At 53.9% G+C, this 56,561-nt stretch carries 59 protein-coding genes, 1 tRNA gene and 2 pseudogenes (1 of these 62 running past the window's edge); 34 read left to right on the forward strand and 28 right to left on the reverse strand.

All coding sequences use genetic code 11. The annotated features are described in order from the left end of the window. The 6 genes and pseudogenes from MUU46_RS23085 to ygfZ all read right to left on the reverse strand — a co-directional run. A pseudogene (locus MUU46_RS23085) lies at positions 1 to 116 on the reverse strand (hypothetical protein); the annotation flags it as partial. Then, positions 117 to 581, reverse strand: coding sequence for a fatty acid desaturase (locus tag MUU46_RS02710; protein WP_258964695.1), 465 nt, complete (start codon positions 579 to 581; stop codon positions 117 to 119). Between the two features lie 18 nt (positions 582 to 599). Beyond that, on the reverse strand, positions 600 to 914 hold the full coding sequence (locus tag MUU46_RS02715) for an AzlD domain-containing protein (RefSeq protein WP_258964696.1): 315 nt from the start codon (positions 912 to 914) through the stop codon (positions 600 to 602). Beyond that, the gene (locus tag MUU46_RS02720; RefSeq protein WP_374684982.1) at positions 915 to 1,646 is read right to left on the reverse strand and encodes an AzlC family ABC transporter permease; all 732 of its coding nucleotides are present in this window, start codon (positions 1,644 to 1,646) and stop codon (positions 915 to 917) included. A gap of 210 nt (positions 1,647 to 1,856) precedes the next feature. Then, on the reverse strand, positions 1,857 to 2,681 hold the full coding sequence (locus tag MUU46_RS02725; protein WP_258964697.1) for an AraC family transcriptional regulator: 825 nt from the start codon (positions 2,679 to 2,681) through the stop codon (positions 1,857 to 1,859). Between the two features lie 70 nt (positions 2,682 to 2,751). Continuing rightward, a complete protein-coding gene (gene ygfZ, locus MUU46_RS02730) occupies positions 2,752 to 3,735 on the reverse strand; it encodes a tRNA-modifying protein YgfZ (protein ID WP_258964698.1) in 984 nt (327 codons plus the stop codon). A gap of 246 nt (positions 3,736 to 3,981) precedes the next feature. Here ygfZ and sdhE point away from each other — a divergent pair, with 246 nt between their 5' ends. Both sdhE and MUU46_RS02740 read left to right on the forward strand, forming a co-directional pair. After that, entirely contained in the window at positions 3,982 to 4,248 is a 267-nt protein-coding gene (sdhE, locus tag MUU46_RS02735; RefSeq protein WP_110511985.1) for an FAD assembly factor SdhE, read from the forward strand. Next, positions 4,229 to 4,639 carry a protein YgfX gene (locus MUU46_RS02740; protein ID WP_159758479.1) on the forward strand — a complete coding sequence of 137 codons (411 nt, stop codon included), beginning with the start codon at positions 4,229 to 4,231 and terminating at the stop codon, positions 4,637 to 4,639. Before sdhE ends, MUU46_RS02740 begins: the two co-directional genes overlap by 20 nt. Positions 4,640 to 4,646: 7 nt before the next feature. Here the strand turns inward: MUU46_RS02740 and fldB are convergent, their stop codons facing one another. Beyond that, complete coding sequence (gene fldB / locus MUU46_RS02745; protein WP_159758477.1) at positions 4,647 to 5,168, reverse strand: flavodoxin FldB; 522 nt, start codon at positions 5,166 to 5,168, stop codon at positions 4,647 to 4,649. A gap of 98 nt (positions 5,169 to 5,266) precedes the next feature. Between fldB and xerD the strand changes: the two genes are divergently transcribed. From xerD to lysS, 5 genes are all read left to right on the forward strand, one after another. Beyond that, positions 5,267 to 6,163, forward strand: a complete 897-nt coding sequence (gene xerD, locus MUU46_RS02750; protein ID WP_258964699.1) for a site-specific tyrosine recombinase XerD — start codon at positions 5,267 to 5,269, stop codon at positions 6,161 to 6,163. Positions 6,164 to 6,191: 28 nt separating this feature from the next. Continuing rightward, entirely contained in the window at positions 6,192 to 6,905 is a 714-nt protein-coding gene (gene dsbC, locus MUU46_RS02755; protein ID WP_258964700.1) for a bifunctional protein-disulfide isomerase/oxidoreductase DsbC, read from the forward strand. 5 nt (positions 6,906 to 6,910) lie between these two features. After that, positions 6,911 to 8,644 carry a single-stranded-DNA-specific exonuclease RecJ gene (gene recJ, locus MUU46_RS02760; protein ID WP_258964701.1) on the forward strand — a complete coding sequence of 578 codons (1,734 nt, stop codon included), beginning with the start codon at positions 6,911 to 6,913 and terminating at the stop codon, positions 8,642 to 8,644. A 90-nt stretch (positions 8,645 to 8,734) separates the two neighbouring features. Then, a protein-coding gene (gene prfB / locus MUU46_RS02765; protein WP_159758469.1) for a peptide chain release factor 2 occupies positions 8,735 to 9,833 on the forward strand; the annotation gives its coding sequence in 2 pieces (ribosomal slippage) (positions 8,735 to 8,809 and positions 8,811 to 9,833; 1,098 coding nt in all). A gap of 9 nt (positions 9,834 to 9,842) precedes the next feature. Further along, on the forward strand, positions 9,843 to 11,360 hold the full coding sequence (lysS, locus tag MUU46_RS02770; RefSeq protein ID WP_159758467.1) for a lysine--tRNA ligase: 1,518 nt from the start codon (positions 9,843 to 9,845) through the stop codon (positions 11,358 to 11,360). A gap of 86 nt (positions 11,361 to 11,446) precedes the next feature. On the opposite strand, the gene idi is transcribed toward lysS, so the two are convergent. Next, positions 11,447 to 11,998: an isopentenyl-diphosphate Delta-isomerase gene (gene idi, locus MUU46_RS02775; RefSeq protein WP_258964702.1), complete on the reverse strand. Its 552-nt coding sequence runs from the start codon at positions 11,996 to 11,998 to the stop codon at positions 11,447 to 11,449. 216 nt (positions 11,999 to 12,214) lie between these two features. Between idi and actS the strand changes: the two genes are divergently transcribed. The 3 genes from actS to MUU46_RS22940 all read left to right on the forward strand — a co-directional run bounded on the left by actS (position 12,215) and on the right by MUU46_RS22940 (position 13,471). After that, positions 12,215 to 12,952 carry an amidase activator ActS gene (gene actS, locus MUU46_RS02780; protein WP_159758463.1) on the forward strand — a complete coding sequence of 246 codons (738 nt, stop codon included), beginning with the start codon at positions 12,215 to 12,217 and terminating at the stop codon, positions 12,950 to 12,952. A gap of 93 nt (positions 12,953 to 13,045) precedes the next feature. Further along, a tRNA-Gly gene (locus MUU46_RS02785) sits at positions 13,046 to 13,119 on the forward strand. Positions 13,120 to 13,186: 67 nt separating this feature from the next. Further along, positions 13,187 to 13,471 carry an HNH endonuclease gene (locus MUU46_RS22940; RefSeq protein ID WP_374684983.1) on the forward strand — a complete coding sequence of 95 codons (285 nt, stop codon included), beginning with the start codon at positions 13,187 to 13,189 and terminating at the stop codon, positions 13,469 to 13,471. Between the two features lie 57 nt (positions 13,472 to 13,528). Here MUU46_RS22940 and MUU46_RS02790 read toward each other — a convergent pair whose 3' ends face one another. The 6 genes from MUU46_RS02790 to MUU46_RS02815 all read right to left on the reverse strand — a co-directional run bounded on the left by MUU46_RS02790 (position 13,529) and on the right by MUU46_RS02815 (position 19,196). Further along, positions 13,529 to 13,960, reverse strand: coding sequence for a Shiga toxin A subunit (locus tag MUU46_RS02790; protein ID WP_258964703.1), 432 nt, complete (start codon positions 13,958 to 13,960; stop codon positions 13,529 to 13,531). Further along, complete coding sequence (locus MUU46_RS02795) at positions 13,957 to 14,325, reverse strand: tlde1 domain-containing protein (RefSeq protein ID WP_159758441.1); 369 nt, start codon at positions 14,323 to 14,325, stop codon at positions 13,957 to 13,959. Before MUU46_RS02795 ends, MUU46_RS02790 begins: the two co-directional genes overlap by 4 nt. Before the next feature lie 11 nt (positions 14,326 to 14,336). Beyond that, positions 14,337 to 14,828: a type VI secretion system tube protein TssD gene (tssD, locus tag MUU46_RS02800; RefSeq protein ID WP_258964704.1), complete on the reverse strand. Its 492-nt coding sequence runs from the start codon at positions 14,826 to 14,828 to the stop codon at positions 14,337 to 14,339. A gap of 348 nt (positions 14,829 to 15,176) precedes the next feature. Continuing rightward, entirely contained in the window at positions 15,177 to 16,247 is a 1,071-nt protein-coding gene (locus MUU46_RS02805) for an ABC transporter ATP-binding protein (protein WP_159758437.1), read from the reverse strand. After that, entirely contained in the window at positions 16,240 to 18,009 is a 1,770-nt protein-coding gene (locus MUU46_RS02810; protein ID WP_159758435.1) for an ABC transporter permease, read from the reverse strand. The genes MUU46_RS02805 and MUU46_RS02810 overlap by 8 nt, the downstream gene beginning before the upstream one ends. A 98-nt stretch (positions 18,010 to 18,107) precedes the next feature. Then, on the reverse strand, positions 18,108 to 19,196 hold the full coding sequence (locus MUU46_RS02815) for an ABC transporter substrate-binding protein (RefSeq protein WP_258964705.1): 1,089 nt from the start codon (positions 19,194 to 19,196) through the stop codon (positions 18,108 to 18,110). A 345-nt stretch (positions 19,197 to 19,541) separates the two neighbouring features. On the opposite strand from MUU46_RS02815, the gene MUU46_RS02820 reads away from it, so the two are divergent. Further along, positions 19,542 to 20,171, forward strand: a complete 630-nt coding sequence (locus MUU46_RS02820; RefSeq protein WP_258964706.1) for a transporter — start codon at positions 19,542 to 19,544, stop codon at positions 20,169 to 20,171. Positions 20,172 to 20,290: 119 nt separating this feature from the next. Next, positions 20,291 to 20,380, forward strand: a pseudogene (locus MUU46_RS02825) (LysE family translocator); the annotation flags it as partial. Here MUU46_RS02825 and MUU46_RS02830 read toward each other — a convergent pair. The 4 genes from MUU46_RS02830 to MUU46_RS02845 are packed head-to-tail and all read right to left on the reverse strand — an operon-like array spanning position 20,367 to position 23,429. Next, positions 20,367 to 20,996: a DUF1109 domain-containing protein gene (locus tag MUU46_RS02830; RefSeq protein WP_258964707.1), complete on the reverse strand. Its 630-nt coding sequence runs from the start codon at positions 20,994 to 20,996 to the stop codon at positions 20,367 to 20,369. The pseudogene MUU46_RS02825 and the gene MUU46_RS02830 sit on opposite strands and share 14 nt — an antisense overlap. Beyond that, positions 20,983 to 21,552, reverse strand: coding sequence for an RNA polymerase sigma factor (locus MUU46_RS02835; protein WP_258964708.1), 570 nt, complete (start codon positions 21,550 to 21,552; stop codon positions 20,983 to 20,985). Before MUU46_RS02835 ends, MUU46_RS02830 begins: the two co-directional genes overlap by 14 nt. A gap of 54 nt (positions 21,553 to 21,606) precedes the next feature. Then, entirely contained in the window at positions 21,607 to 22,830 is a 1,224-nt protein-coding gene (locus tag MUU46_RS02840; protein ID WP_258964709.1) for a protein-disulfide reductase DsbD family protein, read from the reverse strand. Between the two features lie 35 nt (positions 22,831 to 22,865). Next, positions 22,866 to 23,429 (reverse strand): peroxiredoxin, encoded by a 564-nt coding sequence (locus MUU46_RS02845; RefSeq protein ID WP_258964710.1) that lies wholly within the window; start codon positions 23,427 to 23,429, stop codon positions 22,866 to 22,868. Between the two features lie 157 nt (positions 23,430 to 23,586). Between MUU46_RS02845 and MUU46_RS02850 the strand changes: the two genes are divergently transcribed. After that, entirely contained in the window at positions 23,587 to 23,724 is a 138-nt protein-coding gene (locus MUU46_RS02850) for a hypothetical protein (RefSeq protein ID WP_258964711.1), read from the forward strand. Between the two features lie 28 nt (positions 23,725 to 23,752). Here MUU46_RS02850 and MUU46_RS02855 read toward each other — a convergent pair whose 3' ends face one another. Further along, positions 23,753 to 24,631, reverse strand: a complete 879-nt coding sequence (locus MUU46_RS02855; protein ID WP_258964712.1) for an aldo/keto reductase family oxidoreductase — start codon at positions 24,629 to 24,631, stop codon at positions 23,753 to 23,755. Positions 24,632 to 24,739: 108 nt separating this feature from the next. Continuing rightward, positions 24,740 to 25,969 (reverse strand): amino acid permease, encoded by a 1,230-nt coding sequence (locus tag MUU46_RS02860; protein WP_258964713.1) that lies wholly within the window; start codon positions 25,967 to 25,969, stop codon positions 24,740 to 24,742. Positions 25,970 to 26,187: 218 nt separating this feature from the next. On the opposite strand from MUU46_RS02860, the gene MUU46_RS02865 reads away from it, so the two are divergent. From MUU46_RS02865 to wzz(fepE), 4 genes are all read left to right on the forward strand, one after another. Then, positions 26,188 to 27,369 (forward strand): acetyl-CoA C-acetyltransferase, encoded by a 1,182-nt coding sequence (locus tag MUU46_RS02865; RefSeq protein ID WP_258964714.1) that lies wholly within the window; start codon positions 26,188 to 26,190, stop codon positions 27,367 to 27,369. Between the two features lie 325 nt (positions 27,370 to 27,694). Continuing rightward, the gene (gene kduI / locus MUU46_RS02870; RefSeq protein WP_258964715.1) at positions 27,695 to 28,531 is read left to right on the forward strand and encodes a 5-dehydro-4-deoxy-D-glucuronate isomerase; all 837 of its coding nucleotides are present in this window, start codon (positions 27,695 to 27,697) and stop codon (positions 28,529 to 28,531) included. Between the two features lie 61 nt (positions 28,532 to 28,592). Beyond that, the gene (gene kduD, locus MUU46_RS02875; RefSeq protein WP_159773814.1) at positions 28,593 to 29,354 is read left to right on the forward strand and encodes a 2-dehydro-3-deoxy-D-gluconate 5-dehydrogenase KduD; all 762 of its coding nucleotides are present in this window, start codon (positions 28,593 to 28,595) and stop codon (positions 29,352 to 29,354) included. Positions 29,355 to 29,664: 310 nt separating this feature from the next. After that, on the forward strand, positions 29,665 to 30,801 hold the full coding sequence (gene wzz(fepE) / locus MUU46_RS02880; RefSeq protein WP_258964716.1) for an LPS O-antigen length regulator Wzz(fepE): 1,137 nt from the start codon (positions 29,665 to 29,667) through the stop codon (positions 30,799 to 30,801). Positions 30,802 to 31,026: 225 nt separating this feature from the next. Here wzz(fepE) and MUU46_RS02885 read toward each other — a convergent pair whose 3' ends face one another. Continuing rightward, the gene (locus MUU46_RS02885) at positions 31,027 to 31,350 is read right to left on the reverse strand and encodes a cupin domain-containing protein (protein WP_258964717.1); all 324 of its coding nucleotides are present in this window, start codon (positions 31,348 to 31,350) and stop codon (positions 31,027 to 31,029) included. 134 nt (positions 31,351 to 31,484) lie between these two features. Between MUU46_RS02885 and MUU46_RS02890 the strand changes: the two genes are divergently transcribed. Beyond that, entirely contained in the window at positions 31,485 to 32,177 is a 693-nt protein-coding gene (locus MUU46_RS02890) for an aspartate/glutamate racemase (protein ID WP_258964718.1), read from the forward strand. Here the strand turns inward: MUU46_RS02890 and MUU46_RS02895 are convergent. Then, positions 32,164 to 33,111, reverse strand: a complete 948-nt coding sequence (locus tag MUU46_RS02895) for a LysR family transcriptional regulator (RefSeq protein WP_258964719.1) — start codon at positions 33,109 to 33,111, stop codon at positions 32,164 to 32,166. The two genes, MUU46_RS02890 and MUU46_RS02895, sit on opposite strands and share 14 nt — an antisense overlap. A 245-nt stretch (positions 33,112 to 33,356) precedes the next feature. Here MUU46_RS02895 and lysA point away from each other — a divergent pair, with 245 nt between their 5' ends. After that, on the forward strand, positions 33,357 to 34,619 hold the full coding sequence (gene lysA, locus MUU46_RS02900; protein ID WP_159758401.1) for a diaminopimelate decarboxylase: 1,263 nt from the start codon (positions 33,357 to 33,359) through the stop codon (positions 34,617 to 34,619). Here the strand turns inward: lysA and MUU46_RS02905 are convergent. Continuing rightward, positions 34,589 to 35,623, reverse strand: coding sequence for a LacI family DNA-binding transcriptional regulator (locus tag MUU46_RS02905; RefSeq protein WP_159758399.1), 1,035 nt, complete (start codon positions 35,621 to 35,623; stop codon positions 34,589 to 34,591). The genes lysA and MUU46_RS02905 overlap by 31 nt on opposite strands. Before the next feature lie 299 nt (positions 35,624 to 35,922). On the opposite strand from MUU46_RS02905, the gene MUU46_RS02910 reads away from it, so the two are divergent. From MUU46_RS02910 to MUU46_RS02925, 4 genes are all read left to right on the forward strand, one after another. After that, positions 35,923 to 37,254: a PTS sugar transporter subunit IIC gene (locus MUU46_RS02910; RefSeq protein WP_258964720.1), complete on the forward strand. Its 1,332-nt coding sequence runs from the start codon at positions 35,923 to 35,925 to the stop codon at positions 37,252 to 37,254. A gap of 7 nt (positions 37,255 to 37,261) precedes the next feature. After that, entirely contained in the window at positions 37,262 to 38,689 is a 1,428-nt protein-coding gene (locus MUU46_RS02915) for a glycoside hydrolase family 1 protein (RefSeq protein ID WP_258964721.1), read from the forward strand. Positions 38,690 to 38,791: 102 nt separating this feature from the next. Then, a complete protein-coding gene (locus tag MUU46_RS02920; protein WP_258964722.1) occupies positions 38,792 to 39,565 on the forward strand; it encodes a GntR family transcriptional regulator in 774 nt (257 codons plus the stop codon). Further along, positions 39,562 to 40,014, forward strand: coding sequence for a GNAT family N-acetyltransferase (locus MUU46_RS02925; protein WP_159758394.1), 453 nt, complete (start codon positions 39,562 to 39,564; stop codon positions 40,012 to 40,014). Before MUU46_RS02920 ends, MUU46_RS02925 begins: the two co-directional genes overlap by 4 nt. Here the strand turns inward: MUU46_RS02925 and galR are convergent. After that, complete coding sequence (gene galR, locus MUU46_RS02930) at positions 40,002 to 41,018, reverse strand: HTH-type transcriptional regulator GalR (protein WP_258964723.1); 1,017 nt, start codon at positions 41,016 to 41,018, stop codon at positions 40,002 to 40,004. The genes MUU46_RS02925 and galR overlap by 13 nt on opposite strands. A gap of 623 nt (positions 41,019 to 41,641) precedes the next feature. Between galR and aas the strand changes: the two genes are divergently transcribed. Beyond that, positions 41,642 to 43,801 (forward strand): bifunctional acyl-ACP--phospholipid O-acyltransferase/long-chain-fatty-acid--ACP ligase, encoded by a 2,160-nt coding sequence (gene aas / locus MUU46_RS02935; RefSeq protein WP_258964724.1) that lies wholly within the window; start codon positions 41,642 to 41,644, stop codon positions 43,799 to 43,801. Next, positions 43,794 to 45,002, forward strand: coding sequence for a lysophospholipid transporter LplT (gene lplT / locus MUU46_RS02940; RefSeq protein WP_258964725.1), 1,209 nt, complete (start codon positions 43,794 to 43,796; stop codon positions 45,000 to 45,002). Before aas ends, lplT begins: the two co-directional genes overlap by 8 nt. A gap of 74 nt (positions 45,003 to 45,076) precedes the next feature. Here lplT and MUU46_RS02945 read toward each other — a convergent pair whose 3' ends face one another. The 4 genes from MUU46_RS02945 to mutH all read right to left on the reverse strand — a co-directional run bounded on the left by MUU46_RS02945 (position 45,077) and on the right by mutH (position 48,208). Then, on the reverse strand, positions 45,077 to 46,117 hold the full coding sequence (locus MUU46_RS02945) for an NADP(H)-dependent aldo-keto reductase (protein WP_258964726.1): 1,041 nt from the start codon (positions 46,115 to 46,117) through the stop codon (positions 45,077 to 45,079). A gap of 279 nt (positions 46,118 to 46,396) precedes the next feature. Beyond that, positions 46,397 to 46,615: a YgdI/YgdR family lipoprotein gene (locus tag MUU46_RS02950; RefSeq protein WP_159758621.1), complete on the reverse strand. Its 219-nt coding sequence runs from the start codon at positions 46,613 to 46,615 to the stop codon at positions 46,397 to 46,399. Between the two features lie 127 nt (positions 46,616 to 46,742). Beyond that, positions 46,743 to 47,453 carry a TerC family protein gene (locus tag MUU46_RS02955; protein WP_159758384.1) on the reverse strand — a complete coding sequence of 237 codons (711 nt, stop codon included), beginning with the start codon at positions 47,451 to 47,453 and terminating at the stop codon, positions 46,743 to 46,745. Between the two features lie 68 nt (positions 47,454 to 47,521). Next, on the reverse strand, positions 47,522 to 48,208 hold the full coding sequence (gene mutH, locus MUU46_RS02960) for a DNA mismatch repair endonuclease MutH (RefSeq protein ID WP_258964727.1): 687 nt from the start codon (positions 48,206 to 48,208) through the stop codon (positions 47,522 to 47,524). A gap of 684 nt (positions 48,209 to 48,892) precedes the next feature. Here mutH and rppH point away from each other — a divergent pair. The 9 genes from rppH to recC form a co-directional block, all read left to right on the forward strand. Then, entirely contained in the window at positions 48,893 to 49,426 is a 534-nt protein-coding gene (rppH, locus tag MUU46_RS02965) for an RNA pyrophosphohydrolase (protein WP_159758619.1), read from the forward strand. A gap of 12 nt (positions 49,427 to 49,438) precedes the next feature. After that, positions 49,439 to 51,685 carry a phosphoenolpyruvate--protein phosphotransferase gene (ptsP, locus tag MUU46_RS02970; protein ID WP_159758380.1) on the forward strand — a complete coding sequence of 749 codons (2,247 nt, stop codon included), beginning with the start codon at positions 49,439 to 49,441 and terminating at the stop codon, positions 51,683 to 51,685. Positions 51,686 to 51,865: 180 nt separating this feature from the next. Beyond that, on the forward strand, positions 51,866 to 52,741 hold the full coding sequence (lgt, locus tag MUU46_RS02975; RefSeq protein ID WP_159758378.1) for a prolipoprotein diacylglyceryl transferase: 876 nt from the start codon (positions 51,866 to 51,868) through the stop codon (positions 52,739 to 52,741). 6 nt (positions 52,742 to 52,747) lie between these two features. Next, the gene (gene thyA / locus MUU46_RS02980) at positions 52,748 to 53,542 is read left to right on the forward strand and encodes a thymidylate synthase (protein WP_159758376.1); all 795 of its coding nucleotides are present in this window, start codon (positions 52,748 to 52,750) and stop codon (positions 53,540 to 53,542) included. A 163-nt stretch (positions 53,543 to 53,705) separates the two neighbouring features. Further along, positions 53,706 to 54,176 (forward strand): prepilin peptidase-dependent protein, encoded by a 471-nt coding sequence (locus MUU46_RS02985; RefSeq protein ID WP_258964728.1) that lies wholly within the window; start codon positions 53,706 to 53,708, stop codon positions 54,174 to 54,176. Next, positions 54,167 to 54,724 carry a prepilin peptidase-dependent protein gene (locus MUU46_RS02990; RefSeq protein WP_159758372.1) on the forward strand — a complete coding sequence of 186 codons (558 nt, stop codon included), beginning with the start codon at positions 54,167 to 54,169 and terminating at the stop codon, positions 54,722 to 54,724. Before MUU46_RS02985 ends, MUU46_RS02990 begins: the two co-directional genes overlap by 10 nt. A gap of 26 nt (positions 54,725 to 54,750) precedes the next feature. Beyond that, complete coding sequence (locus MUU46_RS02995; protein WP_258964729.1) at positions 54,751 to 55,128, forward strand: DUF2509 family protein; 378 nt, start codon at positions 54,751 to 54,753, stop codon at positions 55,126 to 55,128. Further along, positions 55,113 to 55,433 (forward strand): prepilin-type N-terminal cleavage/methylation domain-containing protein, encoded by a 321-nt coding sequence (locus MUU46_RS03000; RefSeq protein ID WP_159758369.1) that lies wholly within the window; start codon positions 55,113 to 55,115, stop codon positions 55,431 to 55,433. The genes MUU46_RS02995 and MUU46_RS03000 overlap by 16 nt, the downstream gene beginning before the upstream one ends. A gap of 29 nt (positions 55,434 to 55,462) precedes the next feature. Beyond that, positions 55,463 to 56,561, forward strand: the 5' end (the start) of a protein-coding gene (recC, locus tag MUU46_RS03005) for an exodeoxyribonuclease V subunit gamma (protein WP_258964730.1). The gene runs 2,270 nt beyond the window's last position; the window shows 1,099 of its 3,369 coding nt (coding positions 1-1,099); the start codon lies at positions 55,463 to 55,465; its stop codon lies beyond the right edge, outside the window.

Below are 56,561 nucleotides of genomic sequence, written 5' to 3' on the forward strand. Positions count from 1 at the left end.
GGCTTTGTTGTAATTGCGCCAGTTAGTGACTTTAAACTTCTGTTTTGCCATGGGACGACCCGTGTTGCCGGATGATGCGTGATCTGATCCTTTAACTCAGCAAAAGTTCGATTTATTCAACAAAGCCCATCAAAGGTTGAGAATTCGCGGCCGTGATGCTCATAAACATGAAACTGACGATAAGACTCATATGGCTGCACAATAAAAAGTGTGGAAAGTGTCTCGCACAGAACCTTATTCACCTTCTGCGATTTATAAAGATGCCCGTGCACGCCATGATGAATAATGGTTGCTACGATATAACGCGCCCCGGATGTCGAAAAAAGTGCGCCCAGCAGCCAGCACAAAACCTGTAAGGCAACATTCTCAATCCTCATCACCGATAAGGTGGTTAGCGTGACACCAATCACCACCCAACTCAGCGCCCACATCACCCTCTCTGTCGAACTGCTCTGCCACAATGCTTTTCGCTCAGGCAATTCTTTTCCCGTTAGCCACGTCCACACTCCCTGCAAAGGCAATACTTCGTACGATCGCCTTATATCCGTTGACGGGTGATATCCTTTTACTGGACGGCGCATAATTGCTCCTGTTATGGCTCACTGTACAAAATGGTTTATGAGATAAAACACCGCCAGACTTAATAAAACGGCGGTAACAATATTTCGAACGAATAACGAAATAATCACGCTGAAAATAGCCCCCAGAAAATAGGGGTTGAGCGGGAATGCCCTCACTACACCGTGATCCATCAAAATGATTGGGCCACAAATAGCTGTCAGTAAACACGGCGCAGAATATTTTAAGGCTTTATTAATAATTTCCGGTATTTTCAATGGCACATTTGGTTCAAGAAATACGTAGCGATTGAAAAAGACAATGGACGCCAGGGTCAGAATCATGATCCAGCTCATTTATTGCTCCTTGGCGATAGCGGATATAATGACCGCAAAGAACATGCCGCACAGGCCAGCCACCACGATGGCCCCTTCAAACTGGTAGTAACTCAGCAGCATCGACAGCACTAATGAGATAGCCACGCCCCCCAGCGTACTGATTTTCTTGACCATCGGGACCACGATGGTAATAAAGGTAGCCACAATGGAATAATCCAAATGATATTTGTCGAGGTCTGGCACCGACGATGCCATGACAATGCCCATAAAGCTGAATATATTCCACGAAAAATAAAATGTTAGCCCGGCGCCTATCATATATCCCGGTGTTAATTCCGTGCGTTTGTCTTTCGTTTCGCTCAGAGCAAATAATTCGTCGGTTAATAAAAAACCGATCGGCAGACGTGATTTTGCTTTCAGGCAGGAAACAAATTCCCGCAGGGTCAGACCATAAATAAAGTGCTGAGAGGTAATGAAAAATACCGACACGATAATGGTTAACACGCTGGCACCGGTCATGGTCAGTCCAAGCGTGACCAGTTGCGCGGCTCCGGCGAAGATAATCGCCGACATACCAATGCTTTGCCAGAACGACAGTCCTGCCTGAATTGCCATCGAACCCGCGAGGATCCCCCAAGGGATAACTGACACACACAGCGGTAGCATTTCTATCGCGCCACGCATGAACGATGAACGGGGTGAACTGCGCAGCTCATTATACGCGCTGGATTCAGCGATGGCTTTTCTCATGGGACACGTCAACTGGCTTTACGGAACATACCGTTAACGCTATACGAGCAGCGGAACAGTGTATTGAACGTTATTGCTTATAGCCGTCATACTTCAAGCCGCATCTTTGTTGGCTGCGTTCGCTCACCCGAATCACTTACTAATGTAAGCTCATCGCGATGAACGACCTGGCCGCCTCAATGCAACTCGAATTATTTTGGCTATACAAGGTCAAGCCTTGATGAATTCGCCCGGTGTCAGGCCGATGGAGTTTTTAAAATGGCGGTGGAAATGGCTCTGATCGGTGAAGCCGCAGATGATAGACGTATCGAGAATGGTTAATCCCTGACGCAGTAGGGTGCGAGCTTTACGCAGACGGGCTTGTACCAGGTAGGCGTGCGGGGTCATGCCGGTGATCACTTTAAATTGTCTGAGGAAATGCCAGTGGCTAAGCCCCGCGAGTTCTGCCAGACGGGTCAGCGTATGGTCCTCTTCCGGGCAGCTATCCATGAAATCTTTCGCGCGTAGAATGCGTTGAGTCGCCGCCGGAAGTTCAAGCGGTGCTTTACGCGTTCGGCTATAGCGCACGCTGAGAAGCGTCAGGGAAGAGAGCAGCAGAGTCTCTTTCAGCAGATTATTGCCTTCTTTATTGAGCATGCTAAAGGTCAGCAGGAGCTGCTCTGAAAGGCCTGGATCGTGAATAACCGCGTCAGGGAACCAAGGGATGAAATCCTTGCCGTCCGGCACCTGGCGGAGAATGTTATTCAGCATATCCGGGTGCGGATAAATAGCGCGATACGCCCAGCCGTGCTCGAGCTCAGAGCTGCCGGTATGCACATCGTCGGCGTTAACGATAATGATGTCTCCGCGCGGCGCCACGTGCTCGGCTCCGGAACGGTAAAAGCGCTGCGCGCCCTGATCGATAACGCCGATGCAAAAAGTGTCATGCACATGCCGTGCAAAGCGCTGCTTGTAATAGCGAGCTTGCAGCATATCGATGCCACCCAGCGCGTCGATGCGGTGGAAGTGAGTTTGCTCTTTGTTATTCAATGGCATCGCACTCCTCCGCATCTGTTTTGTATAAAATTGCTGTCGTCAGGCCAAATTAAACCCGACGACAGATACGTCAGGCTTCTTCGAGTGAGTACGGTAACGGTTCAATGTGGAGCAAACCCGCATCATTACGCACGCGGAACACGCTGTCAGGCTCCATGTCGTTATTCATCACTACCTGAACACGCACGCTCCCATCATCGAGCTGAACGGCCGCCAGCACGGTGCCTGTCCGACGCCAGTTTTCACCCATCTGCAACTCAAGGTCTTCACCGGCTTCCGGCACACGGCTGGCGCTTCCTGCCAGAGACCACAGTGCACGCTTGTTAGCGCCGCGGAATTTCGCCCGGGCCACCATTTCCTGACCGGTATAGCAGCCTTTCTTAAAGCTGATGCCGCCAAGCGCCTGAATATTTGTGGCCTGCGGAATAAACTGCGCGCTGTTTACCGTGTCGATAACCGGCAGGCCGGCTTCAATATTCAGCGCCAGCCATTGCTGGCTGTTGTTCAGCGCGGCTTCGCCACGCAGTGCGTCGGTCACGCGGTGTGCCGTTTCTTCACTGACAACCAGCAGGAAACGTTCGGCAGGGTATTCCAGCCACAGCAGGGTGCTGTCACCGTCGCGAACGGTGTGGTTTTCGTTATCTGGAAGGGTAGCAAAGATATTCGCCAGCGCCGCGCGCGCCTGGAAACCAGCCACACCGAGCAGCACACGGCTGTCGTCAGCGGCAATGCTCACTTTCGAGAACACGGCGTATTTCTTTAGTTCGGTGAGCTGTGCATCGCGCAGGTTGCGGCGTTCAATCCAGGCGAAGCCTTCCGGTTCGCGGAACAGACGCAGATTACTCCACATCTTGCCTTTCGGATCACAATGCGCCACCAGCAAATGCTGATGTTCGGTCAATTGTGCGACATCTGCCGTCACCTGACCCTGCAAATAACTTTCGCCGTCTTTACCGCTAAGGGTCGCCAGTGCCCAGTCATCGAGGGTCATCAGCGTTAACGGTAAACGTGCAGAAGAAGAGGGCTGGCGTGGAGGAAAAGGAGTAAAAGCCATAGTCATGTCCTGAATAGCTTAACGCAGTGTTAATGACTAATGGTAAAAGAGCTATTGCGCATTGCAAGCGCTTTCCGAAGTCCATTTGTGCCATTATTCTGTTTTACGAAGCAGCGTGGAAAATAATGAAATACCTTGCATTCTGTAAGGTATTTCACTGAAACAACGCCGCAATTACCAATATTGCTGTAATGTAAGTGAATAAAACGCGTTAAACTACTTGTATCGATATTCAGGAAGGACAACATGGACATCAACAATAAGGCCCGAATCCACTGGGCGTGCCGTCGGGGAATGCGCGAGCTCGATATTTCCATCATGCCGTTTTTTGAGTATGAGTACGACACACTGAGCGACGGCGATAAAGCGCTGTTTATTCGTCTTCTGGAATGCGACGACCCGGATTTGTTCAACTGGCTAATGAATCATGGCAAGCCAGCGGATGCGGAAATGCAACGGATGGTGCAACTTATTCAAACACGGAATCGGGAACGTGGTCCTGTGGCAATCTGATTTACGCGTCTCATGGCGCGCGCAATGGGTCTCTTTATTACTCCACGGCCTGGTGGCGGCTTTTATTTTGCTGATGCCCTGGCCACTGAGCTATACGCCGTTATGGCTGCTGTTACTGTCGCTGGTGGTATTCGACTGCGTGCGCAGCCAGCGGCGGATTAACGGCACTCAGGGAGAGATAAAACTGCTGATAGATTCTCGTCTACGCTGGCAAAACCAGGAGTGGGACCTGTTGGGTACACCCTGGGTGCTGAATAGCGGCATGATGCTGCGTCTGCGGCGGGTCGATGGACGCAAGAAAGTACACCTGTGGCTGGCGGCAGATAGCATGGATACGGGAGAGTGGCGGGATTTGCGCCGGACTATTTTGCAACAGCCAGCGCAACAGTAGCGACAAATCAGGAGAACTGTTCGGCCATCTCGCCGAGGATCTGTTCGCACCAGGTCTGCAGGCGCTCGTCGCTCAGGTCGTACTGGTTTGTTTCATCCAGCGCAAGGCCGACGAACAGTTGGCCGTCCGCAATGACCGGTTTCGGGCTGGTGAACTCATATCCTTCTGTCGGCCAGTAGCCGATGAACTTCACCGCTTTGCTGATAAGCTTGTCGTGCAACATGCCTAACGCATCGAGGAACCATTCGCCGTAACCTAGCTGGTCGCCCATGCCATACATCGCGACAATTTTACCGTCCAGATTCAGGTTATCCAACTGTTCCCAGACGGCTTCCCAGTCTTCCTGAATCTCACCAAAATCCCAGGTCGGAATGCCGAGGATCAGAACGTCGTACTGCTCCATCAGTGAAGGAGAATCATCCTTCAGATTGTGCAACGTCACCAGCTCTGCGCCGATAATGTCGCGGATCTTCTCCGCTGCCATTTCGGTATAACAGGTACTGGAACCGTAAAAGAGGCCAATTTTCATCGCGAAAACTCTCAGTGCTTGCTATGACTTTGCGCTAGTGTATCAGAAAGGCGTCGCCTTAAGGCATAATGAGCCGGACTGCACCCACAGGAGGCTACGTGGAAAAGGATCTCGCGCAAATCGAACAGTTTCTCGATGCGCTTTGGCTTGAGAAAAACCTCGCTGAGAATACCCTTAGCGCCTATCGTCGTGATTTAACGATGGTTGTAGAATGGATGCACAAACACAGCCTGACGAGTGAAACGGTGCAACGTTCGGACTTGCAGGCTTTGCTGGCTGAGCGGGTCGAAGGCGGTTACAAAGCCACAAGCTCGGCCCGTCTGTTAAGCGCAATGCGTCGCTTCTTTCAGCATCTGTATCGGGAAAAGCTGCGTCCGGACGATCCCAGCGCGCAGCTGGCATCCCCGAAGCTCCCGCAGCGTTTGCCCAAAGATCTGAGCGAACCCCAGGTCGATCGCCTGCTGCAGGCGCCGCTGGTGGATGTCCCGCTGGAATTGCGCGATAAAGCAATGCTGGAAGTGCTTTATGCCACCGGACTTCGCGTTACCGAGCTGGTCGGGCTGACGATGAGTGATATCAGCCTGCGTCAGGGTGTGGTGCGGGTTATCGGTAAAGGCAATAAAGAACGACTGGTTCCGCTTGGCGAAGAGGCGGTTTACTGGCTGGAATATTACCTTGAGCACGGTCGCCCGTGGCTACTCAACGGTGTGTCTATCGACGTGCTGTTTCCCAGCCAACGCGCCCAGCAGATGACGCGCCAGACATTCTGGCACCGGATCAAACATTATGCGGTGCTGGCGGGTATCGACAGCGCAAAACTGTCACCTCACGTGTTGCGCCATGCGTTTGCTACGCATCTGCTCAATCACGGCGCGGATTTGCGCGTGGTACAGATGCTGCTCGGTCACAGCGATCTCTCGACGACACAGATTTACACGCACGTCGCCACGGAGCGGCTGCGGCAACTTCATCAACAGCATCACCCACGTGCGTGAGCTGCAAACGAAAGAGACAGGTATGGTTATGAAAAAAGGTTTAGCGATGTTCTCCCTGCTGGCGGTGGCACTGTGCGGTACTGCTCACGCTGACGATGCGGCCGTTCAGCAGTCACTGGCAAAGCTTGGCGTACAGAGTACGGATATTCAGTCTTCCCCGGTTGCTGGCATGAAAACCGTGCTGACAAACAGCGGTGTGCTGTACGTGACTGAAGACGGTAAGCATATTATCCAGGGCCCGATGTACGACGTCAGCGGTGCGCAACCGGTGAACGTCACCAACCAGCTGCTGATGGGCAAACTCAATGCGTTGGATAAAGAGATGATTGTCTACAAAGCGGCGCAGGAAAAACACGTGATTACCGTGTTCACCGACATCACCTGCGGCTATTGCCACAAGCTGCATGAAGAGATGAAAGACTACAACGCGCTGGGGATCACCGTGCGGTATCTGGCCTTCCCGCGTCAGGGCGTGCAGAGTCCGGCGGAGCAGGACATGAAATCCATCTGGTGTGCGAAAGATCGCAATAAAGCGTTTGATGATGCGATGAGCGGTAAAGGTGTCCAGGCGGCGAGCTGCGATATTAATATCGCGAACCACTACGCGCTCGGCGTGCAATTTGGCGTGAATGGCACCCCAGCAATCGTACTAAACGACGGCTACGTGGTGCCGGGCTATCAAGGGCCGAAAGAAATGAAAGCCTTCCTCGACGAGCATAAAAAACAGACCAGCGGTAAATAATCGGCGTGAAACAGCAGATACAACTTCGTCGCCGGGAAGTGGACAGCTCGGCGCAGTTGCCGGCCGATCTTCCGCCTTTGCTTCAGCGGCTGTATGCCAGCCGTGGGGTTTTGAGTGCGACCGATCTCGAGCGTAGCGTCAAAGGCATGCTGCCGTGGCAGCAGCTCTCTGGCGTTGATAAAGCCGTTGAGATGCTCTACGACGCGTTTCGCGAAGGGTTGCGGATTGTCGTGGTCGGTGATTTTGACGCCGATGGCGCAACCAGCACTGCGCTTAGCGTATTGGGCCTGCGCCAACTGGGCTGCAGTAATGTCAGCTATCTGGTGCCGAACCGTTTTGAAGACGGCTATGGCTTAAGCCCGGAAGTGGTGGATCAGGCTCATGCCCGCGGCGCGCAGATGATAATGACCGTCGATAACGGTATTTCTTCGCACTCCGGCGTTGACCGAGCGCATGCGCTCGGTATTCCCGTGCTGGTTACCGATCATCACCTGCCTGGCGATACGCTGCCTGCGGCAGAGGCCATCATTAACCCGAATCTGCGTGATTGTGATTTCCCGTCGAAATCGCTGGCCGGTGTTGGTGTCGCGTTTTATTTGATGCTGGCGCTGCGCACGCATTTACGCGATCGCGGCTGGTTTGAGGCGCAGGGCATTGCCGCGCCTAACCTTGCAGAACTGCTGGATTTGGTTGCGCTTGGCACCGTCGCGGATGTGGTGCCGCTCGATGCTAACAACCGAATTTTGACGTGGCAGGGGCTGAGTCGTATCCGTGCAGGAAAGTGCCGTCCGGGCATTAAAGCCCTGCTGGAAGTCTCTAATCGCGACGCGCAAAAACTGGCGGCCAGCGATCTCGGTTTTGCGCTCGGCCCGCGCCTGAATGCGGCGGGGCGGCTGGACGATATGTCCGTCGGCGTTGCGCTGTTGCTCAGTGACAATATCGGCGAGGCGCGTCAGCTGGCTAATGAACTGGATGCGCTGAACCAGACGCGAAAAGAAATCGAGCAGGGGATGCAGGCGGAAGCGCTGACGCTGTGCGAGAAACTTGAGCGCAGCAGCGAAGCGCTGCCCGGTGGTCTCGCCATGTACCATCCGGAATGGCATCAGGGCGTGGTTGGCATTCTGGCTTCACGTATCAAAGAGCGTTTCCACCGCCCGGTGATTGCCTTTGCGCCTGCGGGTGACGGCACGCTGAAAGGCTCCGGACGCTCGATTCAGGGTCTGCATATGCGCGATGCCCTGGAGCGCCTGGATTCGCTGTATCCTGGCATGATGATCAAGTTCGGCGGCCACGCGATGGCGGCAGGTTTGTCGCTGGAAGAGGCGCGATTTGACGAGTTTCAGCAGCGTTTTGGCGCACTGGTAACCGAATGGTTAGACCCGGCGCTGTTACAGGGCGAAGTGGTGTCCGATGGTCCATTGGCGGCGGCGGATATGACCATGGAAATCGCACAGATGCTGCGTGATGCGGGCCCGTGGGGGCAGATGTTCCCGGAACCGTTGTTCGATGGACGTTTTCGTCTGCTTCAACAGCGGCTGGTGGGCGAGCGTCACCTGAAGGTGATGGTCGAACCGGTCGGCGGTGGCCCACTGCTCGACGGCATTGCGTTTAACGTGGATACCGCCTGCTGGCCGGACAACGGCGTGCGCGAAGTGGAACTGGCCTACAAGCTGGATATCAACGAGTTTCGCGGTAACCGCAGCCTGCAACTGATCATCGACAATATCTGGCCAATTTAGCGTCAGTATTTCCTATAAAAAAGAGCGGGGATCCGTTAAAATCCCGCTCTTATCACCGCATTTTTACAAGCCCAGAAAAGATAATCGACCATGTTTGAAATTAATCCGGTAAAAAATCGCATTCAAGACCTCACAGAGCGTTCAGACGTTCTTCGGGGGTATCTTTGACTATGATGCCAAGAAAGAGCGTCTGGAAGAAGTAAACGCCGAGCTGGAACAGCCGGATGTGTGGAACGAACCCGATCGCGCACAGGCGCTGGGTAAAGAGCGTTCTTCACTGGAAGCCATTGTTGAAACCCTGGACCAGATGTCTCAGGGTCTGGAAGACGTTTCCGGCCTGCTGGAATTGGCTGTTGAAGCCGATGACGAAGAAACCTTCAATGAAGCCGTCGCCGAGCTCGACGTGCTGGAGGACAAGCTGGCGCAGCTGGAATTCCGCCGTATGTTCTCTGGTGAATACGACAAAGCAGATTGCTATATCGATATTCAGGCGGGTTCTGGCGGCACCGAAGCGCAGGACTGGGCCAGCATGCTGATGCGTATGTATCTGCGTTGGGCAGAAGCGCGCGGCTTCAAAACAGAAATCATCGAAGAATCTGAAGGCGAAGTGGCGGGTATCAAATCTGTCACCATCCGTATTCAGGGCGAATATGCCTTTGGCTGGTTACGTACCGAAACTGGCGTACATCGCCTGGTGCGTAAGAGCCCGTTTGACTCCGGTGGCCGTCGTCATACCTCGTTCAGTTCCGCGTTCGTCTACCCAGAAGTGGATGACGATATCGATATCGAAATCAATCCAGCCGATCTGCGTATCGACGTATACCGTGCCTCCGGTGCTGGTGGTCAGCACGTTAACCGTACAGAATCTGCGGTGCGTATTACCCACCTTCCAACCAATACCGTCACGCAGTGCCAGAACGACCGTTCGCAGCATAAGAACAAAGATCAGGCCATGAAGCAGATGAAAGCTAAGCTGTACGAGCTGGAAATGCAGAAGAAAAATGCTGAGAAGCAGGCGGCGGAAGATAACAAATCGGACATCGGCTGGGGCAGCCAGATTCGTTCATACGTACTGGACGATTCCCGTATCAAGGACCTGCGTACCGGGGTTGAAACCCGCAATACCCAGGCGGTACTGGACGGCAGCCTCGACCAATTTATCGAAGCAAGTTTGAAAGCAGGGTTATGAGGAACCAATATGTCTGAACAACAAGCACAGGGCGCTGACGAAGTCGTCGATCTTAATAACGAACTGAAATCTCGTCGTGAGAAGCTGGTTGCGCTGCGTGAGCAGGGCATCGCTTTCCCGAACGATTTCCGTCGCGATCATACCTCCGACCAGCTGCACGCCGAATTCGGCAGCAAAGAAAATGAAGAGCTGGAAGCGCTGAACGTTGAAGTCACCGTTGCTGGCCGTATGATGACCCGTCGTATCATGGGTAAAGCGTCCTTCGTGACGCTGCAGGACGTTGGCGGCCGTATCCAGCTGTACGTTGCCCGTGACTCTCTGCCGGAAGGCGTATACAACGACCAGTTCAAGAAATGGGACCTGGGCGATATCCTCGGTGCGAAAGGTAAGCTGTTCAAAACCAAGACCGGTGAGCTGTCCATTCATTGCACCGAACTGCGTATGCTGACCAAAGCCCTGCGCCCGCTGCCGGATAAATTCCACGGCCTGCAGGATCAGGAAGCACGCTACCGTCAGCGTTATCTGGACCTCATCGCTAACGATACGTCCCGCAACACCTTTAAAGTCCGTTCCCAGATTATGGCGGGTATCCGTCAGTTCATGGTTGGCCGTGGCTTTATGGAAGTTGAAACCCCAATGATGCAGGTGATCCCGGGTGGCGCATCCGCGCGTCCGTTCATCACCCATCACAATGCTCTCGACCTCGACATGTATCTGCGTATTGCGCCGGAACTGTACCTGAAGCGCCTGGTGGTTGGTGGCTTCGAACGCGTGTTCGAAATCAACCGTAACTTCCGAAATGAAGGCGTCTCCGTTCGTCATAACCCAGAGTTCACCATGATGGAACTCTATATGGCGTATGCAGATTACAAAGACCTGATCGAGCTGACCGAATCTCTGTTCCGTACTCTGGCGCAGGATATTCTCGGCAAAACTGAAGTGCCTTATGGCGATCAGACCTTCGACTTTGGTAAGCCGTTCGTGAAGCTGACCATGCGTGAAGCCATCAAAAAATACCGTCCAGAAACCAACATGGCTGATCTGGATAACTTCGACGCGGTGAAAGCTATTGCGGCTGAAATCGGTATTAAAGTTGAGAAGAGCTGGGGTCTGGGCCGTACCGTGACTGAGATCTTCGAAGAAGTGGCGGAAGCGCACCTGATTCAGCCGACCTTCATTACTGAATACCCGGCAGAAGTGTCTCCGCTGGCGCGTCGTAACGATGACAACCCGGAAATTACCGATCGCTTTGAATTCTTCATCGGTGGCCGTGAAATCGGCAACGGCTTTAGCGAGCTGAACGATGCAGAAGACCAGGCGCAGCGTTTCCAGGACCAGGTCGATGCGAAAGCCGCCGGTGACGACGAAGCGATGTTCTTCGATGAAGACTACGTTACCGCTCTGGAACACGGTCTGCCGCCAACGGCGGGTCTGGGTATTGGTATCGACCGTATGGTTATGCTGTTCACCAACAGCCATACCATCCGTGACGTGATCCTGTTCCCGGCAATGCGTCCGACGAAATAAGTCGAACATAACCGGAGACGTTATGCTCTCCGGTGTAAAAGAGCCCGATTTGCTTGAGCAATCGGGCTTTTTTTATGCCTTGCGTGTTACACGGCGTGGGCAAACTGGAACAGTGCATCCCGGGCCGGGGGGTGGGTAAATTGCAGTTCCATCCACGGGCTAAACAGGAACGGAGCGGCCTCGATAGCCTGGCGTAAATCTTTCAGATTCAGCCAGCGATACTCCATCACTTCATCTCTGTTGAGCATTATCTCGTTAGTCACCTGAGCGGCAAACACCGGGCAGACTTCATTCTCAACGATGCCGGAACTGTCAATTTCCCGGTAGCGGAACGCCGGGTAGACGGGTGTGATGTTCTTTACTTCGGCGCCCACTTCATATTGGCAACGTCGAATAAGCGCTTCTTCTGAAGTTTCATTGAGTTGGGGATGTCCGCAGACTGAACTCGTCCAGACGCCTGGCCAGGCTTTTTTACCGAGCGCACGCCGGGTTAACAGCAGTTCACCTTTAGCGTTGAACAACCAGCAGGAAAAGGCCAGATGCAGCGGCGTGGCGGTATTATGGGCGGCATACTTCTCCTGGGTGCCGATAGCGGCTCCTTGCTCATCGAGTAAAATGACGTGCTCTTGCCTGCTCATCGCTTCTCCGGACACAATATCTCAGCCATATAACCGGGCTTTATTATACGACAATCTTTATCAGGCTGAATGCCCAAGGCGTGAGAGGGGATGGGTTTTGGATGTGATGCGCCATTTTTGCCAAAGAGTCGTTCATCAAAAAGCATGCTAAACATTGGCATACGGGCTATGACTGGTATCATATGCCATCCGTTTTTCCGACACCGAGGACTCACTTTGAGAGCAGGACGCCTGATGAAACACCCATTACGCCTTTTTCTGTGCCTGTTTATCGGGCTGATTCTGGCTGGCTGTTCCGGCAGTAAATCAGGCTCTGATGGCAGCTACAGCGGCTCCGTGTACACCGTAAAACGCGGCGATACGCTTTCAAAAATCTCTCGCATGACTGGCACCAGCGTCAGCAGCCTCGCCCGCATGAACGGCATTTCGCCGCCGTATACCATCGAAGTGGGACAGCGCCTGAAAGTGAGCGGCAGCTCGGGATCGAAAAAATCATCCAGCGGTCGGACGGCAAAAGTCACACCATCTTCCGCTGTGCCGCAGTCTTCGTGGCCGCCGGTAGGACAACGCTGCTGGCGCTGGCCGACCAGCGGCAAAGTGGTGTTGCGGTATTCCACCGCCGATGGCGGCAACAAAGGGATTGATATCGCGGGTTCGCGCGGCCAGCCGATCTACGCTTCCGGCGCGGGTAAAGTGGTGTACGTCGGGAATCAGCTGCGCGGATACGGCAATCTGATCATGATTAAGCACAATGATGATTACATCACCGCGTATGCGCATAACGATAAAATGATGGTTAATAACGGGCAGTCAGTGAAGATCGGCCAGCAGATTGCCACCATGGGCAAAAGCGATGCCGATTCCGTGAAGCTGCATTTCCAGATTCGCTACCGCGCCACCGCTATCGATCCGCTGCGTTATTTGCCGCCGCAGGGCAGCAAGCCGAAATGCTAAGCGGTTATATTATCGCCACTTAATCGCAGAAAGGCTTGTCAGTGAAGGCGTTAGGTCTATAATGCCTTCACCCCTTTTACGGGCGCTTCTTTTGCGGGTGTAGTTCAATGGTAGAACGGTAGCTTCCCAAGCTGCATACGAGGGTTCGATTCCCTTCACCCGCTCCAATTTCACTTCTTATATTAACGCCTCCAAAAGTCTACAAATCCAGTATCTGTGAGCCCTGTCGCATAATTGCGCTTATTTTGTTATCTGGCGAGGTCTACCGGAATTCAACACGATGTTGATTTCTATAAACCTGGTGAATATAAAAATTTTATTTATCAATCACTTAAAAAATATTCTGCGAAATGTGTTTACGGTGGGCGTTCTCGACGAGATGGCGTGAAGCTACATGTTGATCATATTAAACCCCGTCGCAAATACCCGCAGCTGGCACTTGAGTTTTCTAATTTTCAGGTATTGTGTGAAAACTGCAATCCTGGAAAATCGAATACTGATGAGCCGGTTTGGCAGTAGGGGATAGTGAAACACGTCCCAGTGACTGGAGGCGTGTTTTTGGGAGGGGATTTATTATCAAAACTCGCGCGAGACAGTCAAATAACCATTGTGGCGGACTGAGCATTCATCATCGTTCAGCAGTGCAGAGGCGATGAAAATATCCTGCATCCCTTCTGTGCTGGTGTACGTGTAACGCGCTGTCAGATTCATAACATGACCATTATGATAAATTCCGTAATAGTCGCTCTGCGATAATCCGTTACCGGTTGCGCTATCAGTCTTCGCCAACTGCCGTGCAAACACGTCAGAAACAGGCGTAATGCTCAATACTTCCACCGTGGTTTTCCCACGCGCAATGGTAGAGGGGGCAATAATTAAATCCTTTGTGAAGGCAGAGAAAAGCCCCTGTTCAATGAAGCGCCCAGGCGTTGCGCACTCGCTACCGGGTTCGGCGGCGAATACCAATACAGATGTAAATGCCAGGGATAGCAGAACCGCGCGAATCACCTCACCACCTCCAATTCAGACCCTGTGTCGTTTTTCACTAACAGACGCGTAGAAGGACTCATGATAATGCAACCTTCTGATGCGAATCCTGCAACGCCTACACGCTTATCGCCATGCATACGGAACGTTTTCATATCACGTTCATACGCATTGCCGCTGATGTGTTTTAACGTAATGGTAAGCGGGCCTTTGCTGGTGCCGGAGTGCCCGATTTTCCATATGCCGCGCGGGATTGGTCCCATTCCGCGAACGTTTTCACGGTCCGGGTTATTTTTATTCGTCAGCGAACCGGAATAGCCTGTTTCAATTAACTTGCCATCGCGATAAAGCTCACCGGTACTTTGCTTATATAACCATTTAGCCATGTGTGATCTCCTTATGCGGTTATACGCTCTTTCCAGCTGTCAGCGTGCTGTATGTTACCGTCTACATAATTCCAGGTGATTTTTTCATAACGCAGGCCAACGTGTTCTATGTGTCCGTATTTTTCAAAATCAGGATCTTTTGTATCAAACATCACCGGTACGACGTGGCAAATCTTCACGTTCTCTAGCTGTACGTTGAAATACTCTTGTTCGTGGCCGTTATCATTAATTCTGTAAAACCTGAACTCAGCATTCTTTAAGGTTCGGCCCGTGGTTAATGCGCGATATAAGAGCGGGGATGATGCATCAATCTCTTTTTCGAAGGTGTACGCCTCATGCTGGCGGGTTCCGGTAGTCCCACCGGTCCAATCGTCATTGGGGATAAATACATCATGCTGCAACCCTACCAGTTCTATACTTCCCTCTCTACCTGTAACGTCTACTCCGCCTTTTAGTAATTTTCCGCCTTCCTCGTAAAGCCATAGATAAACCGGGATAGCCATTATAAAACTCCATTTTTTTGAATTATCTAAATAAACATACCCCGTTCATTAATAATTATTTGTAATCATTGATGTTCATTGATTAACAGAAATACACGCAATATATTCATTAATAACAATTATTGAGGCAGTGATTGTAATCTCCGCTACATAATGGCCACACCACGCAATTTAAGCCCCGTTCGGATTAACCGCGACCAGCTCGACAAAATCCACCAGATTCAGGAAGAAGAATGCCAGTAAGCGGGAGACAGGTGGCGCTTCCCTGACTTGACCGGCAGCAAATGTGAGTTAAGTCGTGGGGGATAAGCGAAGCGAATCCCCACTGACTGGCGTGCCTTTTTAGCGTCAGGCCTTCGGGAAGATCCAAACGTGTTTTTCCGGCAGCACCAGATGACAATTCTTCGGGTCGAGCACCTCGTTACCGTAAGCCCGAATAACAAAATCATCGCCCGCCGTGCGGAACAGATATTCCCAACGATCGCCCAGATACATGCTGGTCAACAGCGGTAACTCAAGCTGATTGTCACCCGGGCCATCAACGATTGCCACGCGTTCCACACGGATAACGGCGGTACCTTCTTGCCCAATTTGTACCCCTTCACCAGCCAGGCCCCACAGCGCCCATCCGCGGCCTTCGATCCGCGCTTTGCCGTCGCGCATTTCCGTGACTTTGCCATTCAGGCGGTTATTGCTGCCCATGAACTCAGCGGTAAACAGCGTTTTCGGCGAGCCGTACATCTCCTGCGGCGTGCCCTGTTGTTCAATCTTTCCGTTATTGAGCAGCAGGATCCTATCGGAAATCGCCATCGCCTCATTCTGATCGTGCGTCACCATCAGCGCGGATAACCCGAGTTTGATGATCAGCTCGCGCAGGAACACGCGGGCCTCTTCGCGCAGTTTGGCATCCAGGTTTGAAAGCGGTTCATCCAGCAGGATCACCGGCGGGTTGTAGACCAGCGCCCGACCAATTGCCACGCGCTGCTGTTGTCCTCCGGAAAGCTGATGCGGATGGCGTTTACCCAGATGCCCCAGCCCGAGCTGGTCCAGCACGTCCTGCACCCGCTGGGTCATTTCTTTAGCGGGCACTTTGCGCAGCTTCAACGGATAGGCCACATTTTCAAACACGGTTTTGTGCGGCCAAAGGGCGTATGACTGAAACACCAGCCCAAGATTGCGCTCTTCCGCCGGAACTTCGCTGCGCGGTGTGCCGTCGTACACTTTGTTGCTACCGATGGTGATAGAGCCTTGAGTGGGTTTTTCCAGCCCGGCAACCGCGCGCAGTAATGTGGTTTTACCGCTGCCGGAGGGACCGAGCAGGGAAACCACTTCACCGCGTTTCAGGTTCATGGCCACGCCTTTTAATACCGGATTGTCGCCGTAGGTTAAATGCAGGTTCTCGACCGATAATTCAATCATGTAATTTGACTCCAAAACGAAGGGCAATGCCCAGGCCTACGACTACCAGTAGAATGTTGATAAACGACAGCGCCGCCACGATATCAATCGCGCCCGCCGCCCACAGGGAAACCAGCATCGAGCCGATGGTTTCGGTGCCCGGCGACAGCAGATACACCCCGGTTGAATATTCACGCTCAAAAATCAGGAACATCAGCAGCCACGAGCCAATCAGGCCATAACGGGCGAGCGGAATAGTGACGTGGCGGGTAATTTGTCCGCGCGTGGCCCCGGCGCTGCGGGCGGCTTCTTCCAGTTCTGGGCCTACCTGCAACAGCGTAGAGGAAATCAACCGCAGCCCATACGCCATCCACACCACGGTGTACGCCAGCCAGACGCTGAAAATGGTGCTGCGCAGCGATCGCAGCCAGACAATCAGGTTATCGCGCAGCCACTGCGACCACGGCATCCCTGAAAGCCAGCCGGATTTGAGCGCGTTATCGAGCCACATCGGCAGAAACAGGAACATCCACAGGAACGCCAGCCCGGCGAGCAGGCCGGGAACCGCCCGCGGAACCAGCACGCTGTAATCGAGGAAGCGGGTGGTGTTGTCCGGTTTTCGGTGCATAGCGATGCCGACAAACAGATAACAGCCCACCGCCAGCGCGCCGCCAAAGACGCCAATCGCCATCGAGTTGACGATGGCCCGCAGCAGATTCGGCTGCGCCCAGATGGTGCGGAAAGTGTCGAGCGAAAGCTCATTCCAGATGGACACGCCAACGCCCCAATTGGAGATAAAGGCACGCAGGATAACGCCCAACAGCGGCACGCCAATGGTCACCGTCAGCCAGAAAGCCACGACGGCACCGGCAACCCAGCGCCATTTGCCCAATGGCAACGCGCGCGCTTGCGAGGCTTTCCCTTTCACGGTCACAAAACGGTTGGCGGTGCGCATCAATCGGCGCTGCAACATCACCAGCGGAATAGTGATGCAAATAAGCACCACGGCGACCGCCGCCATCAGATGATAGGACGGCGTACCGAGTTTGTTGGTGAGCTGGTACAGATAGGTCGCCAGCACCATATTGCCTTCCGGATCGCCCAGTACCAGCATCAGCCCGAACACTTCCAGCCCGAGGAAAAACAGCAGCACGATGGCATACAGAATCGACGGTCTCACCATCGGCAAGCTCACGGAGGTCATCACCTGCAACGGCGATGCCCCGGCGATACGCGCGGCTTCTTCCACATCGGAACCGACGCTGCGCAGTGCCGAGGAGATGTACAAATAGGCGTGCGGCACGTGCGTCAGACCGGCGATCACCACGATGCTCGACATGTCGTAGATGTTCCACGGCACGAAGCCAATCAGCGATTGCGCCCACAGCGAGAAGAAGCCCACCGGACCTGCGGCCACCACGTAGCCAAAGCCCAGCACCATTGGCGAAACAAAGATAGGTACGAGGATCAGCGGCTCGATCAGGCGTCTGCCAGGTAAATCGGTGCGCACCATCAGGAACGCCAGCACCCCGCCGAGCGGTATCGCGATAATCACCAGGCCGAACGCCAGAATAAAGCCACTCTTGAGGGCCTTGTAGAAATCAGGATCGGTGAAAATAAAGCCAAAGGATTCAAGGCTCCACTCCTTCGACGGCGAGAAGAATGGAGCGGAAAGGAAACTTTGTATCACGATGAACGACAGCGGGGTGTAGATAACCAGCGCGGTTATCAACACCACAATGCCACGCGGCAGGCTTTGCCACTTTCTGCGTAATGCATTCATACGACGTCCCTTAGATGTCGGATGGTGCTCACGCTTATCCGACCTACGAATTGCTGTTGTAGGGGAATAGGCGAAACGCCATTCCCCATTTTATGCCACTATTTTGCGGCAGCGGTGCGCCACTGTTTGATGTAATCCAGACGTTTTTTAGGCTGCAGGTATTCCAGCAAAGATTCATCAACCGGGATTGGTTTCAGCGCGTTGCCCAACATTTTGGTCATGCCGTCGATGTCGTTTTTCCCTTCGATATCGTTGCGGATAGACGGAATGTCGGCCTGATTCGCCAGAATGCTCTGCCCTTTTTCAGACAGCACATAGTCCAGCCACAGCCTGGCGGCATTGCTGTTTTGCGCCTGCTGGCTGATGAAGGAGACGCGCGACAGCACCAGGGTGTAATCTTTCGGATAGGAAATCCCCAGTGAGGGATCCGTTTTGGCACGTGCTTCTGCGTAGGAACCCAGGATATTGAAACCGACCAGGTTTTCGCCCGAGGAGACTCTTTCCATCATCGTGCCGGTCGAGGACTGTACGGCGAGGCCGCCTTTGGCTACGTTAGCCAGGGTTTTGAAATAATTAGGATCGGCTTTGGAATCCTGTACCGAGAGCATAAAGCCGAGGCCAGATTTCTCGATATCGTAGGTAGTGACTTTGCCTTTGAATTTGTCGGTCTGGCTGGCGATGAGCTTTGCCAGCGCCGCGTGAGAATCCGGGACTTCGTTGGCCGGGATCAGCCGTTTGTTATAGATAAAGACCACTGGCTCGTAGGTCGTGCCGTAGGCTTTATTTTTCCACACCGCCCATTTCGGCAGCTGGCTCTGTTCAGGTGAGGTGTACTCCTGGGCGTAATCGGTGGCGAGCTTGAGCGCCGTATCCATCGATGAGCTCCAGACCACGTCGCCACTGCCGCCGCCTGCGGCCTGTTCGCTGATAAAACGGTTGTACAGTTCGGTACTGTTCATATCGTTATATTCAACTTTAATGCCCGGATAGGTCGCTTCAAAACCTTTAATCAGTGGCCCGGCGGCTTTGGTGTCAGTGGTGGAGTAGATAACCACTTTGCCTTCTTTAGTCGCGGCATCGACAACGTGCTGATAGTCAGCCGGATAGCCCTGCGGCAGGGCTGAGAACGCGGAGGATGAAATGAAAACTGCGGCAGAGATCAGAGAAATACGGAATGTGTTCGACATTGTAGTTAACCTTTTAGTTACATTTGAGGAACTAAAAGTCAACATAGCCTATTGCGTTCAGTAGGCAATAGGGGGAGGGACTCTCTCTGCCTGAAGTGTGATTTCTGGCATTTTTAAAGCAATAAACACCATTAAAACCACGAAAAGAGCGTGAGCCTTAGCTTGTTTCCGCGTGGCTACTGGGCCAAAACGCAGGCGTAGCCGTGCACTGACCCTGCCTCGCAAATAGACTGCGAGACCACTTATAAACTCGAATATTAGAAAAGGGTAGGAATAACACGGTAAGCCAATCTGCTTGTCTCTGAAAGTTGTAACATCGCGTTAGATACACTTAATGGGATTGTTATGCCTTTAGTACGCACCATGATTTACATTCTTCTTGCTGCCGTTTTGGCAAGTGCTGTGTTGTTCGGTTTGTGGCTCGATGTGCATGTTCTGCAAGATAAACTCGGCGAGATATCCGTAACCGAAACACTTCAAGCAGGAATGCTTGCGATGATAATAGTCATTCACTTCAAGTTGGTTAATGACTCCGCATTCATGCGTAACTGTAATCTCCTGATCGGTGGTTTTTTCCTTGCGATGCTGATTCGTGAACTCGATGGTTTATTCGATCTCATCTCTCACGGTAGCTGGGTATGGTTTGCTTTATTCTCCTCCATCATTGTGATTGCTTACACAGCAAGACAACATCGCAGGACATTGGCTGAACTTTCACGCTATCCGCTTACGCCTTACTACGGAATGATGATTTCCGGGTTGTTATGTATTTTAGTCTTTTCAAGATTGTTCGGTATGCACTCGCTATGGGAATCAGTGCTCGGAGATGAGTATCTTCGGGTCGTGAAAAACATGGTTGAAGAAGGCGCTGAGTCGTTCGGTTATACGTTGTGCCTGACCTCAAGCATCGCTTATTACTTCTACCAGCTGAGATCAGAGCGTAGTTTGAACGAGCAACCACCAACGGTCTCATAGAAAACAGGGGATATTGCGCCCCCTGTTGTCATTTCTTTAAGCGATACGCCCGCGAACCACTAACAGTTTTTAACCCGCACATGATGCGCGTAGCGAATCTGCGAACGCAGAATGAGAAAGAAAAACAGGCGGTGGTGAAATGGATGGATCGCGCAACCGGCGCCGCGTTCCTGCTGTTCGCGGCGCGTTTAGCCCTCAGTAAGCGCTAACCCAACGCCAGCCGAGCGCCACCGTTGCCCCAACGATAGTGACGATTGCCGCGAGATGCATCAGGAAATCTTCCGGGTGCAGATGCACCGGATGGCAGAACGTCAGCAGCGTGAGCGCCATTGCCGCCACGCCGGTGCCGGAAAGCGCCAGGCTGCGCAGCGGGGTTAGCGTGCGGGTCCTGCGCAAATAGCCAATCACCAGCGCCACCATCGGCACGCTGACCGTAACCATAAACGTGTAGCAGTGGGTGTCATGCAGGCTGCTGGCCGACAACGGCGGGTGGCCGATATTTACCAGCACCGACCCCAGCCAAACCGTAGCCAGCGCCAGTAGCCAGCGCATATTCAGCGGCCGGCGGCCGGCAATGCTGAGCGTGAATGCGGCATTGATCGCCAGCAACCCCATGGTAAACGCCAGTCCCAGCTGCGCCATCGCCCACGCAGCGCCCGGCTGCGACCAGTCGGTGGCGGTGCGCTGAAGCAGCAGGCTCGCGAGGGCGCCCGCAGGCAGGGCCAGCAGTACCCAACTCGCCACGCGCCAGTGTACCGGCAGAGCGCGTTTCACGGGGGCCGCGCTACGGCTGAGCTTTTCGATTAATGCCTCATGACTGTCCATGATGGGCTCCATAACGACGAAGATTGTTCAACGCCCGGTGTAGCAGCGATTTGACCGCGCCGACCGTCAGATTATTGGCCTGAGCAGCTTCGGCGAGGCTCATTTCCTGCAAATGCACATCTTCCACCAGCTGCCGTTGGCGAGCGGGTAGCTGGTTTAAAAAGCCGTCCAGTTCCTCGCCGACGTCCAGCATTTCAGCTTTCAGGGCCAGCGCGTTGTCGGGCACGTTCAGCGTCGTCTCATCCTCAACCACTTCCCTCCGGTCGCGACGTCCGCGACGGCGCAGGGCATCAATGGCGCGGGCCTGAGAAATCGCCATCAGCCACGGCAGAAAAGGGCTGGCGGGATCGTAGGTATGACGGATCCGGTGCAGGGTGAGCAGCACGTCCTGTATCACGTCTTCGGTCAGCACCTCGTCGTCCACCTGTTTGCGGACTATCGCGCGGATAACCGGCACCAGCGTCTGCAACAGCTGCGTATACGCCTGCCGGTCACCTGCCTGGGCGCGCGCCATAAACGCGGGCCACGCGTCGCGCGGGACTTCCACCTTACCCATATTCCGCCTTGCTGCTTGGCGCCGGAACGGCCTGGCGCGCCGCTGCTGCGGAGATCACGCCTTTTTCCCGGCCGCCTGATTAAGGGCGTTGACCACAATGCTCGGGGTCAACACCTGAGGCAACACTTTCGGTGCGCCGCCGTCGGCAGGGTACACCACGTACATCGGCAATCCACCCTGACCGAACTGGCTGAGTGCGTCATCGACATCAGCATTAAATTTAGTCGAATCTGCCACCATATACAGCGTGCCGGTGCGCGCCAGCGCCTCTTTCACCGCCTGAGTCAACAGCGAGGTTTTGTCGTTCACCTGACAGGTGATGCACCACGACGCGGTAAAGTTAACAAAAATGGCTTTACCGTGCCCGCGCTGATCGGCCACGGTTTGCGGCGTCCATTTGATTGGCGCGGTACTGACGGTGGTTTCGGCCGTTTCAATCGGCTTCATCACACTCGGGAGGGGTAGCAGAATCGCAACCAGCAGCGCGGCGGTGACGGCGTACATCACCCGATAACCGCGTCCGGCGAGATGCCGACGCTGGGCAATCCCGTACAGCCAGGCGGCGAAACTCAGCGCCACCGAACCCGCCAGCAGAGTACCGAGCGCCGTGGTACCAGCCTGTTGCGCCAACACCCACACCAGCCATGCAAACGCCCCCAGCATCGGGAACGCTAACGCATGTTTGAGGGTGTTCATCCACGCCCCAGGGCGCGGCAGGCGTTTGGCCAGCGCCGGGAACAGTGAAATCAGCGTAAACGGCGCGGCAAACCCCAGTGCCAGCGCAAAGAATATCGCGAGGGAAATGACCGGAGGCTGAACCAGCGCGTAGCCAATAGCGCTCGCCATGAAGGGGGCCGAGCACGGCGTGGCGACAATGATCGCCAGTGCGCCGGTCAGTGCCGAGCGAACAAACGCGCCGCGTCCGAGGGATATTTCCCCCGCGCGCTGGAGCGATAAGCCCACTTCAAACACGCCGAGCAGATTGAGCGCCGCGCCGAGAATAACCAGCGCCAGCAGGGAAATTACCAGCGGCGACTGAAGCTGAAAGCCCCAGCCAACCGCCGCGCCACCGGCCCGCGCCGCCAGTAATATTCCGGCCAGCGCCATCATGGTGACAATGACCCCGAGCAGGAAACCGAGGCCCTCGCGGCGGGCGCTGGAAAGATCGCCGTCATGGCGGATCAGGCCAAACGCCTTTAGCGAAATCACCGGAAATACGCACGGCATAAAGTTGAGAATAATGCCGCCTAAAAAGGCGGCGAACAGGGCGGTTAGCATAGCGCGTCTCTATTCGTTTTCAGGAGAGCCAGCGCTCAGGAGTGCGACTGGGCGTACTGTTTTACCGCATCCATGGTTTTCTGGATGTGGGCATCCGGGTTGCGGTCGGTGTAGCTCATTAGGATTTTTCCGTCCGGTGCAATGACAAACGAGGTGCGGTCAGACAGCGTTTTACCACCCATCTGCATTTGCGTCTGGTACTCAGCGGCGACTTTCGCGCCCGGATCGGCGGCGACCGCAAATTTGTTACGGCATTCCAGCTGGGAGAATTTGCCCACCTGATCGACGTTCCCGGCGGTAACGCCAATTACCGTCGCGCCCAGCTTTTTAAAATCATCGGTAGCTTCAGCGAAATCATGGGCTTCCAGCGTACAGCCTTTGGTGAATGCCGCCGGGAAGAAGTAGAGCACCACCGGGCCTTTTTGCAGCGCCTGCTGCAGTGAGAAGGTCAGCGGTTTACCCGCCAGCGCACCTTGCAGCTGGAAAGTGGGCGCCTGGGCACCTGCCGGTAGAGCGGCGTCAGCGTTGAACGCCATCAGCGAAAGGCCAAAGGCCGCGGCGGCGGTCAGCAGAGATAAGCGATGTTTCACAGCAATCATGGTCAGCTCCAGTCACGTAGGGAAAAGGTCTTCTCCTACAGTTCGCCGGAGGTGATGAAAAAGTTACGCTGGCGTAAAAAAATTATTTCAGTTCGGCTTTAACGCACTCGTTTCCCCGGCGGCAAGATGTTGCCAGAGCGGCAACCAGCTTTTGGCGGTGTTGACGTCGACCCGTGTGATTGGGCTGCGCAAAGGGGATGAAAAGACGCGGCAGATAATTGACAGTGCCGTCAGCCAGTTAAAGCAGGACGGCACTATCAGCACGCTGGAAAAACAGTTTCTCAGCGCGTTATAACGGCAGAGATTGCACGGGCGCTTAAGTCTTAGTGCTGCGCCGCCTGTGGCAGGTTATTCAGCACGTCCAGCGCCTCTGGCGGCAGCGTGAGCGCGGCGGCGGCAAGGTTCTCATTCAGGTGACCGAGTGAGGACGTGCCTGGGATCAACAGGATATTCGGCGAACGTTGTAGCAGCCAGGCCAGCGCGACCTGCATTGGCGTGGCATCAAGGCTGGCCGCAATGTCGTTGATTTCCTGAGATTGCAGTGGCGAGAAACCACCGAGCGGGAAGAACGGTACGTAGGCAATGTTCTTCGCCGCAAGGGTGTCGATCAGCGCGTCATCGTGACGATTTGCCACGTTATAGAAGTTCTGCACGCAGGCAATGTCGGTCATTTTCATGCCGTCTTCGACCTGTTTTGCGGTGACGTTGCTCAGACCGATGTGACGAATCAGACCACGGTCTTTCAGTTTGATCAGCGTTTCCAGCGGTTCTGCCAGCGAACCTTCTGCCGGGCCATGCACGCTAATCATGCTGCGAAGATTGACCACGTCCAGCACATCCAGACCGAGATTTCGCAAGTTGTCTTCGACGGCCTGAGTCAGCTCCGGCGCAGACAGCGCAGGCAGCCAGTTCCCTTGTTCATCACGACGGGCGCTGACTTTGGTCACGATGGTCAATTCTTGCGGATACGGATGCAGCGCTTTTTTGATCAGCTGATTGGTAACGTGCGGGCCGTAGAAATCGGAGGTATCAATATGGTTCACGCCTGCGTCGAGCGCGGCCTGTAGGACTTTTACCGCCATCTCAGGATCTTTCGGCGGGCCAAACACGCCCGGACCGGCGAGCTGCATCGCACCGTAACCCAAACGCCAAATTTCGCGATTGCCAAGAGTAAAGCTGCCGGACTGTTTAACGCTGGACATAATGGTTTCCTCATGATGGCTTTAGCGGGTAAGTGTAAACCGATTGCCTGAGGAATGCGGGTAAGAAAGTTTAACGGAATGTGCGGCAGTCGCCTGCCGCATCAGAGATTAGCTGAAGAACATCACCGAGACGCAGAGTAAACCGACAACCAGGGTGATAAAGCTGCCGACCGAGCGATACGGCTTGAGGGCCGGGATACGATAGGTGGAGAGCGTTGGCATGATGAATAGGATCATCGCAATCAGTGGGCCGCTGATGGCATAAATCATCGAAATGGCGTTCGGGTTGATGCAGCACACCACGAAGGTCAGAGTAGATACCAGCAGAATCGACGTTGCGCGGTTGAAGGCGCGGCTTTTACGAATGCCCGCCTGATTCAGCGTCGCCTGCACGATTTCACTCGCCCCTTCAATGACGCCAAAATAGGTGCCGAGGAACGATTTCGACATCGCAACGATAGCCACAATAATGCCGGATACCGCCAGCCAATGCGGTGCCGCAGGCATCATCGCCAGCGCGGAAAGGATTGTCACACCTTCGTTTTTGGCGTTGGTGATGTAACCTTCCGGAATCGCCAGCAGGCAGCTGATAACGAAAAACAGCACGCTCAGGCAGATGATGAGATAGGCAACCCGCATAATTTTTTTGCATTTATCCATAGCCTCATCGCCGAACTTTTCGCGTCTGTCGATGGCGAAAGTCGAGATAATTGGCGTATGGCTAAAAGCGAAAACCATCACGGGGATTGAGATCCACACCTGGTGAAGCGTGTGCGGGGTGAACGTTAGCTGGCCGCTGAACATCGCCGGTTGCCAGGATCCGGTCAGATACAGCGACAGGAACAGGAAGTAGCCAATCAGCGGGAACACCAGGAAGCCCATCACTTTTAGCGTCGCGTGGCGGCCCATCAGAAAAATCAGGTTCAGCACCAGCACCACCGCAAGACTCACCAGCATCCGCACCCCAAGCGTCACCGTTATATGCTGAGCCAGCTGTTCGGTGAGGGAGTTGGTAATGGCGACTGCGTAAATCAGCACCACCACGAAGAAGGCGATGAAATACAGAGCGGTGATCAGATTGCCGATTTTCTTGCCGTAATAGTGGTTCACCGCACCGGTGATCCCGACGTTGGCAGGCAAGTTAGCGGAGAGAATAAAGCGACACAGCGCGCGGTGCGGCCAGTAGGTTAATGGCCAGGCGACCAAGGCCGTAATCATGAGCACCATCGCCCCAGCGGAGCCTAACTGAATCGGTAGAAACAAGGTGCCCGCACCCACAGCAGTACCATATAACGCGAAACTCCACAGCGTTTCGTCTTTTGACCATAGTTTTGACATTTTTTGAATATTTAAACCGGATAACTAAAAAACAGCGGCGAGTTTACCTTATTTCAACCAGGGCGGGGGAGGGAGAATGAGGGGTAGTCATTCGAGGTAAAATGAATGTTATATGACGGTCATTTTCTTTGTGATAAAACTCACTTTTTTTAAACAATTACGATAATTGTTGATAACAACGCTCTACTATAGCGCTGATTATTTGCGCTGAGGTCGGGATGAAAGACGTCGTTATCGTAGGTGCAGTTCGAACGCCGATTGGTTGTTTCCAGGGCGCATTGTCGTGCTTTACGGCAGTAGAGCTGGGAAGTGTGGTGGTGAAAGCGCTGGTGGAACGTACCGGACTGGATCCCATGGAAGTGGATGAGGTCATCCTCGGACAGGTGCTGACGGCAGGCGCTGGGCAAAACCCTGCGCGCCAGTCCGCGATTAAAGGCGGCCTGCCTAATACCGTTTCTGCGATAACCATCAACGACGTTTGCGGCTCGGGTCTGAAGGCGCTGCATCTTGCAACCCAGGCCATTCAGTGCGGCGAAGCCGATGTGGTCATTGCGGGTGGTCAGGAGAACATGAGCCGTGCGCCGCATGTGTTAACCGACAGCCGCACCGGTGCGCGTCTGGGCAACAGCCAGCTTATCGACAGCCTGGTGCATGATGGGTTGTGGGATGCATTCAACGACTATCACATGGGCGTGACGGCGGAAAACCTGGCGCGTGAATACGGCATTTCGCGCGAGTTGCAGGACGCCTGGGCGCTCAGCTCACAACAGAAGGCACGCCGGGCGATTGATTCTGGCCGCTTCCGCGATGAAATCGTGCCAGTGGTGAATCTGCAGAAAAACGGTCTGGCTCAGGTGGTGGATACCGATGAACAGCCGCGCACCGACGCCAGCGCCGAAGGGCTGGCGCGCTTGATGCCGGCGTTCGACACGCTCGGCTCGGTCACTGCGGGTAACGCATCGTCCATTAACGACGGCGCAGCGGCGGTGATGATGATGAGTGAATCCAAAGCGATGGCGCTTAATCTGCCGATTCTGGCACGGATCCGCGCGTTCGCTAGCGTCGGCGTCGATCCTGCGTTAATGGGTATTGCCCCGGTGTATGCCACCCGGCGTTGTCTCGAGCGTGTGGGCTGGCAGCTGAACGACGTTGATCTGATCGAAGCCAATGAAGCATTTGCCGCGCAGGCGATTTCCGTCGGAAAAGTGCTGGAGTGGGATGAAAAACGCGTCAACGTCAACGGTGGGGCGATCGCGTTGGGCCATCCGATTGGCGCATCTGGCTGCCGTATTCTGGTATCGCTGGTGCATGAGATGATCAAGCGCGATGCCCGTAAAGGGCTGGCCACACTGTGCATTGGTGGTGGGCAAGGCGTGGCGCTGGCCGTCGAGCGCGAATAAACTTACTTTTCCCGGTGGCGCTCTGCTCACCGGGCCAACGACCTTCCGCTCCTGCGATACATCTTTATTTTTACACTCCCTTTCTTTATACATTCGGCCTTTTTTAAAGGTTTTGTAATCTATTGTTTTTAAAATAATTTAATTAAAGTGTGTTATGGGCGATTGGTCAGTAACGTGATCGCATTTGCATTTCTGGTATTTTAATGCAGAAAAAATGAAACGCTGTTTTATTTGTAATTGAAAAGACTCTGGCAGAGGATTAAGATGGCCTCAACGGAAAAGCAAAACCGCTTTTCAAAATGAATCACTCTTGCTGGAGGTTACCGTGGACATCAGACAAAGCATCCACAGCGCGCACGCCAAAACCCTCGATACTCAGGGCCTGCGCAACGAATTTTTAGTTGAACAGGTATTTGTCGCGGATGAATACACCATGGTTTACAGCCACATCGATCGCATCATCGTGGGAGGGATTATGCCGGTCGCGAAGACCGTCTCCGTTGGCGGTGAAGTGGGCAAGCAGCTGGGTGTTAGCTATTTCCTCGAACGCCGTGAACTGGGTGTGATTAACATTGGCGGGCCAGGCACCATTACGGTCGATGGCAAGTGCTACGAAATAGGCCATCGCGATGCGCTGTACGTCGGCAAGGGCGCGAAAGAAGTCGTGTTCGCCAGTGTCGATTTGGCAAAACCGGCGAAGTTTTATTACAACTGCGCGCCAGCACACAGCACCTTCCCGACCAAAAAAGTGACCCCTGCCTATGTGGCACCGGTGACGCTCGGCGATAACCTCACCAGCAACCGTCGCACGATCAATAAATACTTTGTTCCGGACGTGCTGGAAACCTGTCAGCTCAGCATGGGCCTGACCGAACTGGATCAGGGCAATCTGTGGAATACCATGCCGTGCCACACCCATGAACGTCGGATGGAAGTCTATTTCTATTTCAACATGGCCGATGACGCCTGCGTGTTCCACATGATGGGACAGCCGCAGGAGACGCGGCATATCGTGATGCACAACGAGCAGGCGGTGATCTCACCGAGCTGGTCTATTCACTCTGGCGTGGGTACTCAGGCTTATACATTCATCTGGGGTATGGTCGGCGAAAACCAGGTCTTCGATGATATGGACCACGTTGCGGTGAAGGATCTGCGCTAGGTCGCGGACAGCCAATAATCTTGCCTGTCTGAAACAGGCGCGAAATGAATAAGGACTTACTATGATTCTCGACACATTCTCACTGGCAGGTAAAGTCGCGGTAGTCACCGGCTGTGATACCGGTTTAGGGCAGGGCATGGCGATTGGTCTGGCGGAAGCGGGCTGCGATATCGTCGGCATTAACATCGTTGAGCCGACTGAAACGATGGAGCAAGTCACCGCCCGCGGTCGTCGCTTCCTGAGCCTGACCGCCGATCTGCGTAATATCGACGGCATTCCTCAGTTGCTGGAGCGCGCGGTGACCGAGTTCGGTCATATCGATATTCTGGTCAATAATGCCGGTTTGATTCGTCGTCAGGACGCGATTGAGTTCAGCGAGAAAGACTGGGATGACGTCATGAACCTGAACATCAAAGCCGTGTTCTTCATGGCGCAGGCGGCGGCGAAGCACTTCATTAGCCAGGGTAACGGCGGAAAAATCATTAACATCGCCTCCATGCTCTCTTTCCAGGGCGGGATCCGTGTGCCGTCTTACACCGCATCGAAAAGCGGCGTGATGGGTGTCACCCGTCTGCTGGCTAACGAATGGGCAAAACACGGTATCAACGTGAATGCGATTGCGCCGGGTTATATGGCGACCAACAACACTCAAATGCTGCGTGCCGATGAACAGCGCAGTGCCGAAATCCTCGACCGTATCCCTGCGGGCCGCTGGGGTTTGCCATCTGACCTGATGGGCCCGGTCGTCTTCCTGGCCTCCAGCGCCTCAGATTACATTAACGGGTATACCGTTGCGGTAGATGGCGGCTGGCTGGCACGGTAATACCTCTGATTTTGAATGATAGCCCCGCTGAATAGCGGGGCTTTTTATATTCACTCGCTAAATATAATTGGCGTTGATCGACGGCGTGAATTTCTACGCATAATGCTATGTTTCAATAAAACAATTAACGGAATTAATCAACTACGAGTTTGAGTAGGTATCGTCCGAGGCGCGGAAAACAAAGCGCCGGTGCGTAGTTCGTCCTTGAATAGCGTGCAATAGCGTATTTTCCGAAATTAAATGTTTTCAGAGAATTCTTGAGGGGATATATTGGATTGAAATTACCTCTATGCGCAGCGACTCACACACTATGTCAACTATGGATATTAAACCGCAATCGGACGCTATTATTCCTTTTCCCCGTCCTGACAATGTTCCTGCCCATGGGCAAGAAATCGATCTTTTGGCGCTAGTAGACATCCTATGGAGTGCGAAAAAACGGATTCTGGGAACCGTCTTCTGTTTTGCACTGATGGCGCTGGCGATTAGCTTCTTTCTACCTCAAAAATGGACCAGCAGCTCGGTGATCACCCCGGCCGAGCGTACCCAATTGGTGCCGCTCAACACGTTGCTCGCCACGGTGAAGGTTCTCGACGTGGATATCAACGTCGATAGCGCCAGCATTTTTGATCTCTTCATCAAGAAATTTAACTCCTCCGTAATGCTGGAAGAATTCGTGAAATCATCGCCACAGCTGATGAGCCAATTCGACGGTGTCGACGTTGAACCTGCGGAGCTGTATCGCGCCGTGGTGGCAGTCTCTGAGAAAATGAAAGCCGTGGATGATGCGAGTAATAAAAAAGAACCCACGACGCCGTATCACTCCTGGACGCTTTCTTTTACCGGTCCACAGCCTGAAGAAACACAAAGTATTCTGGCCGGCTACATGAAGTTCGTCGCGCATAAAGTGGTCAAACAGATCATGTCAAATATCAACGAAACCGTGGCGATGAAAATTCAGGTCGAAAAACAGCGTCTGGAGTTGGATCGCGCGAAGCTGGAATATGAAAAAGAGACCAAAATAAAACGGCTGAATTATTCTTTGCAGGTGGCAAAAGCTGCAGGAATTAATAAACCCGTGTACAGCAATGGTCAGACGATAAAAGATGACCCGGATTTCTCAGTGACTCTCGGTACAGACGGGATCAATAAGAAGCTGGAAATCGAAAAAGGCATGAACGATGTCTCGGAGCTGAATGCCGAAATTCTTAACCGTGAATATCGCTTAAAAAAAATTGAGCAGCTGAATATTCAGAACGTTCAGTTCCCTGTCGTCAATTATCAGCTGTCACCGTCTTTGCCAGTGAAAAAAGATGGCCCGGGAAAATCGCTGATCGTACTGCTGGCGGCGCTGCTGGGCGGGATGATTGGCTGTGGCGTGGTATTGTTCCAGCACGCTCGTGAATCTCGTGTAGCGCCACTGCTACTTGAGGAGAAAACGGCATAAGCGCACGTTTCTCCCGGGTGAAAAAATCAACAAAAAGAGAAGGGTAACCTTCTCTTTTTTATTTTCCCCCTTTCTCATCCAGAGATAGGACCCTGACTGTGATACCGCCTGCGAGCCCGTCATAATGTGTGACCCGAACAGATGCAAATCGCGACGCTTCGGGAAACGCTGGCCCACCATGAATAACGCAGGGGGTAAAAAAACTCGTCGCCGCGCAAAGCTGTTTTATGACAGAAAATCTTCACGTATTGGCGTGAAGGTATCGAGCAGGACACCGGCTTTCAGGCACACGCAGCCGTGCATTATGTGGGGCTGTTTGTAGAGTGTATCCCCGGTGCGGACAATCTGCGTTTCATCGCCAATAGTAAATTCAAATTCGCCTGACAACACGGTGGTCAGTTGCTCATGAGGATGATTGTGCATCGGGCCTACGGCTCCGGTCTCAAAATGCACTTCTACCGCCATCATTTTTCCGCCATGGGCCAGGATCCGACGGCTCACGCCGTTGCCCAAATCTTCCAGGGTGGTGTCTTTATGCTGCACAAACATAGTGGGAACCTCAGAGTGAAACATTGTTTCATTCAACTTATCGCAGCCTGCCCGAAATGAAAACTTATGCGTGGAGAAGTGGAAAGTTGATCACATCTCTGTTTCACTGTCGGAAACACAGAAAAGGATACTCCATGAAAACGATTGGCCTGATTGGCGGCATGAGTTGGGAATCGACGATCCCTTACTATCGTCTGATTAATGAAGGGATCAAGCAGCGCCTGGGCGGCCTGCATTCGGCGAAGATCCTCATGCACAGCGTTGATTTTCAGGAAATAGAAACCTGTCAGTCATCGGGTCAATGGGATAAAGCGGGCGAGATCCTCGCTGAAGCGGCGGCAAATCTGGAAAGCATTGGCGCCGAAGGCATCGTGCTTTGTACCAATACCATGCACAAAGTGGCCTCACATATTGAGCTGCGCTGCGGGGTACCGTTTTTGCACATCGCTGATGCCACCGGGCGCGCGATTGAAAAGCAGGGTGTTAAAAACGTGGCGCTGTTAGGTACGCGCTACACCATGGAACAGGATTTCTATCGGGGACGCCTCGAACAGGCATTTTCGCTGAACACAATTATTCCCGAAGCCGACGAGCGCGCGCGTATTAACCAGATAATCTTTGAAGAGCTGTGCCTGGGTAACTTCACCGAGGCGTCACGCGCATACTATTTACAGGTGATTGAACGTTTGGTCGGTGAGGGCGCTGAAGGCGTCATCTTTGGTTGTACCGAAATTGGCCTGCTGGTGCCGACAGAACGCAGCCCCATTCCCGTGTTTGATACTGCGGCGTTGCACGCCTCCGGCGCCGTCGACTTTATCCTTTCCTGACGCGGTTGAGCATCTCCTCCAGCGGTGTGACCAGCGACGGCACGCCGTTTAGCAGGTGCGTGATAAATGCATCGACAAGCGCTGAGCCAGGTCGGTGCAGTGGACGAATCAGGCTGACGGTGAAAGGCACATCCACGCTGAATCGGCGAATCGCGATCCCACTGTTATCCCCGCCGTAGGCATAGTCCAACGCGGTAAACGGGTTGACGACGGAAATCCCTACACCCGCCCGCACCATCGCGCAAATGGATGCCGCGCTGTGGGTTTCGACTACCATCCGCCGATGCACGCTGTGTTCGGCAAACAGGTTGTCGAGCAACTGGCGATAGCTGTCCGTTCTGGACAGGCTGATATAATTCTGGCCTTCAAAATCCTGCGGCGTGAGGACGGTTTTCTGGGCCAAAGGATGAGCCGCAGGTAACACGCACACTTCATTCATACTCAACAGCGGCGTACGCTCGGTGCCCGGTGGCGTGTGCAGCGTTTCTGTTAGCCCTAAATCGTGGCGCTGAGCCGATAGCCACTCTTCCAGCAAAGGCGACTCCTGCGGTACAATTTGCAGGCTGACGTCCGGATAGCGTGCCAGAAACGGCTGCAACAACGCCGGTAGAAAAGACTGCGAAAACACCGGCAGACACACCACTGATAGCTCGCCCTGACGAAATTCCCGTAGGCTTTCTGCAGTGCTGAGGATTCTGTCCAGCCCGTACCACGAGCGTTGCACCTCTTCGAACAGCCGCAGCCCCTGCACCGTCGGGTGCAAACGCCCACGGTTGCGCTCAAACAGTTTTAGGCCCAGCACTTTCTCAAGCCTGGCAAGCTCCCGGCTGACGGTTGGCTGAGAGGTGTGCAGCATTGTTGCGGCTTCCGTCAGGTTGCCAGTGGTCATCACCGCATGAAAAATTTCGATGTGGCGCAAATTCACGGCTGGCATGGCAATTCCTTTCATTACGTTATCTATACCCGTCGCCCTTCAAGTTGCAGGGGTGTTGGCTGCTCTCATTCACTCGAATCACTTACTTGAGTAAGCTCATCGGGATTCATTCGATTGCCGCCTACCTGTATCTTGAAGTTACTTGGGTCTATATCAATTTTGCATGAAGTCTGGATAAAACGATATTTTTTATTCCACTGGCGCTGTGGCGTAATCGGTTAAAAGCAAATAAACCGGAGTTCACCATGCCACGCCCACTGAATACGATTGAAACTGACCTCAATGCCGAGAACCTGCTGCGCTTGCCTGCCGAGTTTGGCTGTCCGGTGTGGGTTTATGATGCGGCGATTATCCGCCAGCAAATTGCGCAACTGAGCCAGTTCGACGTGGTGCGTTTTGCACAGAAAGCCTGTTCCAATATTCACATCCTGCGCCTGATGCGCGAACAGGGCGTGAAGGTGGATTCCGTTTCATTGGGTGAAATCGAACGTGCGCTGGCGGCGGGATACGATCCTGAAACGCACCCGGACGACATTGTGTTCACTGCCGATATGATTGACGACGCGACGCTCGTCCGCGTAGCCGAGCTGAAAATTCCGGTGAACGCCGGTTCGGTGGATATGCTGGCGCAGCTTGGGGAAGTCTCACCGGGGCATCGCGTATGGCTGCGTGTGAACCCGGGCTTCGGCCACGGTCACAGCCAGAAAACGAATACCGGCGGCGAAAACAGCAAGCACGGCATCTGGTATAGCGACCTGCCGGCTGCGCTGGAAGTCATTCAGCGTTATCAACTGACGTTGGTGGGCATTCACATGCACATCGGCTCCGGCGTGGACTACGGTCATCTTGAGCAGGTGTGCGGCGCGATGGTGCGTCAGGTTGTTGAGTTTGGGCAGGACCTGGAAGCCATCTCAGCCGGCGGTGGCCTGTCGATCCCTTACCGTTACGACGATGAGACCATCGATACCCAGCACTATTTCGGCCTGTGGAATACTGCCCGCGAGCAAATCGCCAAACATCTTGGTCACCCGGTGAAACTGGAAATCGAGCCGGGGCGTTTCCTGGTGGCGGAATCCGGCGTACTGGTGGCGCAGGTGCGCAGCGTGAAAAACATGGGCAGTCGTCACTTTGTGCTGATTGACGCAGGTTTTAACGATTTGATGCGTCCGTCGATGTACGGCAGCTATCACCATATTTCCGCTCTGGCAGCGGACGGTCGCGATTTGTCACAGGCGGCATTGGTTGACACCGTGGTGGCAGGCCCGCTGTGTGAATCCGGCGACGTGTTTACCCAGCAGGAAGGCGGGAAAGTGGAAACGCGTGAACTGCCACAGGTGGTACCGGGAGATTATCTGGTACTGCATGATACCGGGGCATACGGCGCGTCGATGTCTTCCAACTACAACAGCCGTCCGCTGCTGCCGGAAGTGCTGTACGACAACGGCAGCGCGCGGCTTATCCGTCGTCGTCAGACTATTCAGGAACTGCTGGCGCTGGAACTGTTCTGATAAAACGGGCCTGTGGTGACCGATTCGCGCAGCACCAGTTTTCCGGTGAACGGCGGTAGGGTTTCGATAGGCAAATCGTTGGCGAGTTTAATTGCCTGATCGATAGCGGTGGTTATCATGTTGTCGATAGGCAAATAGACCGTTGAAAGCCCCGGCTCAAGCCATTTTGCGCTGGGGGCATCATCAAATCCGAACAGAGAAATATCCTGCGGAATTCGTAAGCCTGCCTGATGCAGCGCCTTCGACGCCCCTAACGCCATATCATCGTTACAGGCAAACAGTGCACTGAACGTCGCCTTCTCCTCCAGCAACTGCAGGCACAGCTCGTAGCCGCGCGTCATCCCCGAATCCCCGTATTTCACTTTGTCAGGATCCCAGGCAATGCCGTGCTTTTCCAGCGCGCTGCGGTAGCCCTGCAAGCGTGCTTTACCGGTTGGCGTATGAATTGGCACGGTAATACAGGCGATATCACGATGGCCCTGAGAAATCAGGTATTCCACTGCCTGAAACGCGGCGTCCTGCTGCTCGAAGAATACGCAGCGATCGCGGGCCTGGCTCAGGTCGCGGTTGATAACCACCACCGGCATGTCGATGGAGTTAATTAGCTTCATGATTGCCTTTTCGCTCATAAAGCGGGTGTAGAGCACAATGGCGTCGCACTGACGGTCGGCGAGCATTTGCACCGCCTGTTCTTCACGTTCAGGCGTGTCGTGGCCATCGGTGACGATAAGCTGTTTACCGTGGGTTTCCGTCTGACGCGAGGCCTGTTGCAGCAGACGCCCGAAGTAAAAACCATCAAACGTCGAGACGACCAGGCCAATGCTGTTACTGGTGCGATTCGCCAGGGAGCGCGCCAAAAAATTCGGGCGATACCCCAGTTCTTCCATGGCTTTATACACCTGCTTACGGGTGCTTTCTTTTACCTGACCTGTGCCGTTCAGTACGCGGGAAACGGTCGCTTTCGACACGCCTGCGCGTAGTGAGACATCCAGCATTGTTGCCATTGTTAATTCCTGATACGCCATGATAGTTGCAGTTTATCACACACATTCAGGGGCATATCCTCTGCGTTCGTTACAAATAACCATCGCGATCACGCTTTTGACAGCGTTTCTCTGAAATACCCCTGTAAAAACTGTGTGGTATGCCAATGTGGTGAATTGGTATTTATTTGGAATGCCACATTGCTCTGTGAGACCTCAGTCACAGAACTTTTTCCAACACCTCGCTATTTTTGGTATGCCAAATGGACCAAGGCTGTAAACCCATTTTGATAAAAGCCCACATTTGAGGTATGACCCTTATGGCATTTCAGGAAAAAGTCATCGATTCTCTGGGAAGTTTCGCCACAAAATTCAATAGCTACCGCTATATCATGGCGATCAAATCTTCCTTTATAACCCTCATGCCGGTGATCATCGTCGGCGCCTTTTCAGTACTGATTTCCAACATGGTACTGGATCCAAAAAACGGTCTCGCCAGCTTCCAGTCGCTGTCATTCCTGGCAGCGCTCAAGCCGATAACCGGAGCTATCAATTACGCCACGCTTAACTTTCTCAACATTGGCGCGGTGTTTTTAATCGGCATCGAGCTTGGCCGCATTAACGGCATCAAAACGCTGTTCCCCGGCCTGCTGGCGGTGATTTGCTTTATCTGCGTGACGCCGACCACGGTAGAAATGATGGTCGACGGGCAAATGCATGAAGTGAAAGACGTTCTGCTGCGCCAGTTCTCCGATACCCGCAGTCTGTTCCTCGGTATGTTCATCGCCATCCTGTCGGTAGAAATCTACTGCTGGCTGGAAAAGCGCCCGGGGCTGAAGATCAAAATGCCGGATACCGTGCCGCCGAACGTTTCGGCTTCATTTTCCGCACTGATCCCGTCGATCATCACTACCACCGTGATTGCGACTTTCGGCTTCGTGTTCCATCAGCTGACCGGCATGTATCTTTATGATGCGGTATATCAGGTGGTGCAGCAGCCGCTTGAGCGCGTGGTGCAAAGCCTGCCAGGCATTCTGTTGCTGATGTTTGTCGCCCAGCTGTTTTGGGTGATCGGCATTCACGGTAACCAAATGATCAAACCTATTCGTGAGCCGCTTTTGTTAGGGGCGATCACCGTCAACATGAGCGCGTTTGAACAGGGCAAAGAGGTGCCAAACATCATCACCATGCCGTTCTGGGATGTGTACATGAGCATTGGCGGCTCTGGCCTGACGATCGGCCTGCTGATTGCGGTGATGATTGCCAGCAAACGCAAAGAGATGAAAGAAATCGCCAAGCTGTCGATTGGCCCTGGCCTGTTCAACATTAACGAACCGGTGATTTTCGGCATGCCGATTATGCTCAACCCGATTCTGGCGATCCCGTTCATCATCACCCCACTGGTAACCGGCTCCATCGGCTACTTCGCGACCGCCACTGGGTTTGCTGGTAAAGCCGTCGTGATGGTGCCATGGACCACGCCGCCGTTGATCAACGCCTGGCTGTCTACCGCCGGTTCTATGGGCGCGGTGATCACCCAACTAATCTGTATTGTTACCGCCATCATCATTTATCTGCCGTTTGTGAAAATTGCCTCCCGCCGCGCCGAGCAGGCGCAGTTACAGGCGCAGCAGGCCACCGAGAACGCATGAGGACGCCATGAGTCAGAAAACGATTACGATTCCACAAGATTTCATTCTCGGCGCTGCGGCTTCCGCATGGCAAACGGAAGGCTGGAGCGGCAAAAAAGAGGGCCAGGACTCCTGGCCCGATCTCTGGTACAAAAACGACAGGCACGTCTGGCACGACGGGTACGGCCCGGCGGTCGCCACCGATTTCATCAATCGTTTTCGCGAAGACGTGGCGCTGATGAAACAGGCTGGGCTGACTCACTATCGCACCTCAATAAACTGGTCGCGCTTTCTCATCGATTATGAAAATGTCACCGTCGATGAGGAGTACGCCTCTTATTACGATGCGCTGTTTGACGAGCTGAACGCTAACGGCATCACCCCGATGATTTGCCTCGAACACTACGAGTTGCCGGGCTATTTGCTGGAAACGTATGGCGGCTGGGCGTCGAAAAAAGTGGTCGACCTTTTTGTGGGGTACGTCGAAAAAGTCTTCGAGCGCTATCATCATAAAGTGACGCGCTGGTTCACTTTCAACGAACCGATTGTGGTGCAAACGCGTGTTTATCTCGACGCGCTGCGCTGGCCGTACGAGCAAAATACCGGCACCTGGATGCAGTGGAATCATCACAAAGTGTTGGCGACGGCTCGGGTAGTGAAACTGTTCCGTGAGAAAGGCTATCGTGGCAGCGTAGGCTGTATTCTGAATCCGGAAGTGACGTACCCGCGTTCGCGAGCGGTGCACGATGTGCGTGCCGCTGAATGCTATGACTTGTTCTACAACCGAGTGTTTCTCGACCCGATGGTGAAAGGTGAGTATCCGCCTGAACTGCTTACGCTGCTGGAACAGCACCATGTGGCGTGGGATCACACTGAGGAAGAGCTGGAGATTATCCGCGCTAACACCGTCGACGAGCTAGGGATAAACCTCTATTACCCGCATCGTGTCAAAGCGCCGTCACGCGCGTGGCATCCGGAAACGCCATTCCATCCGGCATATTACTACGAGCCGTTTGAGCTACCGGGGCGACGGATGAACAAATCACGCGGCTGGGAAATCTATCCACAAATCGTCTACGACATGGCGATGCGCATCAAAAATGAATACCTCAATATTCCGTGGTTCGTGGCGGAAAGCGGGATGGGTATTGAAAACGAAGGACAGTTCCGTAACAGCGATGGCGTGATTGAAGACGACTACCGCATCAATTTCATCAGCGAACACCTCTGGCAGACGCTGCGAGCAAAGCAGGACGGTGCCAACTGTCACGGCTACATGCTGTGGGCGTTTACCGACAACGTTTCACCAATGAATGCCTTTAAAAACCGCTATGGACTGATTGAAATTGACCTCGTCAACAACCGGGCACGGCGTGCGAAAAAATCAGCGAACTGGTTCCGCAGGCTGCGTGACACTCGATCGCTCACGCTAAATATCGACGATGAACTGAAATAGCGGTGCTCCTGCAGTTGCATGAATTTTGCTACTATAGCCGCCGGTCAGACCGCCAGGAGCGGCGGTCTGTGCATCCACCCGCAAGCAAACACAGGTGATATTGTGGAAAAGGCCGTTGTTCCGCCGGAAAAAAAACCTTACCAGGAAATTGGTGAAGATTTGCGTGCCCAGATAATGCAGGGTCTTTACCCGGTGGGGTCCCGGTTGCCGCCCGAGCGTAACATTGCGGAAAAGTATGGGGTCAGCCGGACTATCGTGCGTGAAGCGCTGCTGATGCTGGAGCTGCAAGGAACCGTTGATATTCGCCAGGGATCGGGCGTGTACGTGATGCGTATTCCGCAGGAAAACGACAGCGAAGAAGAGCAGATGCTGAACAGCGACGTCGGGCCGTTTGAGATTTTGCAGGCGCGTCAGCTTCTTGAAAGCAACATTGCGGCCTTCGCCGCGAAAATGGCCACCCGGGCTGACATCGACAATCTCAAGCGCATTATCGAGCAGGAACAGCGCGCGATTGCGGGCAACGACACCACCCAGGACAACAGTAAAATGTTCCACCTTGTGCTGGCTGGTGCGACGCAAAATCAGATGCTGCTGACCACCGTTGAAAAAATCTGGCTGCAAATGGACAGCAGCCCACTGTGGCAACAGTTTAACGCGCACATTGCCAGCCGCGCCTACCGCCTGAAGTGGCTCGGTGACCGGCAAACCATTCTGGCGGCGCTACGACGTCGCGACGTAATGGGCGCCTGGCAGGCAACGTGGCAGCATCTCGAGAACGTGAAAAACAGCCTGTTGGAACTCTCTGACGAGGATGCGCCTGATTTCGACGGCTATCTGTTTGAATCTGTACCTATTTTTCAGGGGAAGTTGATGTGAAAGTCCAGCCGCTGCATGACGTACCGCAGCACAGCCGCCAGGTCATCGATTGGCTCTGGCAGGCGTTTGGTGGCGTGGCAATGCCGCGCGAGTTTTTCGCCAGTATCATTGAGCATAGTCAGACGCCCGATGCGTTGCCGCTTACCTTTGTGTTGACCGACGGCGACACACTGTTGGCGACGGTGGGTCTATGGCGCTGCGACCTGATCAGCCGTCAGGATCTTTTCCCGTGGATGGCGGCGCTGTACGTCGATGAATCGGTACGAGGGCAGGGCATTGCGGGCAGGTTGCAATCGCATGTGATTGACTACGCGCGTGGCAAAGGCTATTCGCAGCTGCATCTCTATTCGGCGTGTCGTGATTTCTACGAGCGTTTTGGCTGGCAGTACATCGGGGATGGCATTGAGTATCCGGCCACCACCGTGCATCTGTATCGCTACGAGCTTTGAGTTTCCACCGGTGAAATCACTGAGTGTCGGCGCACCAGCGTCGGACTGAACAGGTGGGTGATTTCCGGCAGCGGGCGTTTATCGGCCAGCGCCAGTGCCAGTTCTGCGGCCTGAGTCGCCATGGTGACAATCGGATAGCGCACGGTAGTCAGACGCGGGCGCACATAGCGTGAAATCAGTACGTCATCGAATCCAATCAGCGAAATTTCCCCCGGCACATCAATGCCGTTGTCATTCAGCACGCCCATCGCTCCCGCGGCCATCGAGTCGTTGTAGCAGGCGATGGCGGTAAAATTTTTGCCGCGGCCCAGCAGTTCGGTCATCGCCTGCTCGCCGCCGCTTTCATCCGGTTCGCCGAACGTCACCAGCCGCTCATTGCACGGTAAACCGCTCTCTTTCAGCGCATCGTAATAGCCCTGTAAACGATCTTCGGCGTCAGAAATGGTGTGGTTAGAACAGAGATAGCCAATTCGCGTATGACCTTGTTGGATCAAATGCCGTGTGGCAAGCCAGGCGCCGTAACGATCGTCGAGCGCCACGCAGCGCTTTTCGAAACCGGGCACGATCCGGTTAATCAGCACCATGCCTGGGATCTGTTTCATCAGCCCAATCAGTTCTTCATCGGCCAGTGCTTTGGCATGTACAACCAGCGCCGCGCAGCGATGGCGAATCAATTGCTCAATGGCCTGGCGCTCTTTTTTCTCGCTATGGTAGCCATTGCCAATTAACAGGAAATTACCGGTGTGATACGCCACCTGTTCAACGGCTTTTACCATCGCACCAAAGAAGGGATCGGATACATCGCCCACCACCAGACCGACGGTTTCCGTTGACTGCTGCGCCAGCGCGCGGGCGTTGGCGTTTGGATGATAGCTGAGCGTTTCCATGGCGGAAAATACTGCCTGACGTGAGGCTTCGCTGGCTTTGGGAGAGTTATTGATAACCCGGGAAACGGTGGCCACAGAAACACCTGCCATCCGGGCCACATCCTTTATTGTCGCCATAACATGCCTTTTAAGAGGGAAAACGGTTACACCTGTTCAGTGTTACGGAAAACCCAGTGTTGTTCAAGGTTAAGCGCGGGTCGTCTGCTGCAAATGTGATGCGAATGGGCGTGCGGCATGAAAAAGTTACACAGCACGTCACGGGCAATTGAAAATGGAAAAGATGAATCCAAACCTTTAGTTACACTTTGCGATTAGCTGTTGCGATTGATCGCTGGAGGATTCATCAATCTGATTGATACTCTGATTATCCCAGAGGTATTGATAGGTGAAGTCGACCCTTAGGGGAAGGCCACTTGATTACACCAACCTGCGCAGATGCGCAGGTTTTTTTTGCCCTAAATTTCATATCTGTAACAGTAACCGATGATCGTAACACATCGTTGCACTTCGGCTCATTCCTTTGCGTTTTCCCGGTGGCGAGTTTTGCGCGCAAAAGCCACAATCAAAGTCCCAGAGGTATTGATTGGTGAGAATTTTTTAGTGCGATTTTCGTACTTCTCTACTTGCACCGACCTGCGCAGATGCGCAGGTTTTTTTTACCCAAAATTCAGCCCCCTCCTGCTTTCCTGCCGCATCTCATGTACCCTGCAAAAAGTGATTTTTTGCAAACCGGAGTTGATATGCTGTTGGGCTTTTTTCGATTTCTTTTCAGAGTGATATTTCGGGTCAAAGTCACCGGAAATGCGGCCGCTTTGCGCCAGCCGAAGGTGCTTATCACCCCGAACCATGTCTCTTTTATTGACGGCATTTTGCTGGCGCTGTTTTTACCCGTGCGCCCGGTGTTTGCGGTTTATACCTCGATCAGCCAGAAGTGGTTTATGCGCTGGCTGGCACCCCTCATTGATTTTGTGCCGCTGGACCCGACCAAACCGATGTCTGTTAAACATCTGGTGCGTCTGGTTGAGCAAGGGCGCCCGGTGGTGATTTTCCCGGAAGGGCGCATTTCCATCACCGGCTCGCTAATGAAAATCTACGACGGCGCGGCCTTTGTGGCGGCGAAGTCGCAGGCGGCAGTGGTCCCGATTCGTATTGAAGGCGCGGAGCTGACGTTTGCCAGTCGACTGAAAGGCCTGGTGAAACGCCGCTTCTTCCCGCAAATCCAACTGCATATTTTGCCCCCGACCCGGCTTCCAATGCCGGAAGCACCGCGCGCGCGCGATCGCCGTAAAATCGCCGGTGAAATGCTGCATCAAATCATGATGGAAGCCCGCATGGCGGTGCGTCCCCGTGAAACGCTGTATGAAGCGCTGCTTACTGCCCAGCATCGTTATGGCGACAGAAAGCAGTGTATTGAAGACATCAATTTTCAGCCGGATAACTACCGCAAGCTGCTGACCAAAACGCTGTTCGTGGCACGTATTTTGGAAAAATACAGCGCCAAGGGCGAGAAAATTGGCCTGATGTTACCGAATGCCGGGATCAGCGCCGCGGTGATTTTCGGGGCCATTGCGCGCGGGCGTATCCCGGCAATGATGAACTACACCGCTGGCATCAAAGGGCTTTCCAGCGCGATTACTGCGGCAGAAATCAAAACCATATTTACCTCTCGTACCTTCCTCGAGAAAGGCAAGCTGTGGCACCTGCCGGAACAGCTGACCCAGGTGCGTTGGGTATTTCTGGAAGATTTAAAAGGCGATGTGACGCTGACTGACAAGCTGTGGATTTTCGGCCATCTGCTGGCCCCGCATCTTGCGCAGGTAAAACAGCAGCCGGAAGACGTGGCGATGGTACTCTTTACTTCGGGTTCAGAAGGTAATCCGAAGGGCGTGGTGCACAGTCATAAAAGCATTCTGGCCAACGTCGAGCAGATTAAAACCATCGCTGACTTCACCGCCCGTGACCGCTTTATGTCGGCGCTGCCGCTGTTCCACTCTTTCGGCCTGACCGTGGGGTTGTTTACGCCGCTCCTGACTGGGGCGCAAGTGTTCCTGTATCCGAGCCCCCTGCATTATCGCATTGTGCCGGAGCTGGTCTACGATCGTAACTGTACGGTGCTATTCGGAACGTCTACGTTCCTTGGCCACTACGCGCGTTTTGCCAATCCGTATGATTTCCACAAAGTGCGTTACGTGGTAGCCGGTGCCGAAAAGCTCCAGGACAGCACGAAGCAAATCTGGCAGGACAAATTTGGCCTGCGCATTCTGGAAGGCTACGGCGTAACCGAGTGCGCACCGGTGGTGTCGATCAACGTGCCAATGGCGGCAAAGCCGGGCACCGTTGGCCGCATTTTACCGGGCATGGATGCGCGACTGCTGGCGGTGCCGGGCATTGAAGAAGGCGGGCGTTTGCAGTTGAAGGGCCCGAATATCATGAACGGCTATCTGCGAGTGGAAAACCCGGGCGTACTGGAGCAGCCGACGGCAGAAAACCACAACGGTGAACTGGAAAATGGCTGGTATGACACCGGCGATATCGTGCTGTTTGACGAGCAGGGCTACGTGAAAATTCAGGGTCGTGCCAAACGCTTCGCGAAAATTGCCGGAGAAATGGTGTCGCTGGAAATGGTCGAGCAGCTCGCTCTGGCGATATCGCCAGACAAGCTTCATGCCACGGTGATAAAGCAGGATGCGAGCAAAGGTGAAGCGCTGGTGCTGTTTACTACTGACGCGGAACTGACGCGCGACAAATTGCAACAGCAGGCACGGGCCAGTGGAATACCGGAACTTGCGGTGCCGCGTGATATCCGCTGCCTTAAACAGTTACCTGTCCTCGGGAGCGGCAAACCCGATTTTGTCGCTCTTAAGGAGCAGGTTAATCAGATGGAAAAATCGAATGAGTGAGTCAGTGCACACTAACACTTCACTACGCTCGAAAGGGATGATGGCGGTGCTCTGCGCCCAGTTCTTGTCGGCCTTTGGCGATAACGCGCTGCTGTTCGCCACCCTGGCGCTCATGAAAGAGCAATTTTATCCGGACTGGAGCCAGCCAATTCTGCAAATGGTGTTTGTGGGCGCTTACATTCTTTTCGCGCCGTTTGTCGGGCAGTTTGCCGACAGCTTCCCGAAAGGGCGGGTGATGATGGTCGCCAACGGTATGAAACTGATTGGCGCAGCGTCTATCTGCGCAGGCGTAAACCCGTTTATAGGCTATACGCTGGTAGGCGTGGGCGCGGCGGCATATTCACCGGCGAAATACGGCATTCTTGGCGAGCTGACCACCGGAGACAAACTGGTTAAAGCTAACGGCATGATGGAGTCATCGACCATCGCCGCGATTTTGCTGGGCTCAGTCGCGGGTGGCGTGCTGGCCGACTGGCACGTGCTGGCGGCGCTGGGCGTGTGTGCGCTGGTTTACGCTGGAGCGGTGGTCGCCAACCTGTTTATTACCCGCTTACCGGCGGCGAGAAGCGGGCAGTCCTGGCGTTTCAATGCTATGACCGGCAGTTTCTTCTCGGCCGGTAAAACGCTGTGGCACAGTGCTGAAACCCGCTTTTCGCTGGTGGGTACAAGCTTGTTCTGGGGCGCGGGGGTCACGCTGCGTTTCCTGCTGGTGCTGTGGGTACCGGCTGCGTTGGGGATAACCGACAATGCGACGCCGACGTATCTGAATGCAATGGTCGCCGTCGGGATAGTGGTCGGTGCGGGGGCCGCGGCTAAACTGGTAACGCTGGAAACCGTGGCGCGCTGTATGCCTGCGGGCGTTTTGATTGGTATTGCGGTGGTGATTTTTGCGTTGCAGCAGGCACTGCTACCGGCTTACGTTCTACTGTTGCTGCTGGGGATCTGCGGTGGCTTCTTCGTGGTGCCGCTGAATGCGTTGTTGCAGGAGCGCGGGAAACACTCGGTCGGCGCGGGTAATGCCATTGCGGTGCAAAACCTCGGTGAAAACAGCGCGATGCTGATTATGCTCGGTCTTTACTCGCTGGCGGTGATGGTGGGTATTCCGGTGGTTGGCGTGGGGATTGGTTTCGGTACGCTGTTCGCGGTCGCGATTATCGTGCTGTGGATTTGGGGCCGAGGTAAAAGCAAAACCGTCTCATAATAAGACGGTTTTTAGTGTTTGCTCCCTCTCCCTGTGTGAAAGGGTTGGGGAGAGGGCATCAGACCGCACAAGGCTTAAGGCGCCGGGTAGGTATAGACCTTATGCACCGCTTCGATTTCTGCCAGAACCTCTTCGCTCAACTCAAGGTGCAGACTTTCCACGTTGGTTTTCAGCTGCTCCATGGTGGTCGCACCCAGCAGGGTGCTGGCGACGAACGGCTGACGACGCACGAAGGCTAGCGCCATCTGAGCCGGATCGAGGTTATGACGTTTCGCGATATCCACATACGCCGCGACCGCTTTCTGTGACTGCTCGCTGCTGTAACGCGTAAAGCGGCTGAACAGCGTGTTTCGCGCCCCGGCCGGTTTCGCACCGTTCAGGTATTTGCCGGTCAACGTCCCGAAAGCCAGGCAGGAATACGCCAGCAACTCCACCCCTTCATACTGACTCACTTCTGCCAGAGCCACTTCATAGCTGCGGTTCAGCAGGCTATACGGGTTCTGAATCGTGACGATGCGCGGCAGGTCGTGTTTATCGGCGAGGTGCAGATAGCGCATCACGCCAAATGCGGTTTCGTTAGAGACGCCGATGTAGCGGATTTTGCCCGCACGCTGGAATTCGGTCAGCGCTTCGAGAGTTTCCAACAGGGTGATAACCGGCTGTGATTCCGTCCACTCGTAGCCAAGCTTGCCGAAGCAGTTGGTCGCACGCTGAGGCCAGTGCACCTGATACAGGTCGAGATAGTCGGTTTGCAGACGAGTCAGGCTGTTGTGCAGCGCATCGCGAATATTTTTGCGATCGAGCGCCTGATTCGGGCGAATGCCGTCGTCGTTGTTGCGCGTTGGGCCGCTGACTTTTGATGCCAGCACCAGTTTTTCACGGTTGCCGTGTTTCGCCAGCCAGTTGCCGACGTAGGTTTCGGTCAGACCCTGCGTTTCCGGGCGCGGTGGTACGGGATACATCTCTGCGACGTCAATCAGGTTAATGCCCTGAGCAACGGCGTAATCGAGCTGTGTATGGGCGTCGGCTTCGCTGTTCTGTTCACCAAACGTCATAGTGCCCAGCCCAAGAGTACTGATTTCCAGTGAGCTGTGGGGGATACGGTGATAGTGCATAGCCGTCTTCCTTTTTGTATATCAACAACGTCATATCAAAAACGTCAGGAAGGGCGCAACAGGCGCCCAGACAAAAGAATATATACCCGTCATCCTTCAAGCTGCATCTTTGTTGGCTACGTTCACTCGCCCGAATCACTTAGGTTACTAAGTTCGCCGGGACTCATTCTCTTGCCGCCGTGATGAAACTCGAATTATTTTGGGTATAAACATGGCAGATGCGAGGAAAAAGCGGAAGTAAAAAATCAAAAAAGGCCAGACGAGCTGACCTGTTTTCTTTTAGCGCTTAATGATTTGAGAGACATCGTCACGGTTGATCTGCATGCTGTTACCTTGCTGATCTTCGTAACTGATAAGGCCGGTGTCGTCATCAACTTCCGGTTTCCCATCCGTCAGAATCATTCGGCCATCTTTCGTTGCCATCACGTAGTCACTGCTGCAACCGGAAACAGCAAATACCAGTCCCACTGCAGAAATCAAAACTGCCCATTTTTTCATCATTATTACCCCTTATATGACCGCAACTCATACCATTCTAGATATAACCCGGTAAGGAGTAAGTAAAAAGCAGTAAAATCTTAAAAAGATTGCAGGACAGCCCTCATTTTGAAGGCTGTCTTTGAATTTAAAGCGGATTTTTTTTATTTCGCAGTAAATTGAGACTCTCCACGGCAATGGAGAAAAACATCGCGAAATAGATATACCCCTTCGGCACATGAATAGAAAAACTTTCCAGCATTAATGTAAAGCCGACCAGGATAAGGAATGCCAGCGCCAGCATCTTGACCGACGGATGCCTGTCGACAAATTCGCCAATCGGACGCGCGGCAAACATCATCACGCCCACGGCAATCACCACCGCAGCCATCATAATGAACAGATGATCGGACAGACCCACCGCCGTAATCACCGAATCAAGGCTGAAGATAATGTCGAGCAGCATGATTTGAACGATAGCGCCGAAGAAAGAGTGGACGTTAGTTTTCAGCCCTTCCTCTTCACCTTCAATCGATTCGTGGATCTCTTTGCACGCTTTCCAGATAAGGAACAGGCCGCCAGCCAGTAGAATCAGATCACGGGCTGAGAACGAGTGATCGAAAAGCGTAAACAGCGGATTGGTCAACCTGACAACCCAGGCGATTGACGCCAGCAGCGCCAGTCGCATCATCATCGCCGCAAACAGACCGATTCGACGCGCGTGATTGCGCTGAGCCGTCGGGAGTTTGGCCACGACCAGAGAGAGAAAAATAATATTATCGATGCCCAGAACGATCTCAAGGATCGTCAGCGTCCCAAGCGCCATCCACGCGTTGGGATCGGTTACCCATGCAAACATTGTAAATCCTGCCAAAAACGAAAAGTGCAATTATAAGCCACAGGCGGCCTTACCCCAAACGAATCGTGTCAGAGCAGAAAATGCTGGGCCAGAAGGACGGCGGTGAAGTTCTTCTTCAGATAAAAACCACGCGGGAGGGTAAGAATAGGTTCACCGTGTGTGCCGACGGCTTCCGTTAGGGCTTTACTGTTGGCTGCTTTCGGACGTAGCTGTAGCACTTCGCCGTGGCGAGCGGTAATGCGTTCCACCTGACCGAGCACAATCAAATCCATCAGTTCTTCCCAATCCATGCGCAGCTGATGCTCTTCTTCTACGCTCGGACTCCACAGCAATGGCGCCCCGACATGGCGTTCAGCCAGCGGGATAGTGCGTTCGCCTTCAACCGGGATCCACAGTACTCGCTTGAGTTTATGCCGGACATGGCTGGTTTCCCATGTGACACCACTGTTGCCGGTCAGCGGGGCGACGCAGACAAACGTGGTTTCCAGCGGACGGCCGTTGCGGTCGACGGGGATCGTTTTCAGCTCGACGCCCAGCGCGGCGAAATCCTGCTCGGGTTTACTTCCTGCGCTGGCACCCAGCCAAATCTCAAGCAGCACACCAATCCAGCCTTTATCCCGCTTTAAATCGGGTGGAATGGGCAGGTTTGCCATCGCCGCCAATTCACCCAGCGAATAACCCGCCAGCTGCTGCGCCTGGGCTAAAAGCTCGGCTTCAGACTGAGGAGAATGACGCAGGGGAGACAGCAGGGACATAACGGCACGCCTTTGGTTGAAAAGTGAGCGGGGTTTATCCCCGTTATGGAAAGAGTTTACCCTTTTCTGAATAACCACGCCAATATGATGATTTCATAGCGTTTTTTTACTAAAAAAAATCAACATTTTTTGCGCTGCAAAAGGTTTTCCCAATCTGGTCACTGACAATGAACAGGATCTTACACCCAGTTATCCACAGAAAAGTGGGATAACTGGGGAAAACCCTCACTACTGTTTCCATTTACAGGCTTGACGTGCGACGAAAATCCAATTTTCACACAAAAAGTGTTTAAGTTAGTGGCACAATCTGTGGATAAAAACGACGTTGTTCGATCTTTCATCAGCACAAGGATCACCTATGTGACGATCGTCACGTTATGGCATGTTTAATGAAAAGGAACTATTCTAAAGTGATGAATAACATCATTTTATTTTAATGATAAAAAATGGCGCTTTTAAGACGATTCAAGGTTTTCCCATAGTAACTCGCGGCTTCTTCACAACTCTATCCACAGAAAAAGTGAATAAAATGGTCCCGTGACGGTCTTATCTGTTTATAACTTTGATGATAGCTGTGAGTTATTCAATTGTTATCCGATGTTATCGCCGCAAGAGAGTGGTTTACCGTTTCCAGCGAGTGTGAAACAATCATTCACATTGAAAATTGTTTTTAGAGGTAGTCCGGTGATTGATGACGATGGCTACCGCCCAAATGTTGGAATTGTAATCTGCAACCGCCTGGGTCAGGTAATGTGGGCCAGGCGTTACGGTCAACACTCTTGGCAATTCCCTCAAGGAGGGATAAACCCGGGCGAGTCGGCTGAGCAGGCGATGTATCGGGAATTGTTCGAAGAAGTTGGGCTAAGCCGTAAAGATGTGCGGATCCTGGCCTCTACCCGGAACTGGTTGCGTTACAAGTTACCGAAACGTTTGGTGCGTTGGGACACAAAGCCGGTTTGTATCGGCCAGAAACAAAAGTGGTTTCTCCTGCAGTTGATAGGCAACGATGCCGATATCAATATGCAAACCAGCAGTACCCCGGAATTCGATGGTTGGCGCTGGGTAAGTTATTGGTACCCGGTGCGTCAGGTGGTGTCGTTTAAACGCGATGTCTACCGTCGGGTGATGAAGGAGTTTGCAGGCGTTGTGCTGGCGCTGACGGAAAGTACCCCAAAACCGCAGAACACTGCCCCTGCTTATCGACGTAAAAGAGGTTAAGCCACGCACATTATGCTCACCCGGTTGCGAGAAATAGTCGAGAAAGTAGCCAGTGCGCCCCGTGTGAACGAGGCGCTCGATATTCTGGTAACAGATATCTGTCAGGCAATGGAAACCGAAGTGTGTTCGGTTTACCTCGCTGACCATGACAGGCGCTGCTATTACCTGATGGCCACTCGCGGGCTGAAAAAGCCACGTGGACGGACTATTACACTCGCCTTTGACGAAGGTGTCGTTGGCCTGGTGGGACGCCTCGCGGAGCCCATTAACCTCGCGGATGCGCAAAAGCATCCGAGCTTCAAATACATTCCTTCCGTAAAGGAAGAAAAGTACCGCGCATTTCTTGGTGTGCCGATCATCCAGCGCCGCCAACTGCTTGGTGTGCTGGTGGTTCAGCAGCGCGAACTGCGTCAGTTCGACGAAAGTGAAGAATCCTTCCTCGTTACGCTTGCCACTCAAATGGCGGCAATCCTCTCTCAGTCTCAGCTCACGGCACTTTTTGGTCAGTACCGTCAAACGCGCATTCGCGCGCTGGCGGCTGCATCCGGGGTGGCGATTGGTCAGGGCTGGATGGATTCTACACTGCCGTTGATGGAGCAGGTGTACGAAGCATCAACGCTGGACACCGCGCTTGAGCGTGAGCGTCTGACCGGTGCGCTGGAAGAGGCAGCCGGCGAATTTCGTCGTTACAGCAAGCGTTTTGCGGCCGGGGCCCAGAAAGAAACCGCGGCTATCTTCGATCTCTATTCACACCTGTTATCAGACGCGCGACTGCGCAAAGAGCTGTTCGCTGAAGTGGACAAAGGCTCGGTGGCAGAATGGGCGGTCAAAACCATCATTGAAAAATTTGCTGCGCAGTTCGCGGCCCTGAGTGATGGCTATCTTAAAGAGCGTTCGGGCGATCTCCGGGCGCTGGGTCAACGTCTGCTTTTCCATCTCGATGACTCCGTGCAGGGCCCGAACGCGTGGCCGGAGCGCTTCGTGCTGGTGGCTGATGAGCTTTCGGCGACCACACTTGCCGAAGTGCCGCAGGACAGACTGACGGGCGTCGTGGTGCGTGACGGTGCGGCGAACTCTCACGCCGCCATTATGGTACGCGCGTTGGGGATCCCGACGGTCATGGGCGCCGATATACAGCCGTCGGTGCTGCATGGCCGAATGTTGGTGGTCGATGGTTATCGCGGTGAATTGCTGGTCGATCCCGAGCCGGTACTCCTGCAGGAATACCAACGGCTGGTAACCGAAGAAAATGAGCTCAGCCGAATCGCGGAAGATGACGTTGATCGTCCGGCGCAGCTGAAAAGCGGCGAACGCGTGAAGGTAATGCTGAATGCCGGTTTAAGCCCAGAGCACGAAGAGAAGCTCGGTAGCCGCATCGACGGCATCGGGCTCTATCGCACTGAAATCCCGTTCATGCTGCAAAGCGGTTTCCCGTCAGAAGAAGAGCAGGTGGCCCAGTATCAGGGCATGTTGCAAATGTTCAACGACAAACCGGTAACACTGCGAACGCTGGACATCGGGGCCGACAAACAACTGCCGTACATGCCCATCAGCGAAGAAAACCCATGCCTCGGTTGGCGTGGGATCCGCATCACTCTCGATCAGCCGGAGATCTTCCTGGTTCAGGTTCGCGCGATGCTGCGTGCCAACGCCGCGACGGGTAACCTCAGCATTTTGTTGCCGATGATCACCAGTATTGATGAAGTCGATGAGGCGAAACGCCTGATTGAACGTGCCGGGCGCGAAGTGGAAGAGATGATCGGCTACGAGATCCCGAAACCGCGGATTGGCGTGATGCTGGAAGTGCCATCGATGGTATTCATGCTGCCGCATCTGACTCGCCGGGTTGATTTCATCTCCGTGGGGACTAACGATCTGACGCAATATTTATTGGCAGTCGACAGGAACAATACCCGCGTAGCCAACATGTACGATAGCCTGCACCCGGCGCTGCTTCGCGCACTGTCGATGATTGCTCAGGACGCCGAGCGCCTCGACATCGATCTACGCGTTTGCGGTGAAATGGCGGGCGACCCGATGTGCGTGACTATCCTGATTGGCTTGGGTTTCCGCCATTTGTCGATGAACGGGCGGTCAGTGGCGCGTGTGAAATACCTGCTGCGTCACATCGAACTTGAAGATGCGAAAAACCTGGCACAGCGGAGCCTGGATGCGCAACTCGCTACCGAAGTGCGCCATCAGGTAGCGGCATTCATGGAACGCCGGGGCCTTGGTGGCCTGATTCGCGGCGGCAGGTAAACGTCAGTTCCTGGCGGCGCCTCTGCCTGCTGACCCCGTGTTTATACATATCTTTTACATCTTTCAGCGCCTCCCAGCCGACTGCCTTGTGCTATCATTCGCACCTTTGGGGCAGTCTTCAGGCTGCACGTCTCTACCGCTGACCACTTTCGGCGGAATAACAAGCACTTGTGGTGACAGATGAATAGTGGTTATCTGCATTTCCCGGAGTTTGATCCGGTGATTTTTTCCATTGGACCGGTTGCGCTTCACTGGTACGGACTGATGTATCTCGTCGGCTTTATCTTCGCAATGTGGTTGGCGTCTCGCAGGGCGAACCGACCGGGCAGTGGCTGGACGAAGAACGAAGTTGAAAACCTGCTTTACGCCGGATTCCTCGGGGTCTTCCTCGGCGGGCGTATCGGCTATGTCCTGTTCTACAACATGCCGGTGTTCCTCAGCGACCCGCTGTATCTGTTCCGTGTCTGGGATGGCGGTATGTCGTTCCACGGCGGCCTGATCGGCGTTATCGTCGTCATGATTGTCTTTGCCAAACGCACGAAGCGCACCTTCTTCCAGGTCGCTGACTTTATTGCACCACTGATCCCGTTTGGTCTCGGCGCTGGGCGTCTGGGCAACTTCATCAACGGTGAACTGTGGGGCCGCGTTGACCCTTCCTTCCATTACACCATGCTGTTCCCGAGCTCCCGTGCGGAAGACCTGGCGTTACTGCCGTCGCATCCTGAATGGCAGTCTCTGTTCGATCAGTACGGTGTGCTGCCGCGTCATGCGTCGCAGCTTTACGAACTGGCGCTGGAAGGCGTGGTGCTGTTTATCATCCTCAACCTTTTCATCCGCAAGCCACGCCCGACGGGCTCTGTTTCAGGCCTGTTCCTGATCGGCTACGGTCTGTTCCGCATCATCGTTGAATTCTTCCGCCAGCCGGATGCGCAGTTCACCGGTGAATGGGTACAGTACATCAGCATGGGGCAGATCCTTTCCATTCCGATGGTTCTGGCTGGAATCATTATGATGGTCTGGGCATTTCGTCATCGCCCGCAGCAACAAGTCTCCTGAGGAAGCATGAAACAGTATCTTGATCTGATGCAGAAGGTGCTCGACGAGGGCACCCCAAAAAATGACCGTACCGGTACCGGCACGTTATCGATTTTCGGCCACCAGATGCGCTTCAACCTGCAGGATGGTTTCCCGCTGGTGACGACCAAGCGCTGTCATTTACGCTCCATCATCCATGAGCTGCTGTGGTTCCTGAAGGGTGACACTAACGTTGCGTATCTGCATGAAAACAATGTCTCCATCTGGGATGAATGGGCTGACGATCAGGGCAACTTGGGCCCGGTGTACGGTAAGCAATGGCGCGCATGGCCAACGCCAGACGGCCGCCATATTGACCAAATCACCACGGTTATCGAACAGCTGAAAAATGACCCCGACTCGCGTCGAATCATTGTGTCAGCCTGGAACGTCGGCGAGCTGGACAAAATGGCGCTGGCACCGTGCCACGCGTTCTTCCAGTTCTACGTGGCAGACGGCAAGCTTTCATGCCAGCTGTATCAGCGTTCTTGCGATGTGTTCCTCGGCCTGCCGTTTAACATCGCAAGCTACGCGCTGTTGGTGCATATGGTGGCTCAGCAATGTGACCTCGAAGTCGGTGACTTCGTCTGGACTGGGGGCGACACGCACCTGTACAGCAATCACATGGACCAGACGCATCTGCAGCTGAGCCGTGAGCCTCGGGCGCTGCCGACGCTGGTTATCAAACGTAAGCCAGCGTCTATCTTTGATTATCAGTTCGATGATTTCGAGATTGAAGGCTACGACCCGCACCCCGGTATTAAAGCGCCAGTGGCGATTTAAATCACCTCATATCAACCGGCCCGCGTGGCCGGTTTTCATTTTCTGAAGCACCCTTCCTGTTTTGCTGTAACCCGCTGCAAGCCGATAAATTTCCCCTGAACCCTGCCCGTAAAACGCGGAATCCACGTTCGCGTTGATTTACGTCCCGCAGCATATTACGACCATGAAACGAGAACAGGGTTACACCCTTATTGAAATGCTGGTTGCACTCTCGCTGATGATTATTCTCAGCGGTGGTGGGCTGTACAGCTGGCAGCGTTGGCAGCAGCAGCAGCGTCTATGGCAAACCGCTGGGCAGGTCAGAGACTTTCTGGTCATGCTGCGTAACGATGCGAGCTGGCATCGTCGCGATCGCCTGCCTCGCCTACAGCGCGCGGAGCAAGGGTGGTGTCTGAATGCCCTGAGTGAAGAGGGGACCGACTGTACGGCGCACAGCATTTTTGTATTACGCCCACGTTGGCCGGAAGTGACACTTAACGAGATGACGCCTGGCCTGGGTTTCTATGGTTTGCGAAGCACCGCGTGGCCCGGGCATATCACGCTTAAAAGTAGCGCGGGAAGCTGGAATTTGATTGTCTCCGGCTGGGGACGTGTACGTTTGTGTCAGGGAGGAAGCGACAAATCATGTCAGTAAATCAGCAGGGTTTTTCGTTAGTTGAAGTCCTGATAGCCATGACGATTGGTAGCATTCTGTTGCTTGCGACGGCACGTTTCTTACCTGCACTGCAAGGGGCTATTCTCCGGCAGACTCAGCAGCAGGTGCTTGAAGAGGAAATCTGGCAGCGCCTGTTTACCGTATCCCGACATCTTCAACGGGCAGGTTTTTGTCGGGGAGCCTGTGGTGGTGAAGCTGTGCTTATTGAAAACCAGTGCCTGCGGGTTCGCTGGGACAGCAATCTCAACGGCGTTTGGGAGGATGCCCCTGCTGCCAACTCTGACGTAACGGGTTTCAGGCTAAAGAATGGGGCTCTGGAAACACTACGCGGCGCGACAGATTGTAACGCCAAAGGGTGGGACAAAATGACCGATCCTGATTTCCTTATTGTCGATGAATTCAAGGTACAGCGACATAACATTAGCGGGTTTTCTCCTGAGTTTGAGGTGACCCTTTCCGCACATCTGAAGAGCCGCCCTACAGTTCAGTTGAACGCCAGCCATAGCGTAACAGGGCACAATCTATGAACCGGGAAAAGGGGATGTCGTCACTCATGCTGGTGTTACTGATGCTCGTTCTCGGCAGTCTGATGCTGCAGGGTATCAGCATTCAACATCAGGCCCGGTTGTCGCAGGGAAGTCTGGAAAAGCTGGCACTCCGCGACAGCATGAATGCTGAATCACTGCTCGAGTGGGGGCGTGTGTTCACCTGGCCGCTGCTGCCGATCGTGCAATGCCAGACCCTTTCGGGCTTCTCCGGACGAGTGTGCTTGCGACTTTTCACCGATGGTACTGCGTTGTTGATTGCCAGTTGCAGGCAACAAACCCGGTGGCAAACGGCTTCAGTCAACGGCAATTCTCTACTGTTCGACCGCAACGGCTGGAGTGATTTTTGTCCGCGCAAGGAGACCTCACAATGCCAGAACCCTTGAACCGACAGCAGGGGTTTAGCCTGCCCGAAGTGCTGTTGAGCGTGGTATTGATGATGATGGTGGTGACGGCGCTATCAGGCTTGTACAACCAATTTGCTGTCGGCGCCGCACAGTTGAATCTTTATCGACAACTTTGGCGGGAAGGATGGAGCCACAGCCAACTGCATACCGCCGCGATGCCCGAAGGCTGGCAGCTTAACCGTGTGCAGACAAGCCGGCAAAGATGTGTCAGCATCACGGTAACGATCATCACGCCAGTGGGCCGGCAGGGGCAAATGTCTCGCCTTCACTGCCCACAAAGTTAATGGCTTAACCGCGAGCGTCAGGAGCGAATATGTTACGGGTCTACCACTCCAACCGTCTGGATGTGCTGGAAGCATTGATGGAGTTTATTGTTGAGCAGGACCGGCTTAACGACCCTTTCGAACCTGAAATGGTACTGGTGCAAAGTACCGGTATGGCTCAGTGGCTACAGATGACGCTGTCAAAGCGTTTCGGCATCGCGGCTAACATTGATTTCCCGCTTCCCGCCAGCTTTATCTGGGACATGTTTGTTCGCGTTCTGCCAGAAATCCCCGAGCAAAGTGCCTTTAATAAACAAAGCATGAGCTGGAAGCTGATGACGCTGCTGCCCGGCATGCTTGAGCAGGAAGCATTCACGCCGTTACGCCAGTATCTGTCAGACGATAGCGACAAACGTAAGCTGTTCCAGCTGGCTTCTCGCGTCGCCGATCTCTATGACCAGTATCTGGTTTACCGCCCGGAATGGCTGACCCGCTGGGAAGCTGACGAGCGTGTTGACGGCATTGATGATGCGCAGTGTTGGCAGGCTCCGCTATGGAAAGCGCTGGTGGAGCACACCGCAGCGCTGGGGCAGCCACTCTGGCACCGTGCCAATCTGTATCAACGCTTCATAACCACCCTGGAAAACAGCGAACAGCCGCCAGCGGGCTTACCTTCCCGGGTATTTATCTGCGGGATTTCAGCCCTGCCGCCGGTCTATCTGCAGGCACTTCAGGCGCTGGGTAAGCATGTTGACGTATACGTGCTGTTCACCAATCCATGTCGTTATTACTGGGGCGACATTAAAGATCCCGCGTTTCTGGCGAAGCTTCTGGCTCGTCAGCGTCGGCATCACCGTGAACAGCGTGAGTTGCCCTTGTTCCGCGACAGCCATCAGGCCCCGGCATTGTTTAATGCTGACGGCGAACAGGATATCGGCAATCCGATGCTGGCCTCATGGGGCAAACTCGGCCGGGATTACATCTACCTGCTCGCGGGGCTGGAACGCTATCAGGAACTGGATGCCTTCGTCGATATAGAGCCGGATAACCTGCTGCACAATCTGCAATACGACATTCTGGAGTTACAGAGCAGCGCGGTCGCCGGGCGTACTGCGGAAGAATTTTCCCGTAGTGACAGCAAGCGAGCGC

Origin of the sequence: Scandinavium tedordense (assembly GCF_024764965.1) — a bacterium.
GTDB classification, from domain to species: Bacteria; Pseudomonadota; Gammaproteobacteria; order Enterobacterales; family Enterobacteriaceae; genus Scandinavium; species Scandinavium tedordense.

Bases quoted from the DNA above. Each gene is read 5' to 3' on its own strand.
- MUU46_RS02710 (WP_258964695.1), bottom strand. From the start codon at position 581: ATGCGCCGTCCAGTAAAAGGATATCACCCGTCAACGGATATAAGGCGA.
- MUU46_RS02715 (WP_258964696.1), bottom strand. From the start codon at position 914: ATGAGCTGGATCATGATTCTGACCCTGGCGTCCATTGTCTTTTTCAAT.
- MUU46_RS02720 (WP_374684982.1), bottom strand. From the start codon at position 1,646: ATGAGAAAAGCCATCGCTGAATCCAGCGCGTATAATGAGCTGCGCAGT.
- MUU46_RS02725 (WP_258964697.1), bottom strand. From the start codon at position 2,681: ATGCCATTGAATAACAAAGAGCAAACTCACTTCCACCGCATCGACGCG.
- ygfZ (WP_258964698.1), bottom strand. From the start codon at position 3,735: ATGGCTTTTACTCCTTTTCCTCCACGCCAGCCCTCTTCTTCTGCACGT.
- sdhE (WP_110511985.1), top strand. From the start codon at position 3,982: ATGGACATCAACAATAAGGCCCGAATCCACTGGGCGTGCCGTCGGGGA.
- fldB (WP_159758477.1), bottom strand. From the start codon at position 5,168: ATGAAAATTGGCCTCTTTTACGGTTCCAGTACCTGTTATACCGAAATG.
- dsbC (WP_258964700.1), top strand. From the start codon at position 6,192: ATGAAAAAAGGTTTAGCGATGTTCTCCCTGCTGGCGGTGGCACTGTGC.
- lysS (WP_159758467.1), top strand. From the start codon at position 9,843: ATGTCTGAACAACAAGCACAGGGCGCTGACGAAGTCGTCGATCTTAAT.
- idi (WP_258964702.1), bottom strand. From the start codon at position 11,998: ATGAGCAGGCAAGAGCACGTCATTTTACTCGATGAGCAAGGAGCCGCT.
- MUU46_RS02795 (WP_159758441.1), bottom strand. From the start codon at position 14,325: ATGGCTAAATGGTTATATAAGCAAAGTACCGGTGAGCTTTATCGCGAT.
- tssD (WP_258964704.1), bottom strand. From the start codon at position 14,828: ATGGCTATCCCGGTTTATCTATGGCTTTACGAGGAAGGCGGAAAATTA.
- MUU46_RS02805 (WP_159758437.1), bottom strand. From the start codon at position 16,247: ATGATTGAATTATCGGTCGAGAACCTGCATTTAACCTACGGCGACAAT.
- MUU46_RS02810 (WP_159758435.1), bottom strand. From the start codon at position 18,009: ATGAATGCATTACGCAGAAAGTGGCAAAGCCTGCCGCGTGGCATTGTG.
- MUU46_RS02815 (WP_258964705.1), bottom strand. From the start codon at position 19,196: ATGTCGAACACATTCCGTATTTCTCTGATCTCTGCCGCAGTTTTCATT.
- MUU46_RS02820 (WP_258964706.1), top strand. From the start codon at position 19,542: ATGCCTTTAGTACGCACCATGATTTACATTCTTCTTGCTGCCGTTTTG.
- MUU46_RS02830 (WP_258964707.1), bottom strand. From the start codon at position 20,996: ATGGACAGTCATGAGGCATTAATCGAAAAGCTCAGCCGTAGCGCGGCC.
- MUU46_RS02835 (WP_258964708.1), bottom strand. From the start codon at position 21,552: ATGGGTAAGGTGGAAGTCCCGCGCGACGCGTGGCCCGCGTTTATGGCG.
- MUU46_RS02840 (WP_258964709.1), bottom strand. From the start codon at position 22,830: ATGCTAACCGCCCTGTTCGCCGCCTTTTTAGGCGGCATTATTCTCAAC.
- MUU46_RS02845 (WP_258964710.1), bottom strand. From the start codon at position 23,429: ATGATTGCTGTGAAACATCGCTTATCTCTGCTGACCGCCGCCGCGGCC.
- MUU46_RS02855 (WP_258964712.1), bottom strand. From the start codon at position 24,631: ATGTCCAGCGTTAAACAGTCCGGCAGCTTTACTCTTGGCAATCGCGAA.
- MUU46_RS02860 (WP_258964713.1), bottom strand. From the start codon at position 25,969: ATGTCAAAACTATGGTCAAAAGACGAAACGCTGTGGAGTTTCGCGTTA.
- MUU46_RS02865 (WP_258964714.1), top strand. From the start codon at position 26,188: ATGAAAGACGTCGTTATCGTAGGTGCAGTTCGAACGCCGATTGGTTGT.
- kduD (WP_159773814.1), top strand. From the start codon at position 28,593: ATGATTCTCGACACATTCTCACTGGCAGGTAAAGTCGCGGTAGTCACC.
- MUU46_RS02885 (WP_258964717.1), bottom strand. From the start codon at position 31,350: ATGTTTGTGCAGCATAAAGACACCACCCTGGAAGATTTGGGCAACGGC.
- MUU46_RS02890 (WP_258964718.1), top strand. From the start codon at position 31,485: ATGAAAACGATTGGCCTGATTGGCGGCATGAGTTGGGAATCGACGATC.
- MUU46_RS02895 (WP_258964719.1), bottom strand. From the start codon at position 33,111: ATGCCAGCCGTGAATTTGCGCCACATCGAAATTTTTCATGCGGTGATG.
- lysA (WP_159758401.1), top strand. From the start codon at position 33,357: ATGCCACGCCCACTGAATACGATTGAAACTGACCTCAATGCCGAGAAC.
- MUU46_RS02905 (WP_159758399.1), bottom strand. From the start codon at position 35,623: ATGGCAACAATGCTGGATGTCTCACTACGCGCAGGCGTGTCGAAAGCG.
- MUU46_RS02910 (WP_258964720.1), top strand. From the start codon at position 35,923: ATGGCATTTCAGGAAAAAGTCATCGATTCTCTGGGAAGTTTCGCCACA.
- MUU46_RS02915 (WP_258964721.1), top strand. From the start codon at position 37,262: ATGAGTCAGAAAACGATTACGATTCCACAAGATTTCATTCTCGGCGCT.
- galR (WP_258964723.1), bottom strand. From the start codon at position 41,018: ATGGCGACAATAAAGGATGTGGCCCGGATGGCAGGTGTTTCTGTGGCC.
- aas (WP_258964724.1), top strand. From the start codon at position 41,642: ATGCTGTTGGGCTTTTTTCGATTTCTTTTCAGAGTGATATTTCGGGTC.
- lplT (WP_258964725.1), top strand. From the start codon at position 43,794: ATGAGTGAGTCAGTGCACACTAACACTTCACTACGCTCGAAAGGGATG.
- MUU46_RS02945 (WP_258964726.1), bottom strand. From the start codon at position 46,117: ATGCACTATCACCGTATCCCCCACAGCTCACTGGAAATCAGTACTCTT.
- MUU46_RS02950 (WP_159758621.1), bottom strand. From the start codon at position 46,615: ATGAAAAAATGGGCAGTTTTGATTTCTGCAGTGGGACTGGTATTTGCT.
- MUU46_RS02955 (WP_159758384.1), bottom strand. From the start codon at position 47,453: ATGTTTGCATGGGTAACCGATCCCAACGCGTGGATGGCGCTTGGGACG.
- mutH (WP_258964727.1), bottom strand. From the start codon at position 48,208: ATGTCCCTGCTGTCTCCCCTGCGTCATTCTCCTCAGTCTGAAGCCGAG.
- ptsP (WP_159758380.1), top strand. From the start codon at position 49,439: ATGCTCACCCGGTTGCGAGAAATAGTCGAGAAAGTAGCCAGTGCGCCC.
- lgt (WP_159758378.1), top strand. From the start codon at position 51,866: ATGAATAGTGGTTATCTGCATTTCCCGGAGTTTGATCCGGTGATTTTT.
- thyA (WP_159758376.1), top strand. From the start codon at position 52,748: ATGAAACAGTATCTTGATCTGATGCAGAAGGTGCTCGACGAGGGCACC.
- MUU46_RS02985 (WP_258964728.1), top strand. From the start codon at position 53,706: ATGAAACGAGAACAGGGTTACACCCTTATTGAAATGCTGGTTGCACTC.
- MUU46_RS02990 (WP_159758372.1), top strand. From the start codon at position 54,167: ATGTCAGTAAATCAGCAGGGTTTTTCGTTAGTTGAAGTCCTGATAGCC.
- MUU46_RS02995 (WP_258964729.1), top strand. From the start codon at position 54,751: ATGCTGGTGTTACTGATGCTCGTTCTCGGCAGTCTGATGCTGCAGGGT.
- MUU46_RS03000 (WP_159758369.1), top strand. From the start codon at position 55,113: ATGCCAGAACCCTTGAACCGACAGCAGGGGTTTAGCCTGCCCGAAGTG.